The sequence below is a fragment of the Peribacillus sp. NPDC097264 genome (assembly GCF_050277925.1).
In the GTDB taxonomy this organism is placed as follows: domain Bacteria; phylum Bacillota; class Bacilli; order Bacillales; family DSM-1321; genus Peribacillus.
Map to the genome: position 1 here is coordinate 167 of NZ_JBNNSR010000006.1, position 57,671 is coordinate 57,837.

Sequence of the window (57,671 nt, forward strand, 5' to 3'; positions counted from 1 at the left end):
GTCCGGACTGGAGCCACGGGACCTACTGGCGACATTGGCGCGACTGGAGCCACGGGACCTACTGGTGACATTGGTGCGACTGGAGCCACGGGACCTACTGGTGACATTGGTGCGACTGGAGCCACGGGACCTACTGGCGACATTGGCGCGACTGGAGCCACGGGACCTACTGGCGACATTGGCGCGACTGGAGCCACGGGACCTACTGGCGACATTGGCGCGACTGGAGCCACGGGTGCGACTGGCGTAACGGGTACAGGTTTGGCAGAGTTCGGATTTGTTTACAATACAGGAGCTCAAACAGTGGCTGCTGGAACGGATGTTACTTTTGATACAAATGGAACAATTACACCGGGTATTACGCATGCAGCAGGTTCACCCGATATAACCGTTACCACACCAGGAACCTACGAAGTTACTTTCTCGGTATCGACTTTAGAGCCTAACCAATTTGGTTTATTAGTAAATGACACATTGGTTCCGGGTTCCGTGTACGGATCTGGTTCAGGTGCCCTGGAAAACACCGGCCAGGTATTGGTCACCTTAGCTGAGGGCGATGTTCTTAACTTGCGTAACTTATCTCCGAACCAAGTCACTCTTCAGACACAAGCAGGAGGCACACAAACAAACACGAACGCTTCTATTCTTCTTAGAAAGTTGGATTAAGCACGAATACTCTATATAAACTCCCCATTGTTTATGATGGGGAGTTTTTCCTTGAAACCCACCTCTCCACTTGCGCTAAACAGTATTTTTTTACCATTTTTTAATATCCCATATAAGCAAAGTTCTTTAGACACTCGTAAATTAGCATGTTTTTTCTATAATTTACCACCCTTACGTGAAAAGGAGAAGGTATTAATCCTTATTTTCCCATAATTGATGTTCCTACAAACTATTCATTTTGGCTGATTCGAGTTTATCGCCCTATAATCCGACATTTTTCTCATTCATCCGTTTGCTATCATTATGGGAACATCTGTGTTCTACATACTGGCCAACTAAAAAGAATGGAGGTGCAAGGTACCTGTTAGATTGGCCAAAGGTGCTGTTCTTTGAAAATAGAATAAGGGGGAATTGACTTGCGAAAGAAACGAAGGACGAAGTGGTTAGCAATAGCATTCGTCATCATGCTTATTGGATCACTGATCATTCCAACAAACTCCATCGCTGCATCTACAAACAAACTCCACACCTCTGCTAAAGATGAATTAGCGGGAAAGAATCAAAAGAAAGTGGCCTCCAAGGTCCTAAAGCAGTTTGAAAAAGATGAAAAGGTAACCTTTCTCGTTAAACTCAAAAAACAAGTAGACACCAAGGACGTCTCCTCAAAAGCTGCCAAAACAGCCAAATCACAAAAGCTATCTGCAAACAATGCTAAGTTACTTAAACGGTCGAGTGTGGTTTCGGAGCTTCGTGCCACTGCTCTTGAAACACAAGTCGATATCAAGAACTACTTAGAAAAACAAGAAAAAGCCGGCAAGGCAAAGGATATTCAATCTTTTTATATCGTTAATGCGATTGCCGTGACAGCCACGAAGGAAGTTATGGAGCAACTCGCCATCCTTCCGGAAGTAGATAAAATCATGCCGAATGAAACAAGACAGCTTATTAAACCGGCAAGCAAGACCATCGCTGCTAAAGCTGTTACAATCCCAAATGCAAGTAAAACCAAAGCAGACACATCTTCCATTGAGTGGAACATCGAAAAAATCGGGGCTCCGGCCGTATGGGATATGGGCATTGATGGAGCAGGAACCGTTATTGCTTCTATCGATACAGGTGTCCAATGGAACCACCCGGCATTAAAAACCAAGTACCGCGGCTATAACCCTGCCAACCCAGATGTCGCAAACAATGAATACAACTGGTTCGATGCGGTGAGCGGACAAGCTTCCCCATATGATGATTTAGATCATGGAACGCACACAATCGGTACAATGGTAGGCTCTGAGCCAAATGGATCCAATCAAATCGGTGTGGCTCCAGGCGCTAAATTCATCGCAGTTAAGGCGTTTTCTGCAGCTGGAGGTTCTGATATTGATTTATTGGAAGCCGGTGAATGGATCATCGCCCCAAAAGATGCGGCAGGCAATCCTCATCCGGAGAAAGCACCGGATGTTGTCAATAACTCTTGGGGAGGCGGAGCTGGTCTTGACGAGTGGTACCGTCCAATGGTACAAGCTTGGAAAGCAGCTGAAATCTTCCCTGAATTTTCTGCAGGTAATACGACAGCATCGAATCCCGGCGGAGCTGGTTCAGTAGCTAACCCAGCGAACTATCCGGAGTCTTTTGCCACTGGCGCAACAGACATTAACAACGTAGTCGGAAATTTCTCTTTACGGGGTCCATCTCCATACGGGGAAATCAAACCGGATATTTCAGCACCTGGCGTTAACATCCGTTCTGCTGTTTCCGGTGGTGGCTATGAAGGCGGATGGAATGGAACATCGATGGCTGGCCCTCATGTCACGGCAGTCGCTGCTCTATTAAGACAGGTAAATGCCAGCTTAACCGTTGACCAACTTGAGGAAATTCTACTGACAACGGCGACACCTTTGACAGACAGCAATTACCCGACAACGCCTAATCATGCATATGGTTATGGCCTAGTAAACGCATTTGACGCGGTCTCTTCCGTTGTAAGCGGACTGGGTAAAATCGAAGGTCAAGTAACCAAGTCTGGTGATGACACAGAAGCAGCCGTCATTTCTCATGAAGCACCAGAAAATTCGTATAAAGAAATGAACCTAAAGCTTCAAGCTGAAGTATCAGATAATGTAAGTGTCACTGCCGTTAAACTCAGCTACAAAAAAGCGGACGGAAGCTGGGCTGAAGTCAAGGCAGAAAGAAAGAATGGCGATTATAAGTCTGGAACGTACGAAGCCACGATCCCAGGTGCTGATTTGACTGGAAATACAGTCACTTATAAATGGATCGCAACAGATTTTGGTGGCTCCGTCACGACTTCCAATGCTTATTCCATTGAACTATTACCTGGAATCAGCGTGGGCTATACAGAGGATTTTGAAGAAAATCCAACTGGATGGAATTCTTATGGCACAAACAATAACTGGGAATGGGGCATTCCGACAAGCGGACCTGGATCAGCAGCATCCGGTCAGAAGGTCTATGCTACAAACCTGGCTGGAAACTATGCAAATAGCGCCAACATGAGCCTGGCCATGCCTCCGGTCGATGTACCAGAAGGCACAAGCTATTTACAATTCAAGCACTGGTACGAACTGGAAAGGAACTATGATTTCGGTCATGTCTTCATTTCCACAGACGAAACGAACTGGGTACAAGCTGCCCGTTTCAATGATAAGTCCAATAATTGGGTCGACGGAGAAGTCAACCTAAGCGAATATGCTGGAGAACGAATCTATATCGCCTTTAATGTCACAACAGATAGCTCCGTCCAAAAACCGGGCTGGTATATCGATGATGTTAAATTGGCCAATACTTCGATTCTACCAACGACAAAAGCAAAAGCAGGATTAGGCGTCAATAAGTCTGACTCTTCGGTATCAGCTAAACCGCAAGTTAATCCTGACAAAATCAAGCCAGTTATCGAAAAAGAAGAAAAAGAAGCTGAAAAAGAACAACCGGCACCCGTGCTTCTTCCATTACAGGCACAGGTAAGTGTTTTAGAAACCGGTCGTTCTGTGTATACAAACCCACAAGATGGATCATACCAACTTACACATGCAACAGGTACGTATACGATGCAAGCAGAAACATATGGGTATCGTTCACAAACAGCGCGAGTGAACGTCGAACAGGATGCAACTTCAACAGCTAACTTTACCCTTCAGGAAATTCCTAAAGGAACGATCAATGGTACCATCACCAATAAAGTAACTGGTGAACCAGTCGCTGGTGCTACCGTTTACCTTCTTGAGGATGCGGCTATCCAACCAGTAACGACAAATGCAGACGGTGAGTACTCACTAACTGCTTATGAAGGAACTTACACGTTAAAAGTCATGGCTCCTTCTTATTACGGCAATGAAGCATCCGTGACGATTTCTGAAGAAACTACCACGAAAAACATCGAACTTAAACCGTTCATCGGGTACCCGGATGAAATCAAATATGATGATGGAACAGCTGAAAACGCCCGTGCCTATAATGCGGCAGGCAACAGCTGGGCTGTGAAAATGTCCTTGGCTTCAGGGAATAAAACGGCCAATGTAACCGGCGCTCTTTTACGCTTCTGGGATACAACATGGCCTACCCCAGGTGGGACTGAGTTCCAAGTTTCCGTATATGATGCTTCTGGAACAGACGGATCACCTGGCAAGAAAATCGCTGGACCTTTCACCGAAACGGCCTTACGTAACGGTCAATGGACACATGTTGATCTTAGCGAACATGGCATCATGGTTGAAGGCGACTTCTTTATGGTTTATACCCAAACAAAAGCCAATCCGAATGCACCAGGTCTAGCTACAGATGAAGATGGACCGAATGCAGGCCGAAGCTGGCAGGGTGTAAGCGGTGCTTGGTCACCAGCCCCAGCTGAAGAAGGAAATTACATGATTCGGGCAACGGTCGATTACGAAGTAAAAGAACCTGTCATCACCTCTCCTAAAGATGGTTCTTATTCGAATCAAAAAGAAGTGACCGTTGAAGGTACATCCGCACCGACAACGAAAGTGGATATTTTCAACAAAGGAGAAAAAGTGGCAACAACAGATTCTACTGATGAAGGAACATTCTCCGTCCCTGTCACATTAAACAACGGGGAAAACACGTTGACTGCAAAAGCTCGGACTAGCCAAGGCACGACTGAGGCATCCGCTCCTGTAACGGTGATATTGGATACGAAAAAGCCAACACTCGCCATTACTTCACCAACTGATGGCAGCAAAGTAAACCGCGAAACGGTAACCGTGAAGGGTACCATCTCGGATGAAAACCTGGATTCAGTTAAAGTGAACGGGAAGAAGGCCGAAGTGAAAGATAACACATTCTCTTATCGCCTTCTACTTGACGAAGGAATCAATAAAATCAAGGTAGTCGCACTTGATAAGGCAGGCAATTCAGTCACGAAAACCATTTCCATCGATGTGAAATTCACAGCTCCAGAAATCTCTGGTTTAGTGCCAAATCAGGATAAGGTCTTAAAAAATGGGGAATCCGTCAAAATCGAATTTGACAGTGAACCAGGCCTAACCGCAGATTTCTCCATCTTGATGCCTTTGACAAATGCAGGTGGCGTTGCCAATGCAACGGAATTACCAATGAAAGAAACATCAGCAGGACATTATGTCGGCTACTACACAGCCACGACGAATGTAAAAGCACCAGGTGCCGTCGTTGAGGTAAAAGCCCAAGATAGCTACGGTAATGTTACAACACAAAGAGCAACAGGTAAGCTTTGGATTAACGCTCAAAAGTAAAAAGAAAAAGCCATGCCTTCCAGCCTATCGGCTGGGAGCATGGCTTTTTTTTTATGATTAAGTAACTTTTACCTATTAATCTACTACCCTTTTAAGACGTCAGGACGAGACTTCTTGGTAAACAAATCTGTGTATAAACATTTGCCTAGGTAGAGCAGTACAGCTGCGTCATCAACCTGTCCGAAACCTACTATAAAATCCGGAATGAGATCCGTCGGTACAATCACATATAAGATGGAAGCTACTAGAGCTACCTTTGTTTTCTTCGTTAATCTATTAAACACGGGCTGGTCAATCTCCTTTAAGACGAGTTTCATTCAGTATAGCGCACAATTCATGGAAAATCGATTCTTAAACAGAGCTGTAATCGTTAGAATTCAACCATAGATCGGATTAATTCGACATTCAAGCTAATAATTCAACATTCACGCCAATAATTCAACATTCAACACCAGTAATCCGACATTCAGTCTAAATAAAAAGACCCTCACCATGTAAGGGCCTTCCGATGGCTAAAAACCTAACCAGTTTTCGATTAGCACGACGATATACAAAACAAACCAGATACCCTGTAGCAGAAGCGCCGCACTGAACAACCGGCTTTTCGTGTATTCATCCCGGATGAAAAGCCTCCAGGTCAACATCAGAACCACCGATACACCTGGAATCAAAATCGCGGTCATCATGAAATAGTTGGATGCGACATTCCATACAAGCTGAAAAGCAATAATGATAAATGCAAGTAGAAAATGAACCTTTTCCTTCCGTGCCCGGATGACCCAAAGTAAGGTAAGCACCACTGTCGCAAGCAAGATGATTTCGGTCGCCACGATGAAGAAGATATCATATAACGTTACTCCGTCCAAAGCAATCCTCCTTCTCATTACAAGATCGCTTATATGTATATGCCACTTGGACGGAAGAATTGAAAAAGTTTATTACGTTTCCTCCAACAAAGGAAATCCTACCTACAATAAGTGGTCTCTCCGTAAGTCTATAGCACCTTTACTGGAGGAAGAATTCACTTTCTAATTGTTTTTCTGCTTCTCGCTTGATCATGGAAAGAAACTGCTCCCACGTTAGGTTCCCTCTTAGTCTATTTTCCCCACAATGAAATTCGTCTATCATTTCACTAATGTCATACCATACATTCAGCTCATTAAAGTGTTCGCGAACCACTTCATACACTTCGTAAGCTATATGCGTGACATGTCTATCTTCCCCGACGATTTGTCGTAATAAATGATGCAAGTAGGCCTTCGCACACTCTTCATGTGTAGGCACCGGCATTTTCCATTCTTTTATCACCCTTTGAAAATAATCCTCTACCTCGAATTGGTTAAGCGGTTCTCTAAAGGATGCTAGGGTTTTTAATGAGTCCACCGAAGACCCATCTATTAATTTTTGATAGGCCCAATTAACATAATCAATAGCCTTTGCTTTTCCTTCATATCTTTTATAAAACAGGATTTTCGTTTCCACTCGTGTCGTGTCCCCCATTTGAAATCGCCCTATTATCATTCATACCTTATTAATAGAAGGAACGCAATTCAATAAAAAAGACCCTTTCGCTTTGAGCGAAAAGATCATGGCTTACTACTTAATATTTATACGACTGTCCACCGTCGATTGGAATGACGGCGGCATTGATGAAGGTTGCCTGTTCGGAAAGAAGGAAAGCGACCAAGTACCCGACCTCTTCCGGTTTCCCAAAGCGTTTCATCGGGTTGACGCTGACGAATTCCTTACCGGCTGCCTCCCAATTCTCGCCACCCATCTGTTTCAAGGAAGCTTCGACCATCGGCGTCATGATCGCACCCGGAGCGATCGCCTTGATGCTGATGCCGTACTGGCCATACTCGATTCCGGAGTTTCTGGTCAATCCGACGACACCATGCTTACTTGCCGCATAGCCTGATTGGTTCCCCACGCCGCGGATTCCACCGACAGATGCCGTATTGACAATTGTGCCGAACTTCTGCTTTTTCATGATTTCCAGTACATACTTCATCCCGAAGAAAACCCCGTTCAGGTTCACCCCCACCACTCTGCGGAACTCATCGATTCCATAATCCTCCGTCAGGTTCTGTTTCCCTTCGATCCCGGCGTTATTGAAGAAACTGTCGATGCGGCCGAATCGATCCACCGTTTCATCCACATACTTCTTCACATCACCTTCCTTTGAAACGTCCGCCGTAATCAAGTGCACTTCCGCCTTGGGGACCGCTTCACGAATCAATTTTTCCGTTGTTTCCAAGGAATCACTTTTCACATCGACCAAGGAAAGTTTCGCCCCTTCTTTGGCCACTTGCAGGGCAGAAGCCTGTCCCAGTCCGGATCCGGCTCCTGTAATCAGCACGACTTTATCGTCAAAACGATTGTTCATCTTCATTCCTCCATTAAAAAAAGTAATCAGACTCGCTGATATTCTTCCCTACCTGGTTTCAGTCATTCGTTTTTCAGATAATATTCACTGTAAAAATTGTCAGAATGAATTGACGGAACACGAAAAATCTTCTTTAAAAGACAACTCCTGACTCAGTGATTAATCTAGTATGTATAAAAAAAAGAGGATGCATGCCTTTATTTCAACACCCTATCCTCTAATTCTTTGTTTCATTCTGTTGTCATTACGTGGTACTTCTTTAAAATGTCCATTGTGATGGTTTTAGCGTCCGTGCTTGTTCCGGCAATATTCGTAGCAAAACTATACGCATGATTGTCTGTTTTGATAAAACCGACATACCAGCCTATCCCTGACCCTTGCCCTGTTTTCCCGTAAAGGGTAAAGTCATCGCCTTCCTTCTGGATCATCATGCGCTTCACGGTTTTCATGACATCCTTATCAAAGGGAAGGTTCTCTTTATATAGTTTCTCCATAAAGTCTACTTGTTCTATTGGTGAAATTTCGAGTGAACTGCTTAACCAGAACTGGTCGATGCCTCCACTACTATCTTGGTTGCCATAAGATATGGTACGAACCCATTCCTCCATTTGCTTCTCTCCAATGTCACGAGCCATCGCTTGATAATACCAAACGACAGAATTCCTCATCGCAGACCCGAGCGTATGATCTTGGTTCCAAGCCTCGATTTCCCGCTCCACACCATCCCAATACTTAATGTCATATTCATCTTCTACAGCGCCAACTTGCAAGCCAATCAAGGAATTTGGCACTTTGAAAGTCGATTGCGGTGCAAACCGTTGATTCGCGCGTTCCTCGTTATAGACGAATGTCTTTTCTTTTTTCAAATCGCGTAATATGAATGTTCCGTCATGGTTCGTAAAGAATTCATCGACTTCCAGCTTCTTAAGATTCATGTTGTCCTTGGCAGCGTTCGCTTCACTTGGCTGTTGAACACTTGTAATGAAAAGAACCACTGCACACAGGCACGCTAAGAAAAAAAGCAAATTCCTTCTATTATTCATATTCCCTTCCTCCCTCTGACTATATTTCCTGCCAATCTATCACTTTAAACATAACAAAAATATGGAAAATCCAAAATGATGCTATTATACCGTTAACCGAATTTATTCGGACTTGAGCCGGAAATCTCGTTTCCTTTCATTCACGAACTTCGGCTTCTGAAACATACTATTCGTATCTTGAAGACTTCTCTTTTTAAAGGCAGAGAACCCCATGATCTCTTCCGTTTTCCATATCCAGCGCGTTTCTTTCTCTCCCTCATGCAGGTAGTAGACATTGTTATCTAGTATGTTCCCTTTGTTTTGCTTGAAAGGGTTGCTGATAAGGAGATTGGAATCACCCGCGACCATGATGTTGTTTTCGATTCTATTATGGTTTGTATGATATTGAAGCAATATCTGTCCGCCCTCTTGAAATTCCGTATCATTTTTATACAAGACGTTGTCGGTAATTGTACTGTTTATGGTGCTTCCTCTTTTCCTGTCATACCCTCCTATTGCAATGCCCGCACTTCTATTTTCATAAATCGAATTGTTTTGGATGGTGATGGAACGTGTAACTTTGCCCTCATGCTCGCTAGCCGCTTCGACTCCTATATCGTTTTTATACACCCTATTCTTCTCGATCACGATATCTTTACCCCCGTCGACATAGATTCCGCCAGCCGCATATTGGTTTCCGTAGGCTGGATTTCCGTAACTGGATATTTCATAGACTGTGTTGTTACGGATGAAACCGTTCCTTGCCTGATCAAATTTTTCAACAGGAGACACACCTTCAAACCCAATAACATCGATTCCGATATTGTCATTTCTCCTGACGATGTTATTTGTAACCTGGAAGTTTGATATATTACCATTCAGCACCAACGTTTCACTGGCACCGAGTTTCATCTCTTCTAGTATATTGCCTGAAAGGATGATATCTTCAATCGCTTGCGGTGCTTCGGTGCCATACACAGCAATCCCATGGGCATTCCCGTTTTCATGAAGTGTTTCAATATGATGAACTTGATTACGCAAAATACGGATACCCTTTCCGCTTCCGCTAACGGATATTCCGATTGGCACTAAATCCTCTTGTTCGGTTTTATAATGTTGGATGTCTAATCCATCGATGGTGACATAGCTTTGATTATGTATCGATACTAAGCCCTGGTCATCCCATGAAACCTTTAGGCCCCTCCCATCGATGATCGCCTTTTCGTTTGGGTGGGCCTTGATGGTGATAGGGGCATTTTCTTTCCCGGATTTCCGTATGACGACTTGTTCATTGTAGACTCCTTTTCGAACATGGACAGTTGTACCCGGTTTTGCTAAATCGACGGCTTTCTGTATGGTTCTTAAAGGTTCTTTCTTACTTCCGACGTTTTTGTCATCCCCAGCGGAAGACACATACAATTTGTTATTTTCCTGAGTGGCTTGCCCGGATAGTCCATAAAGGACAAGCCCAATAGAAAAAGCTAACAAAAGAAACAGTACGGCTCTTCTTTTCTTGTTCAAGTTCGTGCCCCCTCATCTTCTGATTGTCTTACATAATAAATCCTAAGAATCTTCAACAAAAAAAGGTTAACCAATAAAAACTGGTTAACCTTATCATACGGAACGGCAAGATCATTGCAACCCCGTTAACAGTTCTGTTTGAGTTCCGCCAAAGCTTCTTGATCGGCAATAATCATTACATTTTCGTGTTGTTTTAGGATGGAAGCTGGGACTTGCTCATTGGTTGGTTCAGATAGTAGTTTGTATAAAATATGGGCCTTTTGCTTTCCGGACACGAGGAGTACGATTTGTTTACTCTTCATGATCGTCGAGATTCCCATCGTTACCGCGTGTTTTGGTACGTCGAAGGGATTATCAAAATAGCGGGCATTCTTTTCTCTTGTGGAGGCTGTAAGCTCCACTACATTCGTGGTGGAGGCAAAAGGTGTGCCTGGCTCATTGAATCCAATATGGCCATTCACCCCAATCCCCAATAGCTGAAGGTCTATCCCACCAAGGTTTTCAATGAGCTCTTCATACCTTTGACATTCTGCTTGTAAGTCTGGTGCCATGGTATCCGGCAAATGAGTTTGTTTGATCGGGATATCGATATGGTTAAAGAGATGGTCCTTCATATATGTATGGTAACTAGTGGGATGATCCTTTTCCACTCCTACATATTCGTCCAGGTTCACGGTATGAACATGGCGATAGGAGGTCTGATGTTCCTGATAGTCCTTCACTAAGTGTTGATACGTCCCGACCGGCGTTCCTCCAGTCGCAAGGCCCAATACAAGAGAAGGTGTCCGTTTTACTTTGTCCAGAATAAGGTATGCTGCTTTCTGGCTCATTTCATCATAGTTTTGAGCTTCAACGATTTCCATATTATTCAACCTCCATTATGCTATATGCCATTTCTCCTCTACAGATGGTCATGACCACTTCATTTTCCTCGTTCAAAATGACTAAGTCCGCATCTTTCCCTACTCGGATGCTTCCTTTTCTATCATCAAGTTGAAGCTGTTTGGCCGGGTTCAGGGCCGCCATTTCAATGGCATCTTCAAGCGGACAATTCGTATAGGATAAGAGGTTCTTAACCGCTTGCCCCATTTTCAGGATGCTCCCTGCCAGTGTCCCGTCCGTAAGAACCGCCTTCCCATCTTTCACCGTCACGTCTTGGCCCCCTAAATCGTAGGTTCCGTTTTTCAGGCACTTCGCCCGCATGGAATCGGTGATTAAAAGGAGCCCTTCTTTTGACTTTTGTTTATAGGCAAGCTTGACGATTTCCGGACGGACATGAATGCCATCCAGGATCATTTCCGCTTTCAATTCGTCACGTAAAAGTGCCGCTCCGGCCACTCCCGGTTCACGGTGATGCAGGCCTTTCATTTGATTAAACAGATGCGTGACTTGGGTGGCGCCATCCGTAATCGCTTGATCCACTTCGTCATAGGTCGCATCTGAATGGCCAATGGAGGCCACAACTCCATGTTCCTTTAAATAACGGATTAATTCGCTTCCACCTGGCTGTTCCGGTGCAAGCGTAACGACTTTGACATGATCATTCGATAACTCATTCCACTTTTTAAAGATGTGTAGATCCGGATCGATCATATATTGCGCTGGCTGTGCCCCGGCCATCTTTGGATTGACGAAGGGCCCTTCTAAATGAATGCCAACGATTTCAGCCATTCCCGCTGGCTGATGGTCATCGATGTACTGACCGGCATTCATTAACGCGTTCTCGATGGCTTGGGGTTCCTGTGTCATGGTGGTCGCTAAAAAACTCGTCGTCCCTTCCCCCGGAAGGGCTTCAGCCATGCGCTTTAACGCTTCCTGCGTTGCGTCCATGGTATCGGCGCCATTTACGCCATGAATATGAATGTCGATCATTCCCGGTATCACCTTATAATCCGGCAGGGCATGAAAATCAATGACCTCACCCTTAAACTCTAAGTCATTAATATCATCCATAGAACCAAAGGCAACGATTTTTCCATCCTTCGCCATTAAAAACCCACATTCAATCCTTTTTCTTTCACTGTAAATCGTTATATTCTTAAAGATCATGCATTTCATTTGATTGATCTTCACAAAATCCCCTTCTCTTATCCATGTATTTATGTTCACTATCCAAGGGTAAAAACCCTTTTTTTATTTTTGTCATGCTTTGGGTAAAAGTAGTAAATAGCCAATCATCAACATGACTGGCTATCCTTATATTAGACTTTCTTACACGGCTTTAGACTTGGATTGCGGTTCTGGGTGTAGGTTAGGCTTCACATATTCTTCGTTTTTCGTATAAATGGTCAACCCTGTGGTGTTTTTGTTGAACTTCGGGAATAACAAACTCACAAGATATCCGAATACAAAAGAAGTAAAGAACGATACGATACTAACGATGAACGGTGTCATGTCTGTTTGTTGCACGAAATAGGAGGTAATCGCGCTTAAGAATAGACCGATCAATACTCCAGGTGTATTGGCACGTTTCGTGAATATCCCAAGAGCAAAGATCCCGGCAATCGGAACACCGAATAATCCTGTGATAGCCAAGAACAAGTTCCATGTTTCAGCTTGATTGCTTGAAATGAGATATAAAGCGGCTACCATACCCAGTACACCAGACGCGATAATGACAATTCTCGCCAATAATACATCACTTTTTTCATTTGTACCTAAAAATCTTTGTTTAAAATCGACGGTTACACAAGCGGAAATACTATTTAAACTAGAGGAGATTGTAGATTGGCAAGCGGCAAATATGGCGGCGATCAGTAAGCCCGCTACCCCCGCTGGTAAACTTGAAACGATGAAATACGGCACGATGGCTGAAGTATTAAATCCTTCTGGAAGGGCTTCAACATTCGTATAGTAACTATAAAGGACGGTACCAAATCCAAAAAAGACAGGGATCGTGATAAGAGCCAAGATTCCATTGGTCCACAAAGACTTATTGGTCTCTTTGATTGAACTAGTCGTTTGATAACGTTGTACGACGTCTTGACTGGCTGTATATTGATGTAGATTATTAAAGATGGAGCCTAAGAAGATAATCGGGATGGCTGCCGTGACGGCACTGAACTTGAAACTGTCTGCCGTTACCACTTTCTTGTTGTTGACCGCATCATCGATAACTGTCGAGAGTCCGCCATCGATAGAGAAGATTCCCAGGACGACAAGTAATACGGCACCGCCTAGAAGGATAATCCCTTGAATCACATCGCTCCAAATGACCCCTTCAATCCCCCCGAGGAACGTATAAACAATACATAAACCTCCAACCGCAAGAGCTATGATAAAGGGATTTATATCGGAAACGAGTGTAATGGCAAGCGTTGGCAAGTAGACGACAATCGCTATACGGCCAATGTGGAAAAGTGTAAAGAGTAAACTTCCTATCACGCGAAGAGATACACCAAAGCGTTCCTCTAAATATTCATAGGCCGTCGTGACATTCAGCTTTCTAAAGAAAGGAATATAAAAATAGATCAACACAGGTATGATGGCCAGTATTGATAGATTACCTGCTGCATAAGTCCAATCAGATAAAAATGCCTGTTCTGGTGTCGACATATACGTAATCGCACTTAACGTTGTAGCATAGATACTGAAACCCGCGGCCCAAGCAGGAATCTTACCGCCTGCGGTAAAGAACGCATCAGTATTCTTACCAGATTTCTTTGTAAAATAAAGCCCCACTGCTAGCATCGCTAGTAGATAGACCACCATGACAGCCCAGTTAGCCACGCCAAAACTAATCTTCTCCATATAATACACCCCTCATCATAAAATCATTTTATAGAGCTTCCTTAAAAGGTAACAAAAGCGCCTGCCCCCCTCTTCTTTTAAAAAAAGAGTGGCACGGCCCTTGCGGTACATCGTGATTACAGAAAAATCAGATAGTTAAGTGTCCAACACATTCTATCTATGAGCTATCTTATAAGTTAAAATCTTTTACGAGTTGTTCCACTTCTTCCCTTTTGCTTGAATCAAATGGAGCCATCGGTTTTTTGACCGTACCTGCTTGGATGCCTTTTACATTCAGTACTTCTTTCAACGTTTGATATAATCCCAAATCTAGCACTCTTTCAATAAGGTCATTGGTGACGTGCTGAATCTCATACGCCTCCGCTACCTTGCCACTTTGCGCCAACTCCAAAATCTGTCTAGATCGCTTTCCATTGATATTATATGTACTCCCGATTGCCCCATCCACTCCTGAAATGGCTCCATAGATAAGCATTTCATCGAATCCGGAATAGATCAGTTTATCTGGGAATCTTTTACGAAGTCGCTCCAATAAGTAGAAGTCTCCATCCGTATATTTCACGCCGATGACTTTGTCATTTTGAAAGAGTTCCTCAAATTGATCCATGTTCATCGATACACCCGTTAAGAATGGAATGGCGTAAATGATCATATTATTGCCTGTATTATCAATGATGGTTTCATAGTAATGCTTGATCTCTTCAAAATTGAACTTATAGTAAAACGGCGTGACGGCTGATAGACTGTCATAGCCAAGCTCTGTTGCAAATTGACCCAGTTCAACGGCTTCGTCCAGATTGATCGATCCTACCTGGGCAATTAGCTTGACCTCCCCTTTACTCTCTTCACTGACAATTTCGAAAATTCGCTTTTTTTGATCGGTAGATAGCATGAAGTTTTCACCTGAGCTACCATTCACATATAGTCCGTCCACTTTCTGAACATCAATATTTTGTCTAACGATCTCACGCAAGCCTTGTTCGATAATCTTCCCATTTTCATCAAATGGTATCAGTAGTGCTGAAAATAACCCCTTCATATCTTAACCCCCTAATTAGTTTGAAAAATTCAGATAACAAAGATATAATATTGTCAGACCAATTTTTATTTACAAATTTATCATAAAAGCCTTTCATAAAAATGTCAACAAATTTCAGCAATCCCTTTCCTTAATTTCTATAATATGGTAGACATACATAAAGGGGTGGCGTCATGACAATTCATAAGACCTCATTGGTCACAATCGCGATTGAAAGAATTAAGAGCCATATCTTAGAAAATAATCTGAAACCGAATGAAAAGTTTTTAACAGAAAAAGAACTGGTCGAACAGTTGCAAGTAAGCAGGACGGTTATACGCGAAGCGTTAATCTCGCTCCAAACCGTAGGGATCTTGAACGTGAAGCCCGGTGGCGGTGTCTATATAGCTGAGCCTACACTCGATTCAATCAATACGATACTTAAACATTATTACGACACGCACGGTGTAAAAATGAAAGAATTGATGGAAATTCGGGAAGTCATCGAATTAGGGGCATTGCGATTGATCATCGAGAAACAAGTGGATGTCGATATTGATCACCTCATCAGCATAAATGAATTGTATTATCAGACGATCATCCAAAAACAAGACACGAAACAATTCGACCGTTTATTTCATCAAGCCTTAATTAAATCAACGGAAAATGAGACCTATTTCAAGTTCAGTGAAGTCATCAGTGAGTACTTTTCCCTGGTTAGAATGGATTTTATCGAGAAAGAGGACACACTGATTGATTCATACAAACAGCATGCAGACATCATCGATGCGATCAAAAATAAAGATTTGCCAGTGGCTCAAAAAGTCCTAAAGGAACATTTCCAACCCATTTTTCGTTTTATTACTACTTTGGAGGAAGCAAATGGAACCTATTAAAATGGAAGAAAAAAAGCCACTTAAGAAAACGGTCATTCAAGAAATTAAAAACTATATCATTTCGCAAAACTTAAAAGCGGGCGATCAACTCCCAACGGAGCGCAAGTTCACGGAAATGTTTGGCGTAAGCAGGTCCGTAGTGAGGGAAGCGTTGAGCTACCTTGAAAATACGGAAGTCATACGCATCAGACAGGGCCAGGGCGCTTTTCTCAATGAATCCAATATAGAAAACCTTTTGGATAACTTCTTCTTTTTATGGCAAATAAACAGCGGGAATATCCGGGATATATTGGGTTTGAGAATTCTATTTGAATCAAGTGCCATTGATGAAATTGTAAAAAATCAGAGTATGGATGATTTGGACATGTTGAAGGAAGTGGTCGAAGAAAGCGAAAAGGCAACGACCCAAGAGGAATTCAAAGAAGCGGATACCGTCTTTCATAAGCAGCTTCTGCAAGCCACAAATAATGATTTATTTATACAAATGACGAATATGATCACCAGTTATTTTTTCCAAGTGCAACATATCCACCTCTCCCTAGAAGAATTCAAAGGCCTCATCCAGGAACATAGGAATATTGTCGAAGCGCTACTGATGGGGAATGCCGATGAGGCAAAAACACTTCTCATTAAACATATTAAACAAACGAAAGTGTAGGAGGATATCCATGGCTGATTATTTATCGATTGATATCGGCGGTACGTTTATTAAATATGCCCTCTTGGACGATCAGAAACATCTGCATGGGCATCAACAAGTGAAAACAAAAGAAAATATCGACCAGGCTATACTGAAACAGGTGGAGTCCATCATTTCCGCTGTTTCCAATGAGACGGCCATTAACGGCGTAGGCATCAGCACTGCCGGGATCGTCGACCGGGAAAAAGGGGAAATCATCTTTGCGGGGCCCACTATCCGGGACTATAAAGGTACCGCATTCAAAGCCCATTTATCCCGTACATTCCCTTTCCCCATTTCTGTAGAAAATGATGTGAATGCCGCTTTGATCGGCGAGCTTTGGCAAGGCGCTGCCCAAGGGGAAAACGATGTGTTTTGCATTACCTTAGGGACAGGCATCGGCGGGGCCTATTATCATGACGGAATCATGGATGGAACCCATCATCAGGCAAACTCCGTCGGCTATCTATTATACGATCCAGAAACAAAAACGAATTATGAAATGAGAGCATCCACAACCGCTTTAAATAGAACGATTGAAAAAGAGTTTGGTAAAGGTGTCTCCACGAAGGAAGTCTTTGAGAAAGCAAGACTAGGTGAAGAGCCATACATAGCCTTGATTGAGGCATGGAGTAAGGAAGTGGCTAGGGGATTGGCGCAAATCATCCTGTTAGTCGATCCGAAGTGTATCCTGATAGGAGGCGGCATTTCCCGCCAAGGCGACTTTTTACTGAACCATATCCAAAAGCAGCTCACCACTTATCTTCCTACTAATTTTTTGAAGACAGAAATAAAAATTGCTCAATTATATAATGATGCCTCCCTATTCGGGGCGGTCCATCCATTTTTCAAAGGGGGAAATATAGAATGTTAAACGAAGTTAAAGGTGGATTAATCGTATCTTGTCAAGCCCTACCAAATGAGCCTCTACATAGCTCATTCATCATGTCGAAAATGGCGTTGGCCGCTAAACAAGGCGGTGCAAAAGGAATCCGGGCAAACTCCGAAGTGGATATCATCGCGATAAAAAAAGAAGTGGACCTGCCCGTTATCGGCATCGTCAAACGCGACTATGACGATAGCTCCGTGTTCATTACCGCCACTTGCAAGGAAATCGATGAGTTACTGGCTAGTGGCTGCGAGATGATTGCCATGGATGCCACCCATCGGACAAGACCGGAGAATCTTCTTTTAAGCGACCTGGTCAACTATGTAAGAGAAAAGAATCCTAGCATTCAACTCATGGCGGATATCGCTACTTTAGAGGATGGCATACAATCGGAAAAACTCGGATTCGATTGTATTTCCACTACATTACATGGCTACACGGAAGAAACAAGTGGAGAGAAACTCTATCATGATGACTTTGAATTCTTGAAACAGGTTCTCCAGCATGTGAACATCCCCGTTATTGCGGAAGGAAATGTCATGACACCCGACATGTATAAAAGGTGCATGGAATTGGGCGCCCATGCAAGTGTCGTCGGAGGGGCCATCACACGTCCAAAAGACATCACACAGCTTTTTGTTAATCAAGTTCAAGGATGATAGGCTTAACCTGTTTGAAGTGGTCATCGCACATTCAACCCATTCGTGCATAAAGGGTTGGGTGTGCGATGATAACTATTTAGCATCTTCTATTACGAAAGACATATCATTTATCTTGGCTAGTGTTCAATCGAACTTGATAGGAACGCATCTCACGTAAATGACCGATAGATGCAAAGACGCCTTTCTTTATCAACATACGTAAACGGTAATCAATCCATGTATCGTTGATGTCATGCTCACTCCATCCTAAAACATGTCCAATCAAGCGAACAGCGTTGTAAAAATTATCGATACCGTATTCGGATTGCATGTCACTAGCATACCGGATAATCTCTTGATCATCCCTGGACTCGTCATCCTCGATAATCCTTCCCCTAAACCATGTACGAACTATTGAATGCCCCTCCATTAATTGAAGCGCTTCTGCCTGTAAAAGAACGAGCTCATCTTCAGTAAGTGGATCTAGTAAATTCAGCTTTAGCATTCGCTTCATCTGCGAAGGGCTAACCTCACCAGAATGGCGAATATCATATTGTGTATGTTCATCTTCATGGAAATAAAGCATGGGAAAGTATGTATTGCACACGGAAATCGAACATTTTTTGCCTGACAATAGATGGCTTACTAAGCGTAACCCAAATTGTTCCGCCGCATTTTCACACGTCCAAACAATCACTTGCTCGCCTTCTTTAATCTGTTGAACACATGCAAGTGCATCATGAAACAAGACCACATACTCTTCACTCATCTTCTTATCAAACCGATAGGCTTCCTGTAGCCATTTCATCCTATCTAGAAAACCTTTCTCCGTTAATAAACGATGGATGGGGCCTTCACCAAAGAAATTCGGAAACGTGATGATCTCAACATTTTCTCTTTTTAATGCATGGCTCAATGCACTGAATGCTGCTTGATTAAATAAGATATGCTTCACTGGAAAACCCCTCCGTTATCCTAAACTTCCGTTCGAAACACCCACGCATAAAGAAGTCTTTATATCCCTTGTTTTCTTACAAACATAGACCATTCCATAACTATCATTCGTCACAGGTGTTTCATTCCAATCCTCGAAGATACGGTCGATCTCCAGTCCGTTAACCGCTAGTATTCGTTCCATTTCTTTAGGGAAGACGTATCGTAACCGTATGTTCGTTCTATGTTCATCTACTATTTCCCCACTTTGATCTACATACTTTCTGATCGTTGTGTAATGTTGGACCTGACTGAGTGAGTCATAGGTGCTTTTCGTATAAACATCGATCCTTTTTTGCGTATCCTTATCTTCAATGGTTCTCCAGTATTCTTCCGTGTCAGGTTGGAGTAATTCTTCTGTGCTTGGAAACCTCATATCAAAGATGAATAGCCCATCAAGCTCTAAGTGTTTGTTTACAGACGATAAGAATCCGTCCTGATCTTCGTTTGTAAGAAAATGCTGAAAGGAATTCCCGACTGAAAAGATCAACCGACTTCTTACATTCAAGGTAAGCCTTCTAGCATCCTGTTCGATCCATTCAATATGTACATTCAAATCCGACGACTTCCTTTTCGCTTCGTCCAGCATTCCTTTATGGACATCCACACCGATAAGTTCATATCCTTTCCTCGCTAAAGGAATGGTAGCCCTCCCTGTCCCACAAGCTAAATCAATGATGGGCCCTTCGGTTTTTGCAGCCCATTTCAATAGATAAGGAAGGTCTTGCCTATATGAATCATTTTCCTTATCATATAAAATCGGATCATCGTACTCTTCTGAATTGCCATTTATATTCTCCATACATGCCCTCCTTTTACGAAATAGTAGAAATAGATCTACCTCTATACCTATCATTTGATGTTCTTATGCAAGAATATGATTCTTTCTATTTCTTCAAACCCATTTTTCTTATAAAATTCTTCCGCAGATATCCCTCTATCTGTGAGAAGTGTAATGTTCCTTATATTACTGCTATGAAGCTCTTCTATTAAATGATTTAACATCGCTCTTCCAATGCCCTTATTTTGAGATTGTGTTTTCACACACATTTCATTAATAAAAAACTCATCCCCGCTCCACCATACTCTATTCACACCCAAAATAAAGCCGAGAATTTCTTCGTTTTCTACCGCTAAAACGCCTAAAAATCCGGGTGTCTCATAAAAACTCAGTAAATATTTTTCAGCCTTTGTAAATATCCACTCATCATTCCAAGGCGCATCATTGAATACTTCCATAAATGTTTCCGTACACTTAATTAAGTCCTTTTTTTCTAATCGTTTAAATTCCAAGGTACATTCTCCTTATCGCTGAATGGATGATTAAAACCACCTTAGTCGTTTATATATGGATTATTCTACCACATAATATTCCTTATCCGGCTAACAGACCCCGAATCGGTGTTGGAGATGATCGTATAAACCAAAAAGAGATAGTTTCGGGAACTATCTCTTTTTTTATAGGATCATGGCCCAAATTCAATCTGACCTGTGAACAGCATGATTATAATAATAACCCAATAAATAAAAAAAGATGATGACAGGATTAACCCGATAATCGGGAGCGTATTTTTTTCCCGTTTCTTTACGATCCCTACAATAGAAATGATCATACCTAAACCAGTAAGGAAAAATGTTAGATAATCACCAATCAAACTACCAATATTCGCTATTCTTGTGGGCGTGATAAAAACTATAAAAAAACAAATCATTCCTAAAACAATTGAAGTTATACTAATGACCCCATGCTTCTTTTGATAAGTCACTTCTTTGAGTTCCAAGTAAACTGCTCCTTTCTTAGATACTTCTTTATGAAGAGCGCAACAATTCAATCCACCCGATCGATATTTAGTGACTTTACTCCATCAAAATATAAACCTCCTACCATAACGCCTGGTATTCACTCTTACTCTCTTTTTTCCTTTTCAAGCAGCTCGATGACTTTATCAAGTTTTTGTTCTATGGCTTTAGAATTGCGAGATTTTCTAACGAGGTTCCGGATAAAAAAGTAAACGGCAAAAATCATGCCAAACAGTACGATAAACATAATGAGTTGAAATAGTATATCACCGACATTAACATTCAAAATAAATCCACCTTTTCCTTTTTTATCAATCATACCATATACCAGATTGTAGTTGTCTTAGGATTGATGGGGGCATTTCATCGATGTATGTATAATATTTTCGCCATGACCTCCATTGCTTCCGAGGACGTTCCTTTTCGTTCCTTCTATATAATAAAGGGCGCACGGAAAATCCGTACGCCCTGTTTATTATTCACTTTGGTTGAGCTATCGGAAATGTTTTTTTCAAAAAGTGATACAGGCCATCTTCTCGATAGGAATACTCGGTCACTTCATCCGCCTGTTCCTTTACCGATTCGAGCGCATTTTTCATGGCGACACAGTGGCCGGAGAGTTTGAATAGAGGAAGGTCATTTTCTCCGTCTCCTACGGCCAGAATATCGTCCGGAGAGAGACCAAAGTGATCAAGCAAGACTTGAACCGCTGTTGCTTTGGATACACCGTCCACGGTCACTTCCACATTGTGATGTGTGGAGGAAGCCGTTGTAAAGGCCGTTATCTTCTTGAACTGTTCGAGTTCTGTGATCCAGTCTTTGATTGCCTTCATCTCTTTACTGAAAAAATAAATCTTGGCTACACTTAATTCCTCGAGCTGATCGACCCAGTTGATTTTGCTCTCGACGGCGACTTTTCTGGACAACCATTCGTTTTCATCAACCGTCTCCGGTTTTGCCCCCGTCATTTGTTCGACCGTATAGTCTTTATCTTTTTGTAAGGCCATTCTAACGCCATCATTTGGATGGACTTCGTAAAATATCTTTCTCTCTGCTGCTTTATGAATCATGTCATCTACAAGTTCGGAAGGTAGTGCATGTTCAAAAATCTTCTCCGTTCCAATAAAGGCGGACATACCATTGGCCGTTACCATCCCATCGACGATCAAATCCTCTGGCAGAACATCTCTTAATTCTTTTACCGTTCTTCCTGTTGCAATGAACACCTTCATTCCACTATTCCTAAGTTCGATTAAGTAGTTTTTCAGCGTATCGTTCACCGTATTCACTTCATTCAATGTCGTGCCATCCATATCGAGCACGATTGCTTTGTATCCCATGTTTCCACCCCGTCCATGCGAATTTCGTAACAAAAATGCCAACAGCCCATGATCTGTGAGATTGTAGGCTGTTGGCGAATCTATCTATTTTTCTAGTAGATTAAGAAAATCCTAACAGTTTCAAAATACTTAGTATTAATAGACCTACCACACCGAAATCTGAGTCACCGAATGTCGTGCCTTCAAATCCTATGTCACCTAATAATACCAGTAAAATGGCTGGTAAGAAACTAATGATGAGTCCATTTGCAAAAGATCCCAGCATAGCCCCGCGACGACCACCCGTCGCATTTCCAAAGACACCAGCAGCTGCTCCGGTGAAGAAATGTGGCACAAGTCCCGGAACAATAACCTTCAAGCCTAATATCGGCAACAGGAACATCGATAAGATTCCCGCGATGAAACTAAATAAAAAGCCGATAATTACTGCGTTTGGAGCAAAAGGAAAAATCGTAGGGCAATCTAGTGCAGGCTTCGTATTGGGCGCAATTTTATCTGCAATCCCTTTGAAGGCTGGCACGATCTCAGCAATCAACATCCGCACCCCAGCTAGAATGATATATACACCAGCTGCAAATGTAATGGCTTGAATAAACGAAAATACAAGGAAGTTGGAACCACCAGAAAGCGTCGATTCAATATAATCTTGTCCAGCAAACAGGGCGACAATCAAAAAGAAAATCGTCATTGTCAGCGATACAGCAACGGATGTATCTCGTAAAAACCCTAAAGATTTAGGGACCTTAATTTGTTCCGTTGTCTTTTCCTTGTTTCCGAACCATTTCCCAATCGTAGCGGAAACGAAATATCCGATTGTCCCAAAGTGACCGATCGCAAAATCATCACTTCCGGTAATCTTTCTTACATAAGGCTGCAGAATGGCAGGAAACACGACCATACATAGCCCTAATAAAATGGAGCCGGTAAGGATAAGCGGGAATCCGTTCATGCCGCCAACCGACAAAGCGACAGCTAGTAGACAGGCCATGAACAGCGTATGGTGACCCGTTAAAAAGATATATTTTAATGGAGTAAAGCGAGCTAATAAAATATTCACAATCATACCGAACACCATAATCAGGGCCGTCGATGTCCCAAAATCACTTTGTGCAGCCGCTACAATGGCTTCGTTATTCGGAATGACACCCTCTACATGAAACGCCTGGTCGAACATTTGACTAAATATGTTAAGGGCACCTGTAAGGACGGCTGCTCCTGCTCCAATGATAATGAACCCCATAACCGTTTTCAGCGTACCTGACACGACATCGGCACTGGACTTTCTCTGTAACAGTAAGCCAATCAGAGCGAATAACCCCACGAGTATGGAAGGTGTGCCTAAAATATCGTTCATAATGATATCCAACATAGTCTATTCCCCTTTTACCGAGCTTTAGTTAGACAAGTGATTCCAATTTGGATGTAATTTCAGGAATGCTCATCATATTTTCCAATGTAACAATCGTACGGGTTCCATCATCCAGTTGGCCGACAATATCTGCTGCCCCTAGGAATATATCCGCTTGGACCGATTTAGCGGATGTGAGATCCGTATGGTCTACCTCAGCCGTTTTCCCCATTTGTGTTAAAGCCTTTTTCACATTCATCTCCATAATGAAACTACTGCCCAATCCATTTCCGCAAACTACCATGATTTTCTTCATTCTGTTTCCTCCTTAGAATATGTATGTACGTAATCCATAAGTATGGATGGATCCGTTGTCTCTAAAATCGCTTCAATATTAGCTCGTTCATTCAGTAATTGAGTCAGCTGAATTAATGCCCGTAAATGTGAATCGTTATCTACCGCAGCCAAAACAATGATCAACCTAACGGGTTTATCGGGTGCAAATTCCACCGGTTCATCCAATTTCAATAGACTCATAGATAATGAGCGAACACCTTGCTCAGGACGTGCATGAGGGATGGCCACGTCAGGCGTGATCACCACATAGGGACCATTCGTTTCGATTCCTTCAATCATTGCATCCACATATCTCTCTTCGACTGTTCCTAAATCAACAAGAGGCTGGGCTGCAACTCGAATCGCTTCTCTCCACTCTGTAACACGCGGCAGGATTTGAATCGTTTGTAGGTTGAGTAGTTCATCTAACACTGGTTTCTCCGCCTCCTTTAAGGAATATTTATTGACCTTGGGTGCATCTATGTACATCAGGGATTCAAGGGCCTTTTCAAGTTGATCAGGTTCATGGATGGTTGCATATTTTGAAATGACTTTTAACAGAGCGGAACCATCAACATTTTGTGTCGTATACCCATACAATTCCTGCATGACTTGCAGGCGCAGCTTATGTTTGTCCTGCCTTTCCAAAATGGGCGGTACGACAAATAACGGAACTTTGGTTCTCATATGTACCGTTGAAAAAACGAGATCGTACGCTAATGGATACTCGGACGCATTCCGAACAGATAATACATCCAAAAACAATATATCCGGAAATAATTCCTTCAATGTGTAGATGAGAATATTGCTGATGCCAATCCCATTCGGACAAACAACGATGGCTCTTTTGCGGTCATCCAAAGTAGTCCCTTGTCTACGCAACCAGCCTCCAAAATAAATCGTAAAGTATGCCACTTCCTCTTCAGGTACCGGACGCCCAATCTCTTTCTCTAGTATCCCTAAAGATTTATTGGTCAGGTGATGCAGTTCAGGATAGACCTTTTGGACCTTTTCCGTCATCGGATTCATGGATGAAAGCCCGTATCTTAGACGATGATAAGCCGGTTTAAAATGAACGTACAATTGCTGGCATAGCTGGTCTTTATCATGTAAATGAACAAAGGCCAATTTTTCGAACTCTTTTACAATCTCCTGCAAAAGCGTTTCGATCACTTCATCCTCCTTGAGCGGGGATATATCCTTTGTCCGGTTCATGCTTAGCAGATGGAGGGTTACATATAAATTTTCCGTTTCGCTCCAAACCGATTGGAACGCATCGGTTTTCGTCATTTGCTCAACCGCTTTAAATTCATCTGTTGTCACAAAAGGTAACCAACTCTGATTGACTTGCAATTCTTCCCCTTTTCCAATGAGCTGATCTGTACATAGAAATAAATAGGTCAATTCATGCAGCCGCTCATCCGTAAAGGTGATCCCCAATTCACGTTCAATCTGCTCCAGCTGATACCGGATGGATTGAATGTTTGGTTGTTGATCTCCCCAAATACACTCAATAATCAGATTATTATCCGGGCGATTAAGGACATCATGTACCAGTTGTTCAATCATGTATCGCTTGACTCTGCTTTCTCCCTTAATCACATAACCATCTTGCTTGGAGTAGTGAATCTTAAGGTTCACTTCTTGCGCTTTCTCCTTGAGCTGCTTCAGGTCCTTTAATACGGTATTACGTGATAGCCCCGTGATTGATTGAAAATGATAGACAGATAACGCTTCAGGACTAAGCAAAATCATGAGATAGAACAATTTCTCTCTATCTGTCTCAGAAAATACATAATTGCGTTTGGTTAGTTTTACGTTCAATTCTTCCTCTTGAACTTTGTCAGGAAGGGAATATCCTAATTCTTTTTGATAGAGAATGGCTGGATACCCGTGATAGTGAAGCCAATCATTCACTTTGCCAAAAGCATATTGAATTTGTCTTCTCGTCAGACCAGTTTGCTCTTCAATATCTTTCATTTTTGAAATGGGTGAATGCTGTAATATTTTTATTAGGTTTGCGCTTCTTTCATCTAAAAACATTGGCTCTCCCTCTCCCTAATTCCACGATACCTTACTTTTCATTTGATATATATGGTTTCTCAGTCCGATTATTGTCCACACACCTGCACAAAAATATATTGTACAAATGATGTGCACCTTGGTTTTTGAATCAGTGTACCATATCTCATTCCTTTTTTAGGAACAAAAATAAAACCTCGATCCTGAGGGAGGCTCGTTTCCTATTTTCGCTATATCACTTGTTCGTTAATGAAGGTATGCTTCATTACCTGTACTCTCTTTATTTCCTCAAGTTGACATATCGAGAAATCTAGATATATAATTACGTCCATGAATCCTATTGATGTATTCAAGGCGTTATCTAACGAAACAAGGCTTCACATCCTTAAGTGGTTAAAGGAACCAGAGAAGCACTTTCCAAAACAAGGCGCTCACCTACCAAAGGAGGTAAGTTATAAAGGTGGAGTATGTGTTGGGGATATTCAAGAAAAAGCCAAAGTTTCTCAATCTACGGTTTCTAGCTACTTAAACATGATGCAAAAAGCTGGGCTACTTGAATCGATTCGTCATGGACAATGGACTTACTATAGGCGCAATGAAAAATTCATTCAACAATTAGCTAAGTATTTTAGAACAGAGATCTAATTTATCTTGATTTCTGTTTTCCACTATTTATATCTATTTTTCTAGATATATAAATATATGAAAAAGGAGAAACTCTCTATGCGCTTTATATCTTATATACTAGCTCTGTTGGCTGGAGCAGCACTTAGCTTTGAAGGAGCTATCTATGCTGAATTGGGAAAAACAATTGGACAAATAGAAACAAGTTTTTATAACTTCTTCATGGGCTCCATTATCATGGGGCTATTGTGGCTGTTTTTTGGAAAAGGAAGGATTTCCTATACAATTGAAGCACCTAAATGGTCATTACTTGGTGGTGTCCTGGGTGTTGTTTATTTAACCTCCATTGTTATAAGTGTCCCATACGTCGGTGTTGGCATTACAATGGTTGCTGTCATCATCGGACAATTAGTGATGAGTATGGTCATTGAACATTTTGGGTGGCTAGGCAGTACAAAAACTAGAATTAATAAAGAAAAGATTCTGGCAGTTATTTCAATGATTATTGCACTTATATTAATCAACTAGGAGGTACACAATTATGGGGTTATTCATGATTTTATTTACATTTTTAGGCGGCATCACATTAAGCGCTCAATCATCTATAAATGGCACATTTAGTCGAAAAGCCGGAACCATTGAAACAACATTTTTGACCTTTCTCACTGGAACCATGTTTCTTACGATTTTCATCATGTTTTTTGGCAGGGGAAATGTGCTTGGCCTTCTAGAAGCACCGAAATGGCAGTTGAGTGCAGCATTTTTAGGCACCATGTATTTACTTCTGACTGTCATGGCCGTTCCTAGAATTGGGGTTATCGCAACCAATATTGCCGGAATAACCGGTCAACTTGTAATTGGCGTAATCATTGATCATTTTGGATGGTTCAATAGCTTAGTCATACAATTAGATATGAAACGTGTCTTCGCATTACTATTTATGATCATTTCCCTTTATTTTATCTATAAAGGGAATAAACGCTCGAGAGAAGAGGCAAAAACAGCCTATTGATAGTCATACAGCAATGCAATGATAGCAGCCAAATTGTTTATAGGCATGGTGTTAGGTGCTGCAATAGGTCTCATAAAAAAGTTTTTAACTTGTACTATAAAGAAGATCACTTGTTTTTTATTAAGAAAACAAATGATCTTCTTCATTTTTATTCTTGTTTAAAGTAATATCTAGATGGTTAAATGAATTTATCTATTCCATATATGATAACTAAAGCAAATACTAAGTAAGTAAGAGTAATTACATATTGTTTGGAAGGTTTTAGGTACTTCCACTCCAGAAATGATTGAAAACCAATTAATACGTTCAAGAAAAGAATCCAATACCACTGAAGGATATTTTCGTACTCTAGTACCATGGGAAGTGCACATATAAAAATGAATAGGATGATACCTCTTCCCCATCGTTCAAGATTCTTACCCGGAGTTTCCGATATGCTTTCTTTCTTTTCTACACCAAGCCATTTCGTTAGATATTTATTTATAAAGTAGGCACCAATAAAAACAAGGAAGAAAACTGCTAAAAATGAAACGAAGAATCTCATAAACACAACCCAATCCACTTAATCTATATATAATAGCTTCAAAATATGCAATCATTTTATTGATCTATGTACCGCCATTATCACCATTGCCCCCACACTACAAGCAGGCTATAAAAGTTTTGCCATATAGTACTCATTATAAGATTTCCCTTCTATGACAAGTGAGTTTCTTTTTGTTCCTTCTATATCAAATCCAAACTTCTTGTATAGAGCAATACCAGCCTCATTTTGAATGACTGTTGTTAATTCCAATCGCGAAATATCGTGATGTGAAGCCCACTTAATCACATTTTGGAACAAACTTTTACCTACTCCTTTTCCTCTATACTCCTTTAAGATGCCGATAACAAGATAAGCGGAGTGATTTGTTCTCTTCACGCTACCGCCCATGGCCATCAAATAACCAATCAATTTCCCTTGGTCTTCTCCCACAAAAATGGTTGAATTTTGTTGTTGCTTAATCACTTCTAATTGCTTTCGTAGTTGTTCAGGTGTCGCTTTTCTTTCTCCTGGTTCCATTAGCATAAATTCAGATGTATGTTCAACATCTTTTACTAGATTGATAAAGTCCCCGGCATCATCGACCCTTATTTCCCTTATTACCATACTAATCTCCTTTCATTTCCTCATACCTGTTAGTTGTAGAAAAAACACATCATTTTCTAGCTCAATTAAGACAACCCTCATTTTACCATTTTTCACGAATTATATATCCTTCGAAGGCAAAGATGTTCATTCAATCGTACATAACAAAAAAACCATAAAAATTTATGGTTTCTGTATCTTTGCATCAACATATTTGGCTTGTAAGATACAAAAATAGCTGTCGATCTGTTGTCGACAGCCTGTTCATCTTAAAAAAGGAATCCAAAAACTTCTTTAATCATTACAATTAAAACGTACGTTAAACCAATGAGAGTCAAAATGGACCACACGATACTACCCAAAAGTTTTATAAGTCTAAAAATTGATTGTTTAAGTTCTACTTTCAACTCATTTTCCATTGTCATTCATTCAAAATGCTGCCTAATAATCCAAAAGATAGGGTAGAGTTAGAATAACCAACGCACTATTAAAATCAAACCTAATATGGCACCGGTAAAGTACATTACTTTTTCCTCAACTTCGTTTATTGATTTTAAGAGTATTACAACCTTTTCAAAAAAACTTTGCATATCTCTTACCCAACTATTACAGGCTTTTATCTTTTGATGCATTTTATCCCCTTTTTTCTTATTTTATATAAAAGAATTATACTACGATAGTAAGGATTTTTATAGAGAAAATACCAAAATACTACTCATATAGCAATTGAAAATTTAAAAAATCACTATAACGAACCTTATAAAACTTTTCCAAAAAAATATATAGTCGTAAAATTTATACTTTCATCAAAAAAAATCGGCAACATCCATCAGTGGATGTTGCCGATTACCATATCTATTTATTTCTTATCAACAACAAGATAAGGCTGTAATTGGAATGGTTTTGGTGCGATGTTGCGGTCATTCCATTGGCCAAACCAACGCTCTAATGGATAGAAGTAATAGCCATCTTGCGCGTGATCAGATGTATCATACGGGTCAGCGAAGATCAGTGTATCATCGCCAATGCCTGGTGTGCCGTTATTGTCATATCCGATAATCGATTGCCAATGGCCATCCCAGTCGCCCCATTCAACCATGATTGGACGATCGTTCTTCAAATGATTCGTCAGCCATTTCACGAAATAGCTATCTTTCGCATCTTCTACAAAAGCTTCTGTCGTTTCACTGTTTTCCGAAGCATACAGGCTGTTCCACGTGAAGGTTGCTGGCAGGTTGCCTACGTTATTTTCAGTGACTTCTTTACTAGCTTGAATTAAGTCTGCGTCATTGTATTCCTCGCGATAGCTTGATTCGACAACTTCAAAACCTTCTAAGTTCTTGAAGAAGTCATAGAGTTGAGAAACATTCGAACCATATTCCGGGAAATTATTCGCGGTTCCTGGTAACGCATCTTTAACATCTAAGTCCGTCATCGACTTCATTTGCTTCGCAATATCCATCTCAGTTAAATCCGTGTACCCAAAATGATTCGCGACCATTAAAGCCGTAGCAGGTCCACAAGACCATTCCGTGGTTTGTTGCATCGTTTGATAGTTTTCAATCAGAACTAACCGATCATCTGATTTCATATGAAAGAAATCAGGTGCTTTATAGTAACGAGAATCCGCATGGTCTCCCGCAGATGCATAGGCATCCGCTCCACCCGTTTTATCGTAATCTTTTCCTTTGATGGTAGCTGCAGCATCCGTTTCAGCTGACACTTTTGTATCTACTTCCTTCGTAACTTCTGTTTCCTTTGAGTCCGTGTCTTCTGAGCACGCCGATAATAATAGCATGGAGGATGCTAAAGCTGCCGTTAGAATTCTTTTCATGTGTCCCCACCCTTTTCCTGTTTTTTTCACAAGATTTGATTATAGTGGATGGAATTGTCATCGTCAAGGAGTTTACTAGTTAACTAAATTCTCGCACAATCAAGAGCCTTGCTACACGTTATGGTAGCAAGGCTCTTTTTTCATTTAATTAGCTTACTTTTCTAGTTTGACCCTTTGGAGACGCAATGCGTTCAAGACAACCGATACTGAACTGAATGCCATAGCAGCGCCTGCTACCCACGGTGCTAGAAGCCCCAATGCTGCAATCGGAATCCCAATCACGTTGTAGGCGAATGCCCAGAACAGATTCTGTTTAATATTGCGCATCGTTTTGCGACTCATGAGTATGGCATCCGCTATACTGTTCAAGTCCCCCCGAATCAATGTAATGTCGGCGGCTTCCATGGCCACATCCGTACCGGTTCCTATTGCCATGCCAATATCCGCTATGGCAAGGGCGGGTGCGTCATTGATGCCATCCCCGACCATGGCCACCTTCTTCCCTTGTTGTTGCAGCTTCTTCACTTCTTCCGCTTTCCCTTCAGGAAGCACTTCGGCAATGACGGCGTCAACGCCTACCTCTTTACCAATCGCCTGTGCGGTGCGCTCGTTATCGCCTGTCATCATCATGACTGTGATTCCCATACCTTGTAAGCGTGATATAGCTTCTTTGGATGTTTCCTTAATGGTATCGGCCACGGCCACTAGGCCTGCATACTGTCCGTTAATGGCCGCTAACATGGCTGTTTTCCCATCAGCTTCCAGTTTCTCCATCGTTGGAAGGATCGGTTGAATATCGATACCGTATTGTTTCATTAGTTTTCGCGTGCCAACGATGACACCTTGGCCTGAAACCGTTGCCTGTACCCCATGACCCGGAATCGCTTCAAAGAATTGGACATCGCCGAGTTCGATGCCTTTATCCTGAATGCCTTGCACGATTGCTTCTGCCAAGGGATGTTCAGATTGCTTTTCCGCAGCCCCAATCCAGGATAGGAACTTCTCCTCATCCTGACCAGTTGCCACATGAACATCCGTTAATACAGGTTTACCATGTGTGACGGTCCCTGTTTTATCCACAACCACTGTATCGATGCCTTGTGTCTGTTCTAAATGCTCGCCACCTTTGAACAAAATGCCGAATTCAGCTGCACGACCTGAACCTGCCATGATGGAAGTTGGCGTGGCTAATCCTAGAGCACATGGACAGGCAATCACAAGAACGGCAATCAACACTTCAAGTCCAGCCGTGAAATTCCCCGGATCCACCAGGATCAACCAGGCTAAGAACGTAAGAATGGCAATGCCGATGACAATCGGTACGAACACGCCTGAAATCTTATCTGCCAATCGTTGGATCGGCGCTTTTGTACCTTGCGCATCTTCTACTACCTTAATGATTTGGGCTAATGCCGTATCCCGGCCAACTTTTGTCGTTTTCATTTTAATGAAGCCATTTTTGTTGAGGGTGGAGCCATAAAGCAGGTCACCACTAGCCTTATCCACCGGCAGGCTTTCACCTGTTAGCATCGATTCGTCGACAGCCGTCGTTCCTTCGATTACCTCTCCATCGACTGGGATCTTCTCACCCGGTTTCACCAGGATAATATCACCCATCATCACTTCTTCTAGCGGGATTTCTTGTTCCACACCTTCTCGAATGACCATGGCTGTTTTCGCTTGAAGCCCCATTAATTTCTTGATGGCCTCGGATGACCGGCCTTTTGCTTTTGCCTCGAATAATTTACCTAAAAGGATAAGGGTAATTAACACGGCACTTGTTTCAAAATATAGATGCGGACCATGATGCGCGCCCATTGTAACGATGGCTTGGTATACACTGTAAAAATAAGCCGCTGACGTACCCATCACCACGAGTACATCCATATTGGCACTACCGTTACGAAGTGATTTATAAGCACCTACATAAAACTGTTTACCGATGATAAATTGGACAGGCGTTGCAAAGACCATTTGAACCCAGGGATTCATTAAAACATCCGGTACATATAGAAAGGATGTAAAAGAAAAGTGCCCAAACATTGTCCATAGTAAAGGCAAGGAAAGAATGGCAGAAATGATGAATTTCAGTTTCTGCTCTTTAATGGCCTTTTCACGATAATCCACTTGTTCTTTTCCGTCTTGCTTTTGATGGGCACCATACCCAAGCTTTTCTACCTTTGCAATGATGTCCGCAGCCGTCACTTCAGATGGATTGAATTCTACCGTCGTTTTTTCAAGCGCTAAATTGACGTTGGCAAATGATACACCATCCATTTTATTTAGTCCCTTTTCAATCCGTGTCGCACACGCTGCACACGTCATTCCCGTGATGGCGAATTCCGTTTTTTGCTTCACGACTCCAAACCCAAGCGCTTCAATCTTCTTTTCAAAGTCTTCTTCACTCAGTTTGGAAGGATCGTATGTTATCGTGGACTTTTCAAGGGCTAAATTGACGGAGGCTTGTTCGACCCCATCCATTTTATTCAACCCTTTTTCAATCCGGTTCGCACACGCTGCACACGTCATCCCTGAAATTTGAAGATTGGATTCTTTCGCTGCTTTATCCTTAGATGCGGTTGCCATCTCATTCACCTCCACTATACCCAATAGGGGTATATTCTTTCGAAAGATGAAGAGTACCAGTGAGGCACTCTTCATCTTTTCATTATGGTACCCAAAATCATTCTACTTCGTAGCCTTGATCATCAATGGTTTCTTTGATGGTATCCAGGGTTACTTTTTCCTTATCATACGATACAGTAACTTGACCAGCTTCTAGCTGAACTTTTACTTGATCGACACCTTCCAATTTTCCTACACTACCTTCCACTGCTTTTACACAATGTCCGCAAGACATCCCGCTTACTTGTAACGTTACATTTTCCATAGTATCTACTCCTTATTTTTTCATTAGTCTTTGGATCGTCACGAGGACTTCATCGAGTACTTCCAAGTCCCCTTCTTGAATACGATCTACCACACATTCTTTCATATGCGTTTCAAGAAGCAGCTTGGCCACACCATTTAAGGCGGATTGCGCAGCAGCTATCTGAGTAATCACGTCGTCACAGTATGTGTCTTTTTCGATTAACCCTTTTATGCCGCGAATTTGGCCTTCTACACGATTCAGTCTTGTAACAAGATTTTTCTTTGTTGACTCGGAATGATGGCTTTTCCGCTCAGTTGTACTCGAACAACAAGTATCTGTTTCTTTATTCAGGTCGAATTCCATTTGTCGCCCCCTCACTCATATACCCCTATACCCTATATCAAAACCATATCATACCCCTCCGCCCTATGTAAAGTTGGATGACATTTTACGAAAAAAAGCCAACGGAACTAAGTTGGCTTTTCATCAATCAAGCATCATTATTCTTCAAAGCTAGGTCCATCGATAGGGAGCGTTACTTGCTTTTTACAGGTCAAAAGATAAACGAACGAAAGACATAAGGAAACCGAGGCGACCATAAATACAACGACGATGCTGTATCGCTGGCCCAGCATGCCCATCAAGAGAGTGGATATCGCGAAAGTTAGCATGATGAAAGAACTTTGGACGGCATACACCTTAGCCAAAAGCCTTTCCCTGACTACACATTGGATGATCGTATGAATGGAAATCATCCGCAGTTCTTCGAATAGACCATAAGTGCCAATGAACAAAAGGGCAAGGAAGGGATTCACATTCACTCCAAATAAAAGGGTCAGCAGAAAGACCATGAACCCTCCACCCAACAGCACCTTCTGGATATTCTTATGAATGAAGGCGGACCGTCTATATGCAAGTATGCCCGCCAGAAATAATCCTAGTAATAAAGAGGCGTTGATATAGCCCCACCACTCCGTTCCTACTCCCAGGCGTTTATCTATAAACGGATAAAGGATCGAGGATACCCAGACCGGGCTAGCGATCGAACCAAAAAACAGAGTGAAGTGTAGGGCACGCAGCCTCTTATCTCCTGCGATCAACCTCCACCCTTCAAACAGGGAATCCCTTTTGCTTTCCTTCCCTTCACGTTCAGATCGTTGTTGTTCGTTTACTCTAACGAATGCCAGCAAGCAAGTGGATAGCCCATACAAACAGCACGTTAACAGGAACAGTCCGCGAGCCTGCAAAAGTGCCGCCAAAATGCCACCTGCAGCCCATCCTCCCATCTGAATGAATGTCTGGATAGAAGACATGAGGCTATTTGCTTTTAATAAGGACTCTTCCGGAACAAGCTGAGGAATCAAGGCACTACTCGCTGGATTAGCGAACCCATCCAAAAACATGATGAAGAAAATAAGGATATACACCACTTCCATTGAGTCTTTCGAGAAAAGCGATGATACATATAGGGTTAGCACAAGTAAGAGACATGTTTTAACGAACTGGGAATGAAATAAAATCTTTTTCAACGGGTATCGATCGATGAGCAGTGGTGCTACTAAACCTCCTACAAACCCACCAAGCATATTTATGACAGGAACCAACGAAACATAAAATAACGAATGGGTGACAGCGTAAACACTTGTTATCAGCGCAACAATATAAAAAACATCCCCAGCATTCGCTAACGATTGTCCTGCCACCAACACAGTAAATGATTTATTCTTCAATGCAAACAACCCCTCTTTATTCATTTTTCTAAGAGAATAAAGAGGTATTTACATGCGTTTCACTCCTTTGCAACCGGTTAGATTTACTTCATTTCACTTTGGATTGGAATCGATATTGAATACTAAGAAATCTAATAAGAAAGAGAGGGGTGTTTGCATTTTTATGATGGAAATATATGTATGAATATAACATGAAAATGTCTTGTTTAGAAGATGAAAATCCTAGGTTCTACAAGAAAAAAGAGATGCGAAAGCAACTCCCTTTTTGGAGTAAAGCACCCTTAGTTGAAGAAGTTTGAAGCCCAAAGAAAGAATTACTTGATCATCTTAATAAAGTATTTTGGTGATTCAGAATAGCCTTGGCGGGAATAAAATCGATGTGCATCGATTCTTCTTGAATGACAATGAACCTCCAGTCTGTCACAGTTTCGCTTCTTAGCTAACTCAGTACAAAACTCTTCAATCTCTTGTCCAATTCCCTTACCCCTATTTGTTGAATCTACTGCAAAATAACTGATTCTAGCAAAATCCCCTATTAACGCTATTTGGGGTATATAATGCATGGAAATAAAAGCAATGACTCTTTCATTATCCTCATACACCAGTAATTCCTCATCAGGATGTGTGATGAGTCTTTCTATTTTATCTTTAATGAAGGTCTCGGTATCTAAATAATCCAACTGGCCTAGTAAATCCGATATTGCCTTCCAATCTTGTATATTTGCTATTCTAATCCCCACTTACCTTCACTCCCTAGGAAAAATTTATATAGTATATTCATCATCGTTATTGATACAGATAGGTAAGGGTTTGAAGTTATCGCTCCCTTTTCCCCCTGTTCACACCGTACGCGAAGCTTTCACTTCATACGGCGTTCCAACTAATCCAATTCATTCAATTCTATGTATTGTTAGATTTGACTTTGCTTTCTTCCGAAATCAAATTGCTTGATTATGACATTGTAACCGAAGTTCATTAAGTTTTTCCATTTGCTTTTTAGATAGCTTTAAGACCTTTATTATTGCTTTTATCTTGTCATCATCTTTCAAGTGTACAAGTCTATGGACTTTTTCATGAAGAACCACAAGGTTTAAATATGAATCATCTTTTGAAAGGTGATACGGATTTTTATGATGGCAGTGCCAATCATTTTTACCAAGTTCCATTCCAGAGATGGCACACTTACCGTATTGAGCGATGAATTTACTTATTCGATTGTCATTGTATTCAATTGATCGATTTGGAATAAAACTTTTCATGATAGATGATAAGAAGGTTTTATTTATAGCTTTTAGACTTTTGTGTATCTTGTTTCTACCTTCGGCAGTATAGTTACACGTATCCTGAGAAAAGCATAAATTTGTTTTATGTCTTTGGGCATGAATCGGTACAAATACCATGTTTTGTACCTTGTACAATTTGCACTTATAAACTTTATACCTCTTTTGTAAAGTTTTGGTCATATCATGAAAATTTGCGTCTGTTCTTAGGCATTTTAAGCGATTATACATCACTTTGCGCAAATAAGAGTTTAACTCATTAAGATTTATTGTAATTCTAGTGGCTGCTGAATAGTAATTTTGTATCCCCATAACTACGGTATTGAAATTCCAAACGGTTTCATTACTAGGACTTTTTTGAATGGCTTTGATAGCTTCTTTAATTTTGTTAGAGGCATTTACTTTTGCCTTCTTAGACATATTGGATTTCGCTACATAACCGAACCTTGTCTTTCCTTTTCTTACTGCTTTGGTAGAAAAGCCAAGAAACTCGGAAGAGTTATTCTTTAGGTTAATTACCTTTGATTTCTCTTCACTCGTATCAAGGTGTAGTCTGGTTTTCAAGAAATCTTTGATGGCATAGTTCATTCTAATTGCTTGTGAGCGCGTACGGCATAAGACCTTGAAGTCGTCCGCATAACGGACGATAAAGCATTCCTTTAATCTGGACTTTTTAAGTGCTTGATATTTAATTCCGTTGGTCTTATATTTAAAATCGCTTTCAAACGTTTCCCACTGATTACTTACCCACCAATCAAGTTCATTTAAAACAATATTTGATAATAACGGAGATAAAATGCCACCTTGCGGTGTCCCCATGGTTGGTATACCTTCACCATGTATTTCAGCTCTTAAAAGTTTGGAAATAATGGCTATCAATGATTTATCTTTAATTCCAAAAGACCAAATTTGTTTTAAAAGTTTACTATGGTTAACGTTGTCAAAGAAGCCCTTAATATCGACATCAATACAGTGATGTAGACCAGATTGATTTATCAGAAACTCAAACCTTGCTTTCGCATGGTGAGTATTTCTATTGGGTCGGAATCCATAACTGTGTCTATGAAATTTCGCTTCACAAATAGGCTCTAATACTTGTAAGATACACTGCTGAAAGATTCTATCCCAGATAGTTGGAATTCCTAGTGGTCTTAGTTTTCCATTTGACTTTTCAATAAAGACACGTTTTACTGCTTGTGGTTCATACCAATTAAACATATCTTGAACCTTAACTATTACATCTTCCACTGATAAATGAGCTATATCTTTAATTGTTAATTTATCTGTTCCTGCCGTTTTACTACCCGTATTTCTTTTTATATTTCGGTAGGCAAGACGTATGTTTTCTTTAGAACTCATCAATTCTATTAATCCATAAAACTTATCACCATCGACACTTCGAGCATAAAGAGAATCGAAAAACTCTTGTAGATTATAATACTCGTTGTGTCTCAGTTTCTTCCGTTTCAATAAGTCGGTACTCCTTTCGGAGTTAAACCTCTTTTAGTCTCACGAGAACCTTATTAATCGATAAAGATCTGCCTTACATGGTTGAATGATTCTTCATTAGTCTAGTGGCTATCCCTCCATGTGGATTAGACATTTCATTGGTACTGTGCCACCACTTTCACTGATACAAAACAAAGTTATACAATAACTATTGTCATTATTGCTTTCCCTTCACCGTTTCATCGGGAGTAAGCCCTCCACGTTATCAGCTTACAACGTTGAATTATATCTATTATAGAATGAACTTAGGTGCTTCCTCTAAGCCTGTTAACTCTCATACGCCTGTGACGTATCATGGATTTTCATATTAGTTAGTCTTACTCATCCACAGTTAACCTCACAATTTGGTGATATACACATTTCTATGTATTGCAGGTCTAGACCCGTACATTCAGAAGTTTGTCAGCTTAACCTTTTTGTTATAGGTTTATTCGCATACTCACCATATTCATTCAACTCAAGCATCATGATTTACACCACCCCATCGGGTAGGCTTTCGTCAGCTAAATTACACTGTTACGGTAAATTCTTACGCCTTTTCACCGAGCTTTTAACACTGTCATTCTTACTAAATCAAATGCTAATCGACTAAGAGAGAACCCTTCCGAGCGTTACCTCTTCATTTGATTCTTCGATATAATCCTTCAGTTCCGAAAGGAACTGTCTAGCCTTTACCTGAGTAATGTGACCATCCTCAATTTAAGCTAAAAACATTTCGCACAACTACCCTGCCCCATTAGCTCATAAGAAAAAAGAGCTGCGAAAGCAACTCCCTTTATGGTTTCAATCCTCCCACGCATAATCTGAATTAAATTCTTCCGGCTCTATATCTGCTTTTTTATAGGTATCAGGTTTTTCATTCGGCAACGTGACCGTTATTTCGGTATGACCTTTATTCAATTCTAGTGTCAGAAAAGATGTCTTGTTTGATTTCTTGTTAAATAGTATGCCGGTTAGTTTTGATCCGGTAGATTCCGCTAACTGGAAATGCTTTATCGTCTTATCTTTCCCCGTTTTAGTGAATTTTTCTACTATGTATTTGGATCTATTCTTCCCATCGTAACCATCACTTTTGATCAGTATATAAGATTCATCGTTCATCCAGCCACCATATATATGATACTTGGGTGCTTCGTACGAGGGTACATCCTCTTTTTGTGTTGAATCTTGTACCTCTGTTTTCTGCTCTACATCTACCTTTTCATTTTTCATGGCTTGTTCGATATCGCATGCAGCAAGACTCCCTATAACCAGAAGGCCTACGGAGATTTTTTTGAAAGAAAGCAAAGGCCTGACCTCCTAAAAGATGAACGTAAAATTTCGATTCTTCATAATAAATCCGCCCATTAGAGTTTTACATCAACTTATTTCCTTATGGTTTCTTTCATCATTTTGAAGATGAATCTTTTTAAGTGTTGTGTTTATATTATTCAAAGCAATAAGAATAATCCCCAACATCACAAAGGTTACTATTTCCCCTGTAAACCAAGATACTATGCCTAAAATTACAGCATAAAGAATGTATAACCAGTTACTCATATTCAATATCCTCCTACCTCTATATAAATGAACCTAACTAATTTTACCATATATATTTGGATGAATTTCTTTATTAGTTAATAAAAGGAATTAGTAGCCTTCTTGGCCAATCTTCTTAGCCATCTACTGAACTACCACGAATCGAAACATAGTAAAAAGCAATGAGGGAGTTCCCTCATTGCTCCGTTTCTTTACCCTAATGTTTGTTTTGTCATCATGACTTCTTGGCTTATTAATTTCTTTTGCTTGTTGATTCGATACCAGCCCATCACAACAGCTATGATCGATATAGAGCAAGAAATAGCAAGAACATAACTTCCATTGAGTTTTAAGAGAAATACACCAGCAATGAAAACCCCTATGGGTTGTGCCAATGTCGCTCCAGCTGTCAGAAAACCCATGGCACTGCCCATGATGTTTTGGGGAATAGCCTGCTGCAATTCAGTTTGGAAGATTATTGTGACGGGAGCCGCTAAAAGTCCGAATACTCCAAACAACACAATACTCATGATAGTGGAATCCACTACAAAACCGGCAATCGTGCCCACGACTCCAGATAAAACATACAATACGATCGACATTTCAAAATTCATTTGTTTGATTTTATACGTAATGGTTGCTCCCAGGAGAGTCCCGATCCCAATGGCTGTAAAGCAGAGTCCCAAAGCCGCTGAACCATTCACCTTAATTTCCGAGTATAAAGTGGGGAGTAAGACATCCATGATCATAACGAATGCCATATTCGTAAACACCGCTGCCGTGATAGCCGAAAAGATCCACTTCTGTCTTTTTAAAATCGAGAATGTTACCTTAATTGGTGTTTGTATACGATTGGTATCTTGATTATTGGCATCTTTCAGTACCGCCCTGTACCTAAGAATCACATAGCAAACAACAGATAGAAGAATCAGGATGATCGACGTTAGCATTGCAACCGTAAATCCCCCTATTACCAAAAGACCACCAGCAATTGCCGTACCTAATAAGTTTGCGATTTGGGTGATGGCCGTTATGACACTATTGACCGATTTTAATTCTTCTGGCGGAGTTAACAATGGGATTAACGTTCTTTCAAGCGGTGTTAATATGGCGGAGGCCACACCCATGAAAAGAAGAACCAGGCAATAAATCCAGTAACCGAAGCCACTTGGTACTACTTCCATTAGTCCAATCGCGAATAATGCACATAACGTGAATAAATGCCAAACGCTAGCCCATAACCCTAAGGAGATTTTATTGAACCTATCAATGAGTATGCCGCTTAACACTGCCAATAATATCCCGGGTATATAACGAAATGCCATTAATGAACTAAACACCAAGGGCGAATGGGTGATGTTAATAAAGAACCAAGCTAACGTGAGGAAGACAATACTGGATTGTAAAGATTGTATGCCAAGAGCCACAATAATGAGGTGTATGTTTCGCTTCACTCTTTTTCTCCTTATGATTTGTCATAGGATCATCTGGATTTTCAAGTTAATGATTGGTAACAGTATGTTCTTCTTTGACCAACATATCTTCTATAAGTTTCCAACCGAACCATTGTGTAGGGTCATTATAAACTAACTCTTCTATCCATTTAAATAAAGGTTCAATTATACTGCCCTTATTGGAATAGGTTAATAAAGGTCCCATTACTAGTTCATATTTGTTTGAATTGCATTGAATGGCAACTGGCAGAACATTCGCATTGCATAGTCTACTCAAATGTTCAACTCCCAGGGGTACATGAACCTTTTCCCCTAATAACTCCAATTTATATAATTCCTTATCATTCGAAGAACTGATTTCCGGATAAATTAAAGGGTAATTGCCGATTTTAAATCCTCTTACTAATTTTCGAAGGATCCATATATCAGGAACAGGCAAGAAATTCACCTTATCATTCGGTAAAATTTTTTTTATGCTTTTTCCAACCTCATGCCCTTCAGATCCTCCAGTGGCTAAAATATATGAGCTATCACCAATTAATTGACTTAATATTGTAGGAACCAACATATGTACTCCGAAATGCGGAATGGCTAAAATACACGGAGCTTTTAGAGCATCTTCTAATTCATCTGGTATTGTTAAAAAGGAGGCGTCTAGACCATTTGATCTCAACAGACTTAATAAATTTGCCCAATGCATGGGCCTTTCCGCAAGGAATTTCTTAAAGTTATAAATTCTTCTTTCATCTTGTGAAACAAAAGAGGATAACAAGTTAGGAGTACTCCACTCCTCCGGCCGGGAGCAAAATTCTAAAAGATCCTCTTTATTCAGTGTTAATAATTCATCTATATTTTCCGCTAAGTCTTGAAAACCTAAATTTTTGATTTTTCCCATATTTCTTCACCTACCTTATAGCATTCTGGCATAGCACCGTAAGCATCGAATAAAGTTCTCTTTGCATAACATCTGCAAGTTTGCATCCTACAGTTACCATTAAAAATACAGCCCTGGCATGCTTTTAATTCCTCTATCTCCCAACCACCTCTATAAAAATCCCACTTTGTACTATTCCATATGGAAATTAAATCTGTCTCCTTTACATTCCCTATAATTTGAGATCGATCACCAATAGATTCCGTACAAGGATAAACGCTTCCGTCTGCACCAATTGCTAGTAAAAACATACCTTGAGGGCCTACGTTAGCAGGTAAACTGAAAAGATTATCTGTGTTCTTTTTACCTGGATAATAATACGCTTGAAATTCAATTTTTATATTTGGAAATTCTTTTGCCACTTCTAACACTTCTTCTTCAAAATACGCTAGTTGTGAAAGGGTAAATAGAAAGTTTTCTGGATTTCCACCAGCTCGACCCGAAACAGAAGCGGGGTGAAAACTAATTCCATTAGCACCATTGGCCGCACATGTTTCAATCACTTTTCTTACGACTCCATTTTCAACACTTTCAGGAACTAAAACCGACTCTACAATCACATAGAAACTATCGTTTGAGAATCTTTTTAAAGTATTAATGACTTTGTGAAATTGGCCGTTTCCACGTATTTTATCGTGATAGATTTCATCCCCATCTAAAGATAGGTGGATTTGTAACCCTCTTCCCTTTCTATCTTTTAATCTAAGTAATGAATCATAAACTTTTTGAGTGACTCGGTGACCATTTGTAAAAAACTCAAAAAAACATCGTAACGTGCCAGCGTGATCAATTAACTCACATATATCCTTTCTGGTAGTGGTTTCCCCTCCAGAAAAAGCCAATTCAATGATTCCCAAATTATCTAGGTCTGTAAATAGTTTTTTCATTTCTTCTGTATTTAAATTATCACTGGTATCAAAAAAAGGGGAAGATTCTCGTAAACAATGAGTACACATCAAATTGCATCTCATTGTACTCGTAACGTTAACTTTTGTTGGAAATGTCATTGGTGTATATTTGGAAGTTTTCGGAGGTGAAATACTGAGATGTTTAAGAGGCCGTTCAGAGGAAATATATTGATCTGTTAAAAAAAGGGTCCCCCCATCTATCAATTCCTTTATAAATTCGTCAAATTCCACACGATCAGGCAACTCATTCAATGCTACTGCTTTCTCATGGTAATAATTCCAGGCATCATCTATCGTTCGAGAGGTTGTGAGATAGGTGAGTAGTTCAAAGGTAGCTGCTGAAATAAATTCTGTATGCCTAGTTCGAGCGGTGTAAAAAAAACGTGCATTAGATTCCAAATAACCATGTTCATTTCTTAAAATGACATCATCATGTAAAACTATATACATTTTCACCAACCCCTTCAAATAAATTGGGATGACGGGCCTTCGACAGGCCCATCATCCTTTGTTAGTTACAAAGTTATTTACCCGTTGGTGCAGTTGGCTTTTGACAACCGCAGTTGTTAAATGATGGTAGAGTTCCGTCGATAAGTGAGTCGTGCTTCTTCATAATCGATTACCTCCTTTTCAATTTATTGGAATTATCATACTATTCAAAATATATACTTGTAAACCACTATTTCCTTATCTAATTAATATTGGTAGAAAAGTAGTGAATCAATCTCCTTATATTTACAGATCCAAATAAACCTCTCTCTTGAACTATTCAATTTGGAGCTAGTATAGTTAAATCAGTTAGGATATTTTAGTCTCCAGCAATATGGACTTAGGCAACCTCCGACCTGGAAATTTGATGGTACTGGCTTATATTTTTAAGTTTGTGGGTCGAATAAAATGGCACACTCTTCCTAACATGAAAGGTCCTAATTCCCTAGAAAGCGCTATTTAGATATTCATATTATTCTTTGATAACCGTAGCCATTAACTATTTTGAATATTCAAATATATTTTCTTTACATATTGTGTTATTGAATAAATAATGGTATTTTATAAGTAATATTCCATATTGATCACATGTTACTGATTCGTTCAGGCAGGGTGGTACGGTTGAGAGAATTTCGATTCTTTTAATTGGTTACTTCCGTGCCTTTTTTGTGTTCATTTAAAGTGAAATGTTAGAAAATCATCAAAAAATTAGGCATAAGGAGATTCTAAAATGTTTTCAAAATTATTTAAGAAAACCCCAAAAACACCGCAGCTTATTTATGCACCTATAAGTGGAGAAATTCTTTCCATAGAAGAAGTACCAGATCCCGTTTTCAGTCAAAAAATGATGGGGGAAGGAATAGCTATTGTTCCGATTGATGGAAATGTGTCATCACCAGTGGCTGGAAAGGTTGTACAAATCGCTCCTACAAAGCATGCCATTGGTCTAGTAGCTGATGATGGAACGGAAATATTGATTCATGTTGGTCTTGAAACAGTTGCTCTAAAAGGCGAGGGATTTGATGTAAAGGTAAACGTTGGAGATTCCATAACTGTCGGGCAGTTATTACTGACCTATCATTTACAGCATATTAAGGAACATGCAAAAAGCGACATGTTGATTATGGTTATTACAAACAGTCAAACGAATACACATAAATATGAAATGTCTTTGGATAAAGTTGCAAGAATGGGTGAAACGGTCGTTATTAAGGTGACGCATACGTAAACGTTTCCTATGCCACATGTTTGAGGAGGAATGTTCAAGTGAAAATTAAAAAAATCTTGAATAATAACGCGGTAGTGGTTGAAGACGGGCAAACCGAGAAAATAGCCATCGGTTCAGGCATCGCCTTTAACAAGCGAAGAAATGATCTTGTCAAAACACAAGAAGTTGAAAAGCTTTTTGTTATAGAGGAGACGGATAAGTTCCAGCAGCTTATAATGAGAATCCCTGAAAAACATTTCGAAATATCGGAAGAAATCATTTCCTATGCAGAAGAAAAGTTAGGTGTGAAATTAAGTGACCATATCCATATTGTTTTAACAGACCATTTGTCCTTTGCGATTGAAAGAGAACAGGAAGGAATTCATTTACAGAACAAGCTCCTTCAAGAAATTAAAGTACTCTACAAAACTGAATTTGAAATTGGTATGTGGGCAATTCAGCACATTGCAAAGAGGTTTCACATTGAAATGCCCATAGATGAAGCTGGCTATATTGCCCTTCATATCCATACAGCTAAACCACAAAATGGAGATATGAAGGAAACCGTAAGACAGACAGCCATTATCAGTGATCTTATCCAAACAATCACTGAATACTTGGATATTACGATACATCATGATGATATTTCTTACCAACGATTAATAACACATCTTCGTCATTCCATCTCTAGAGTAAAGCATTTTGAACTTCATACCATGGATGAGGAAATGCTAGAGATGATAAAAAAGAAGTTTCCGATTTCCTATCAATGCTCTAAGGAAGTATTTCAAGTATTAATGAACACTTATGAAATGGAACTTCCGGAATGTGAACTTGGCTACATCACTCTCCATATAGAGAGATTAAAGCAGCGTTGGAGTATAACAGAGAAAATATAAAGAATGATAGCATCATATTATTCAATTTAAAAAATTGATAGGGGGTATTTAAAATGATGAAATATCTACAGAAAATTGGTCGCTCATTGATGTTACCAGTAGCAGTATTACCAGCTGCAGCCATTTTGATGGGAATCGGTTATTGGATCGATCCTTCCGGTTGGGGAGCTGATAATCCGATAGCTGCGTTCTTCATTAAAGCTGGATCTTCCATTATTGATAACATGTCAATCTTATTTGCAGTCGGAGTAGCTCTAGGTATGTCTAAACACAAAGACGGATCAGCCGCATTGAGCGGGTTAGTCGCCTACCTAGTTGTTACCACTTTGCTTTCGATAGATTCAGTGGCTATGCTACAAGGCATTGATGCAGATAATGTAAACCCAGCCTTTGAGAAAATAGAAAATCAATTTGTTGGGATTCTCTCGGGAATCGTAGCTTCGATCATGTACAATCGGTTTAGTCATGTACAATTGCCAGCTGCCTTATCCTTCTTTAGTGGGAAACGTTTAGTACCAATCATGACAGCGGTTTCAATGTTGCTGGTTTCCGTGATATTATTCTTTGCATGGCCAGTCATCTTTACAGGATTGGTATCTTTCGGTACAGCGATTAGTAAGTTAGATTTTGTGGGTGCAGGATTATATGGATTCTTCAATAGACTTTTAATTCCAACAGGACTGCATCATGCATTAAACTCCGTGTTTTGGTTTGATGTAGCTGGAATTAATGATATCGGAAATTTCTGGGCAGGAACGGGAACAAAGGGAACTACAGGGATGTATCAAGCAGGGTTCTTCCCAATCATGATGTTCGGTTTACCGGCCGCTGCTTTAGCCATGTATCATACTGCAAAAACGAAAAGAAAAAAACAAGCGGCATCGTTAATGTTAGCAGCAGGATTTGCTTCATTCTTTACAGGGGTTACAGAACCACTTGAATTTTCATTTATGTTTTTAGCTCCGGCTCTTTATGTAGTTCATGCAGCCTTAACAGGTATTTCATTAGCCATTGCAGCATTTTTCCATTGGACAGCAGGATTTGGTTTTAGTGCGGGACTAGTCGACTTCGTTTTAAGTTCAAGACTACCATTGGCTAATCAGCCATATATGTTACTACTTCAAGGTCTAATCTTTGCCGTCATTTATTATGTATTATTCCGTTTCTTAATTACGAAGTTCAACTTAGCGACCCCTGGTAGGGAAGCAGATACAGATGACGATATTGAAGTAGATGCAAACAATACACCAGTAGGAAATAAATTCGCTGTCATGGCGGCCAAAATTTATGATGGTCTAGGCGGGGACGCTAATGTGACGTCTATTGATAATTGTGTAACACGCTTAAGAGTTGAGGTCAAAAACATGGATGCGGTTGACCAAGATAAGATTAAATCAACAGGAGTACCAGGAATCAATATTGTCGGGCCACAAAGCATTCAAGTGATTGTTGGAACGCAAGTACAATTCGTAGCGGATGAAATGGAAAAAATCCGAAAATGAAGGAATGAAAGATAAAGAGCTGTGGATCTGTTATAGATCCACAGCTTTTTTGTTGTTTCTTTTATGGCCTGGCCATTTCATTATATTTAAATGCGTTCAATGTACCTCACCAAGATCCTTTTCCATTTCCTTCATCATCCTAATTGGTGATAACCGAGTCTACTTCCTACATGTTTCTTACCTCCTCTCCCGGCCCTTTGCCGTGCTCAGCAATCAAAAAAAGAACGCCTTGAGTGCCATTTAAATGGACAACTCATTGGCATTCTCCTTTTTCCTTCTACAAACTTTCAAAAGTGACACTTCTGGATTTATCTGATGACTCTCCCTTACTGTTTCAAAACTTTACTAAGTTCAACATCACTAACGTACCCTTGAAATGAATTTTTCTTACTGCCAATTCTTTCAAACGGAAGAATGAAAGTAGCTGTATATGGACGACCCGTCGCTTCAACCTTTTCATTATCACCTAAAACATCCACCAATTTACCATTCACATATAATGATGTTTCTTTTAACTTCGTTGCTATTTCCAACTCTACCCATTCTCCAACTGGTAGTGTGTAATCAAAGGAGTAATCATAGCCTTCTCTTGAGAAACCGACTTTGCCAGTTTCTCTTTGAACTGCTTTTAAAGAACCAGTGTCCGATTCAAATAATATTTGCTCATCATGGCTAGTAGCCGTTCTTTTAACCTTAAAACGCAATGAAGAATCTACCCCAATTTTAGTTAGTGGTGTTTTAATGTAACTTTCGTTGCCTTTTAATTGTAAGGCGGTTCTTCCATCAACTTTTTTTAATGATGATTTAACGGTTTTACCTAGATCATAACCATTTCCCGATGTGTCTCTTTTATTTTTTAAGTTATATTGTGCAAGAGTATCTGTCTTACTATCTACTTTGTAGCGTAAATCTGTATTTGGTGCTTCATCAATTTCTTTCACTTTACTTGTGAATTGATTTTGATTTAACGAACCTTTACCCCATACTTTAGAAGCAAAGTATGGAAGAGCAGATTGGATACGATCATAAACATCGTATTCACTTGTACCATTTGAATATTGATCTATGGCATCATTCCACACCGCAAATGCAGCACCAATCATTTGTTTATCACCGGCAGGAATCGTGTTACTAGCAATATTATTTGGTTCCCAATCATTATAGAGAAATGAGTTATTTAAATAATCGTAGTAATATCCTGCATTAGGTACCATATATAGATGTCCATCATTCGTATTGATTAAATCAAAACCCGATTCATACATTTCATCCATTTTTGCCCATCCTGCATTCCACAAGTTAATCTGAACACCTTCACCTTTAACTGGTGTATTTCCGTTCATTGATGAAAAGCTTCCCCAGATACGAGCTTGACGCCCCGTTTTAGACACGGAATCCATCATATCATTAGAAAATCTTCTAAAAGCTTCTTTGTCTGCTGAGAATTCATCTGCACCAACATGTACAATGGTTTGTTCATCAAACACTGGATCTTTCCCTTCCATATATTCCGCAAATATACTTTGAACAAACTCTAAACTTGCATCATATTGTTTTGCTATATCCAAGTGATCATTCTGACGGCCATTTGTACCTAAACGTAAATCTGGTCTGACATTTGTAAGGGAGAGTGAGTGTGCAGGTGTATCAATCTCGGGGACAATGTTAACCCCATATACACGAGAATCTTTAATGAATTTTTTGAATTCCGCTTTTGTATAGAATAAATCCTTACTTGTTAAATCAGCTTTATTTAATCCATTATTCCCGCCTTTTTTTATGTCAGACTCGAGTCGGAATCCAGTATAAGCAGTTAATGGATCTAATCCCTGTTTCGTATATTCTTCCAAGAAAATAAAGTTGTCATTCAAGTGTATCTGAAAGTCGTTCAACTTGTACCATGACATTTCCTTCATTATCTGTTGTAGATAATCCATAGTGAATGTCTTTCTACCGACATCCAACACAAAACCTCTTACCTTATATTTTGGATAGTCCCTTAAAGTCCCTTTGGGAATGGTAATGTTATCATTTTGCTTTAAAATTTGAAGTATTGTTCTAGTTGCCCAGAAAGCCGCAGCAGGATTTTCTGCTTGAACACTTACTTTATCAGCAATATCGATTTTGTATCCTTCATCTTTTAATCCTGTACCCGCATCTATCGTTTCAAAATAAAAATCTCCGGCCTTTGCCTTACCACCTACCACTACATTAATTTTCTTTCCTGTCTGGTCCTTGTAATCAGCAGCAAACGTTTTTGCCATTGTCATTAAACTTTTATTCTTAACAACGATTTTACTAGAATTAGAAAATTTAAAGTTCCCAGTGGATCCCTTCCATTCCCGTAATTCTGGAATAACAACCGGACGCGCATTATCAGTATCCGTTTCTTTAAATCTTCCTGGAACCGTTACAGGCATCTCGGCAAATGTATATTCACCAGTTTTTGGTTCTGTAACCTTATAGGATACTAAAACATCTGTATCTACAAGAGGTTTGTAAATTGTGCCGTCCTCCCCAATTACTTGTTCGTAATCGGTTCCATTGTATTGAACGTTAAATCCTTCGGGCACCTCAATATCCAGTTCTGGTAATTTGGTTGTATCACCCGTAATTTCCGGCACTGGTATCAAACCAACTACGTCATATACTGTATTTTTGATTTCCCCACCATATACTTCAAATTCATATAATGAAACACTTGACCAGGAAACTCCACCAGAAACCTGATCGACATCTTCAAATTCATCAACATATAAACGAATGTATCTAGACTTATACGTTTTGTCTAATACGATTTTCTGTTTATTTAATTTGGGATGAGAAGCAAAAGTTGCGATGTTCTGCCAATCTTCAGCCTCCGCACCACCTGTGGAAGAAATCTGAATCTTATAATCGGTTGCATTTCTTCTTTCCCAGTTCAATACAACCGTTTTGATATCCCTTTCCTTACCTAAGTCGATTTCAAACCATTTCTTTCCTTGCACTGGATCACTTGCCCAACGGGTTTTATCATTATTATCTACTGCATTTGGGGCAACAACACTTGCTGCATTTTCCGTACCACTTGCAGTTACCTTTTGGTTGAAGGCAACGTTACGAGTAGGTTCCTGAATTCCTTTTTGTAGGTAGATACCGAATTCGGCCATGGAAACTGTAGGATATCCATGTGTTCTCTTTATTTCTATTTTTACGTATCTTGCTCGAACAGTATCTTCAATGTTCACTGTTTGAATGTGACCAGATCCATTTTCATTTGCAAAACTGTACACATTTTGCCATGATGTTTTGTCATCAGAAACCAAGATGTTATATTCTTTTGCGTTGATTTGTGCACTTTCCCAAACTAATCTGAATTCATTAAAGCTCAATGTTTTTCCTAAATCCACAATGGCCCATTGTGTAGGATTTGCTTCCGTTCCCCATCGACTATTTTCAACACCATCAACTAAGTTAGCCGGCTTCAAATGGTTATACGTACCACTTACGTCTTTACTAACTTCCACTGATTTATTTAATGCTAGGTTCGTATCACCTACTTGTTGATCCTCAACATCCATTCCATTTGCATAAATCGTTTTAATATTTCCAGCACCAATACCACCAGCAACTATTACAATCGCAAGTAAACTTATGAACCACTTGTGTATCACGTTCAAAATGGAACTCCCCCTTTTTTTCTACCAAATTTTTAAAATAGACCCAAACAATTGCTAGTTTCTTTCGTCTGAATTTAATCGCCCACTACTAAATCACAGGCATTCGTAACAACATCTAATGGATTAAGGTTGGACCTCGTATACATCATTGTGATTCAGGCTAGTTGTTCTTCACTGCCAATACCTCTTTTACTAACATTTTATAATCTCCTCCATATCTTATTTTTCATCTAAATTACTCCCCTCCCCCTTTAAATGAACGCAAAAAAGGCACGGAGGTATTCAATCAAAAGAATAGAAATTCTTTCAACTGTACCACCCTGCCTGAGCGAATCAGTAACATGTGATCAATATGGAATATTATTTATAAAGTAACACTAGTTATAAAAAAACACAATATGTAAACGTCGTTATTTTTGAACATTCAAAATAATCAAAACCTTTAATCGTTGTATAAAATTATGGATTATCGTTATTCACTATGAACAGAGTGAAATAAAACTTCAGTAAAGTTTCTAACAAGTGAAATGGTACTACATTCACCAAGCAATCAGGATAAAAGTTGGGGTCAGATACCGACTGATTGTTGGATTTTACAGACTAATGACTCATTTACAAACTATTCAGTAAATTACATAATTAGGAATAATATGACGAAGGTGGGATTTTATGTATAGAAAATCATTAACAGTTCTATTAGCTACGGGGATGGTTCTATCATCTGGTACAGCATTGGCACAACCAAACGGAAACGGGGCACCAAATGCCCAGTCCAGCACAGCTTTTGATAACAAAGTTATTAAAAAGATCAGTGCGGACAATATGTATAACACGATTGCCTATCTATCAGAGGAACCGAGGGCTGCTGGTACAGAAGGCGAAATCCGTGCAGTCAAATACATAGAAAGTCAGTTTAAGAGTCTAGGTTTTGAAACAAAGATTCAGCCTTTTCCCATCTATGATACGGTGCAAACTGTAAAAGTGAAACTTGGTGACAGCGATTTAGGAGGAACACCGCGTGCCTTTAGCGGCAGTATCAGCGGGAATGTCACGGCTGAACTTGTTTATGTTGGAAAAGCAAAACCAGAGGAGATTGGCGATGTATCCGGGAAAATTGCCCTAATCGAACGTGGGGACATTAACTTTGTTGATAAGGTTCAGAATGTCCTAAATAAGGGAGCGGTTGGCGTCTTGATGTACAACAACTCACCTTCAGGAAATAACTTTGGACAAGTATCAGCGGGGCAAAATATACCTGCTGTAGCCATTACTCAAGCCCAAGGGTTAGAGTTGGTGGAACAACTTAAAACTAAACCGATCACGACCACTCTGGAAGTGGGAAAAGTTGAAAGAATCGAAAAGACATCCTACAATGTCATCGCTTCCTTAAAGCCAAAACCAAATAAGGATAATGGTCAAATCATCACAGTTGGAGCCCACCATGATTCTGTCCCAGGCGGCCCTGGTGCAAACGACGATGCTTCGGGTGTATCGGCTGTGCTGGAACTGGCAAGGATCCTGGCCAAAACGCCAATTGACACGGAAATTCGCTTCATGACGTTTGGAGCGGAGGAAAGAGGGCTCGTTGGATCATCTTTCTATGCGAATTCCCTTCCCAAATCGGATGTAGACCGCATGGTGGCTCACTTCCAAATGGATATGATAGGTGGACGTGATGCAGGCGCGGATAATCCAGCAGGCGGTTTGATCATGTATACCATCGATGGAAAGAAAAACCTTGTAACGGACCTGGGTTCCTCAGCAGGAGCCAGGACAATGGATGTAGCGATTCCGTTTGGACAGCTTGGCAGAAGTGACCACCAACCATTCCATGAGCTTGGCATTCCATCCGCCCTGTTCATCCATTCCCCTGTAGAACCTTGGTATCACCAGCCTACAGATACACTGGATAAGATATCGAAAGAAAAATTACAGCAAGCCACTGAAATTATCGGTGCCAGCGTGTATCAAATTGCCCGTCCGGAAACGCCGGCATTAAAAAATGCACGGGTGGCTCCTGTCACGGTGGACTATGACTTTGAAAACCGTCCTGTAGACTGAGTACTGCATTGTACAAAAATGCTAGATTAATATGGGGTACTGCTTACACACTCTTTCTCTTTTTTACAACACTAAGGGATTTAGAATTAGTGAAAGAATGAAGCGTGAGGTGCTGGGCCCATAAAAAAAGAGTGCAGCTGTAAATTTTACAGCTGCTCTCTTGATTATCAAGCCCCATTATCTAATAGAAATAAACTGAATATTGCCTGCAAAAATTATTTTGGTTTATGTTGTATCGCTTTATCATTTGCTACCTCTTCCCAGTTGGATCAATTAATTCCGTCATTGTCCCCTAGGTTCCAATATCCAGTAATCCACCTTATCACCTTTCATCGATATCAAGTTGATTATTTTACATATCGGACAATCATTCTATTAATTAAGGCTTCAACAATACCTTAATCGCTTCTGGATGATGAGCCATTTCCATGGCTTCTGCAAAGTCCTCGACTTTAAAACTATGGGTGACGATTCCTTCAGAAGTAAGTAGGTTTCGTTCAAATAAATCAATGGCAACGGGGTACGTGTATGGACCTAAGTGGGAGCCTCTAATATCGAGTTCCTTTTTGTCACCAATCACACTCCAATCCGTTGTTACCTCACTTCCAAATACACTAAATTCTATAAATCGGCCAAGTTTTCTAATCATTTCTAATCCTTGTGTGGCACCAGTTGGATGTCCTGTTGCTTCAATATAAACATCACAACCATAACCCTCTGTTAAATCCTTGACGATTTTAATCGCATTTTCCTTTAATGGGTTAATTACCATATCTGCCCCAAGCTGTTTCGCTACGGATAATCTTTTCTCATTTGTATCTAAAACGATTAATTTCTTAGGGGTCTTTAAAGCAATGAGCTGGACCATACATAATCCTAACGTTCCTGCACCAGCTAGAACGACCACATCTTCAAATTCAATTGTTGCTCGTTGAACGGTATGGACCGCACATGCCATTGGTTCGACTAAGGCAGCTTCTTCCGCCGTCACACCATCACTAATTTTATAGATTCTGGCCGTATTGCTAAACTTCATATATTCTGCCCAAGCGCCTTCAGCCACGCCTTTTTGGAATCCATAAATATTATGAATCTCACACATCCAGTACTTTCCGGTTTGGCAGAACCTACATTTTCCACATGGATTAATCTGATCAGTTGTGACCCGGTCCCCAACCTGCAAGTCATATTTCTCAGCAGCACCTTCTCCTAATTCAGCCACAATCCCATAGAATTCATGGCCTGGAATAACCGGTGTTTTCATCCAAGGGTTTTCTCCGCCCCAATACATTTGTGAACCATGGTATGCCTTTAAATCACTTCCACATATTCCACAGGCTTCCACTTTAATCACTACTTCATCTTTACCTGCTTTGGGTACAGCTACTTCCTCCACACGGTAATCTTCTGGACCATATGCTACAACAGCTTTCATCGTTTCTGATAATATTGACATTAACAACATCTCCCTATAAATTTAGTTTTTTAATCAATTAATTCCTATAAATTAACGTTGATCTCCCTTTACAATAGACTGTTAATCTTTCTGACGAAAACTACTATAATAGATGGCTCCAACGATAATGGCTCCTTTTAGAACTCTTTGAACATATGGTGATACGCCCATTAAGTTAAGTCCATTACTTAACACACCCAACAGCAAGGCCCCAAGTATGGTTCCAAATATATGCCCACGACCACCAGCAATACTTGTCCCACCTAATACGACTGCAGCGATGGCGTCTAATTCATACCCTTCTCCGGCCATTGGCTGTCCTGAAGCAAGTCTTGAGGTCATAATTAAACCACTGATGGAAGCCGTAATCCCACTGATTAAATAAACAAAGGTTTTAATTCTTTTTACTTTCACACCAGATAATCTAACTGCTTCTTCATTACCACCAATGGCATAAATATATCTGCCAATTGGTAAATGATTCAATATGATATAAGCAACAATAAATACTAGAATCATAATCACTGCAGGCATTGGAATTACGCCAAACAGATAACCTCTTCCGATAAAAGTAAATGATTTAGATACTCCAGATAATGGGTACCCTCCTGTATATAAAAGAGCTAATCCCCTTGCTACCTCCATCATAGCTAACGTTACGATAATAGCTGGAATTCTAGCACGGGAAATAAATAAACCATTAATATAACCAAGCAGGGCACCTAGAATAATCCCAATTAATACGGCTGCGATGGCTGGCATTCCATTGTTAATCATCAAACCAACCATGATCGTACCAGTAAAGGCCATTACCGAACCTACCGACAAATCGATACCACCTGTTAAGATGACAAAGGTCATTCCAACAGCTAAAATTCCATTAATTGAGACTTGTCTAATAATATTTGAGACGTTTTCAGACGATAAAAACTCTCCACTCGCAAAACTAAAAAATGTACATAATACAAAAAATCCTATTAAGGTTAACATCTCTGGGTTCTTAAACATTTCTTTTATGCTAAATGCTTTTCGTTGGTAATCTACTTTTTTGAGATTTAATTCACTCATTGATCAACACCACCCGTTGCATAGTACATTACTTTTTCAGACGTAGCTTCTGATCCATCAATTTCTGCCTTTATTCTTCCTTTGTGCATCACGAGAACTCGATCACTCATTCCTAAAATCTCAGGTAATTCAGAAGAAATCATGATAATCGAGAGTCCTTGGTCTGCTAAGTTTCTCATCAATTTGTAAATCTCTTCCTTAGCCCCAATATCAATTCCACGCGTAGGCTCATCAAATATTAATATTTTACAATCTGTATTTAACCATTTTGCTAAGACGACCTTTTGTTGATTACCACCACTTAAATTTTTCACCATTTGCCTGCTGCTTGGTGTTTTGATTAATAAGTCTTTAATCGATTGATCAATAATGGCATCTTCTTTTTTCATACTAATAAATCCGAAAGAATTCCTAAGTTCTTTTAAAATAGGTAAACTAATATTATTTTTTATCGTCATATTAAGTACGAGACCTTGAGTCTTCCTACTTTCCGGAATGAGGGCGATACCTCGTGCTAATGCATCTGTTGGATTTTTAATATCCACCTTTTGCTGATTGATATAGACTTCTCTGTCTTTTACAGGGTCAGCACCAATTAGGGCTCTTACGATTTCAGTTCTACCAGATCCAACTAGACCAGCAATCCCAATAATTTCACCCTTCTTCAAGGAAAACTGAATATCGGTAATATGTTTATTACTTAATCGTTTCACCTCTAAGAGCATTTCCTTGCGATTACTGGATGGTTTTTCAGGAAAGGCATTGACGATTTCGCGACCAACCATCATTTTCACAATATCTTGCTTTGTAATGTCCTTTACTGTCCTTGTATTGACCCATTCCCCATCCCGTAAGCAGGTCATTCGATCACACATGTGTAAGATTTCATCCAAATGATGTGAAATATATATAATGGTTACACCATCAGCTTTCAATTTCTCAATTAACTCAAATAACTTATCAATTTCTTTTCCAGTTAGGCTCGCTGTTGGTTCGTCAAAAATTAACACCTTCGTATCAATGGCTATTGCTTTAGCAATTTCAATAAATTGTTGGTTGGCAACACTTAAATAAGCTACGGGTTTGTTCAAATCAATATCTGCATTTAACCTTTGCAATATTTCTTTTGCTTCTTTTCTCATTTTTTTTCTGTCTAATAGTCCATTTACCTGCTTGATCTCACGACCTAAGAATATGTTATCAACACCACTCAAATATGGGATTAAACTGAACTCTTGATGAATAATGCTTACTCCTAATAGTTGTGCTTGCTTAGGATCCTTGAATGTTACTTCTCTGCCGTCTAAACGAATTTTACCGGTAGTAGGGGTATAAACTCCTGAAAGGATTTTCATTAATGTGGACTTTCCCGCCCCATTTTCCCCAACCAAGGCATGAACCTCACCACGTTCAATATCAATACTGACGCCCTTAAGTGCCTTAACCCCTGGAAACTCTTTCGTTATATTCTCAATTTCTAATACCTTATCCACTGCAATCACCTTCCTCTATTGATTGACTTAGCAGGGCGCTTTTCACATAAGTTTTAAGCGCCCGCTTGGATGAATTACCAGCTAAAGTCTTTTGCGTTTTCTTTTGTTTGTAATTCCACATCAATCGGAACTTCTGTAGGTACTACTTCAGCTCCCCATAGTTTTGCTAACGCCATACCAAGTGCGATTCTTACTTGATCCCTTGGAAATTGTGCGGTAGTGGCTTTAAATACACCGCCTTTTACAATGGCTTCAATTGCTTCTGGGTGACCATCAACACTATAAATCCATACATCTTTGCCAGATGCTTCGATTGCACCTAATGAACCTAGCGCACCTTCATCATTAACACTGAATAGTGCATTTAAATCTGGATTCGCTTGTAACATATTTTCTGTCACTTTCATCGCTTCAGCTCTGTCTTGTTTCCCGTTTTGAGTGTTAACAATTTCAATTCCCGGATTCTTAGCAATGGCTGCTTTAAATCCTTTTACACGCTCAAGGATTGGTACAACTGGAATACCATCTAAGATGGCCACTTTTCCTTTACCACCTAAATCTTTCGCCATCTTTTCACCTGCTAGATAACCTGCATCATAGTTTTTAGAACCAACAAATGAGTCAAGCGGACCTTCAGCTTGTGCATCAACTGCCACTACGATCACACCCGCTTTTTTTGCGGCCTCAACAGCTGCTTCTGCACCTTTACTATCAGTAGGATTAATTAAGAGAATGTCAATTTTCTTTTGGATCATATCGTCAATATCATTAATTTGTTTGGATACATCGTGTTGAGCATCCGCAATCACTACTTTTGCACCAATAGCTTTTGCAGCATCTTCAAACGCTTCTTTCATGGAAATAAAGTAAGGGTTGTTCATTTCTTGGAAAGACATTCCTATTTTTATTGTTTTTGCTTTTTTGTCTCCGTCCGCATTGCTTTTGTCGGAGCATCCAGTAGCAAATATCATGATGGTTGCTAGT

52 protein-coding genes (1 of these 52 cut by a window edge) are annotated in these 57,671 nt (G+C 40.2%); 13 read left to right on the plus strand and 39 right to left on the minus strand.

The genetic code is table 11. The features are described from left to right. Together ACQKL0_RS10475 and ACQKL0_RS10480 are read left to right on the plus strand one after the other, a co-directional pair. Positions 1-666, plus strand: a 666-nt coding sequence (locus ACQKL0_RS10475; RefSeq protein ID WP_427687402.1) for a BclA C-terminal domain-containing protein, incomplete at its 5' end; no start/stop codon positions are given. Between the two features lie 416 nt (positions 667-1,082). Then, positions 1,083-5,408 (plus strand): S8 family serine peptidase, encoded by a 4,326-nt coding sequence (locus ACQKL0_RS10480; protein WP_427687404.1) that lies wholly within the window; start codon positions 1,083-1,085, stop codon positions 5,406-5,408. A gap of 83 nt (positions 5,409-5,491) precedes the next feature. Here ACQKL0_RS10480 and ACQKL0_RS10485 read toward each other — a convergent pair whose 3' ends face one another. The 10 genes from ACQKL0_RS10485 to ACQKL0_RS10530 all read right to left on the minus strand — a co-directional run bounded on the left by ACQKL0_RS10485 (position 5,492) and on the right by ACQKL0_RS10530 (position 15,126). Further along, positions 5,492-5,692, minus strand: coding sequence for a YkvA family protein (locus ACQKL0_RS10485; protein WP_427687405.1), 201 nt, complete (start codon positions 5,690-5,692; stop codon positions 5,492-5,494). Between the two features lie 228 nt (positions 5,693-5,920). Then, a complete protein-coding gene (locus ACQKL0_RS10490) occupies positions 5,921-6,274 on the minus strand; it encodes a hypothetical protein (RefSeq protein WP_403122407.1) in 354 nt (117 codons plus the stop codon). 139 nt (positions 6,275-6,413) lie between these two features. Next, positions 6,414-6,908, minus strand: coding sequence for a hypothetical protein (locus tag ACQKL0_RS10495; RefSeq protein ID WP_427687408.1), 495 nt, complete (start codon positions 6,906-6,908; stop codon positions 6,414-6,416). 100 nt (positions 6,909-7,008) lie between these two features. Further along, positions 7,009-7,794, minus strand: coding sequence for an SDR family oxidoreductase (locus tag ACQKL0_RS10500; protein WP_402957641.1), 786 nt, complete (start codon positions 7,792-7,794; stop codon positions 7,009-7,011). Between the two features lie 230 nt (positions 7,795-8,024). After that, the gene (gene blaOXA, locus ACQKL0_RS10505) at positions 8,025-8,837 is read right to left on the minus strand and encodes a class D beta-lactamase (protein WP_427687410.1); all 813 of its coding nucleotides are present in this window, start codon (positions 8,835-8,837) and stop codon (positions 8,025-8,027) included. A 102-nt stretch (positions 8,838-8,939) separates the two neighbouring features. Beyond that, positions 8,940-10,337 (minus strand): right-handed parallel beta-helix repeat-containing protein, encoded by a 1,398-nt coding sequence (locus ACQKL0_RS10510; protein WP_427687412.1) that lies wholly within the window; start codon positions 10,335-10,337, stop codon positions 8,940-8,942. Between the two features lie 125 nt (positions 10,338-10,462). Beyond that, the gene (gene nagB / locus ACQKL0_RS10515; protein WP_427687414.1) at positions 10,463-11,200 is read right to left on the minus strand and encodes a glucosamine-6-phosphate deaminase; all 738 of its coding nucleotides are present in this window, start codon (positions 11,198-11,200) and stop codon (positions 10,463-10,465) included. Between the two features lies 1 nt (position 11,201). Further along, on the minus strand, positions 11,202-12,395 hold the full coding sequence (gene nagA / locus ACQKL0_RS10520; RefSeq protein WP_427687844.1) for an N-acetylglucosamine-6-phosphate deacetylase: 1,194 nt from the start codon (positions 12,393-12,395) through the stop codon (positions 11,202-11,204). A gap of 153 nt (positions 12,396-12,548) precedes the next feature. Next, positions 12,549-14,087, minus strand: coding sequence for a sodium:solute symporter (locus ACQKL0_RS10525; RefSeq protein ID WP_427687416.1), 1,539 nt, complete (start codon positions 14,085-14,087; stop codon positions 12,549-12,551). A gap of 169 nt (positions 14,088-14,256) precedes the next feature. Continuing rightward, positions 14,257-15,126, minus strand: a complete 870-nt coding sequence (locus ACQKL0_RS10530; protein ID WP_402873563.1) for an N-acetylneuraminate lyase — start codon at positions 15,124-15,126, stop codon at positions 14,257-14,259. 173 nt (positions 15,127-15,299) lie between these two features. Here ACQKL0_RS10530 and ACQKL0_RS10535 point away from each other — a divergent pair, with 173 nt between their 5' ends. Genes ACQKL0_RS10535 through ACQKL0_RS10550 form a run of 4 tightly spaced genes read left to right on the plus strand, consistent with a single transcriptional unit; the run spans position 15,300 to position 18,228 of the window. Then, complete coding sequence (locus ACQKL0_RS10535) at positions 15,300-16,001, plus strand: FadR/GntR family transcriptional regulator (protein ID WP_427687418.1); 702 nt, start codon at positions 15,300-15,302, stop codon at positions 15,999-16,001. Further along, complete coding sequence (locus ACQKL0_RS10540) at positions 15,988-16,659, plus strand: FadR/GntR family transcriptional regulator (RefSeq protein WP_427687420.1); 672 nt, start codon at positions 15,988-15,990, stop codon at positions 16,657-16,659. Before ACQKL0_RS10535 ends, ACQKL0_RS10540 begins: the two co-directional genes overlap by 14 nt. 10 nt (positions 16,660-16,669) lie before the next feature. Further along, positions 16,670-17,554, plus strand: coding sequence for an ROK family protein (locus ACQKL0_RS10545; RefSeq protein WP_427687422.1), 885 nt, complete (start codon positions 16,670-16,672; stop codon positions 17,552-17,554). After that, positions 17,548-18,228, plus strand: a complete 681-nt coding sequence (locus ACQKL0_RS10550; RefSeq protein WP_427687424.1) for an N-acetylmannosamine-6-phosphate 2-epimerase — start codon at positions 17,548-17,550, stop codon at positions 18,226-18,228. Before ACQKL0_RS10545 ends, ACQKL0_RS10550 begins: the two co-directional genes overlap by 7 nt. 106 nt (positions 18,229-18,334) lie before the next feature. Here the strand turns inward: ACQKL0_RS10550 and ACQKL0_RS10555 are convergent, their stop codons facing one another. From ACQKL0_RS10555 to ACQKL0_RS10595, 9 genes are all read right to left on the minus strand, one after another. Further along, positions 18,335-19,165: a DUF1835 domain-containing protein gene (locus ACQKL0_RS10555; RefSeq protein WP_427687426.1), complete on the minus strand. Its 831-nt coding sequence runs from the start codon at positions 19,163-19,165 to the stop codon at positions 18,335-18,337. Positions 19,166-19,180: 15 nt separating this feature from the next. After that, positions 19,181-20,005, minus strand: a complete 825-nt coding sequence (locus ACQKL0_RS10560) for a class I SAM-dependent DNA methyltransferase (RefSeq protein WP_427687428.1) — start codon at positions 20,003-20,005, stop codon at positions 19,181-19,183. Between the two features lie 50 nt (positions 20,006-20,055). Then, positions 20,056-20,496, minus strand: a complete 441-nt coding sequence (locus tag ACQKL0_RS10565) for a GNAT family N-acetyltransferase (protein ID WP_427687430.1) — start codon at positions 20,494-20,496, stop codon at positions 20,056-20,058. A gap of 173 nt (positions 20,497-20,669) precedes the next feature. Then, entirely contained in the window at positions 20,670-20,915 is a 246-nt protein-coding gene (locus ACQKL0_RS10570) for a hypothetical protein (protein ID WP_427687846.1), read from the minus strand. Between the two features lie 194 nt (positions 20,916-21,109). Further along, positions 21,110-21,289, minus strand: coding sequence for a DUF4083 domain-containing protein (locus tag ACQKL0_RS10575; protein ID WP_427687432.1), 180 nt, complete (start codon positions 21,287-21,289; stop codon positions 21,110-21,112). A gap of 193 nt (positions 21,290-21,482) precedes the next feature. Further along, complete coding sequence (locus tag ACQKL0_RS10580) at positions 21,483-22,343, minus strand: HAD family hydrolase (protein WP_427687434.1); 861 nt, start codon at positions 22,341-22,343, stop codon at positions 21,483-21,485. A gap of 100 nt (positions 22,344-22,443) precedes the next feature. After that, entirely contained in the window at positions 22,444-23,712 is a 1,269-nt protein-coding gene (locus ACQKL0_RS10585) for a PTS ascorbate transporter subunit IIC (RefSeq protein ID WP_427687436.1), read from the minus strand. Between the two features lie 28 nt (positions 23,713-23,740). Then, on the minus strand, positions 23,741-24,007 hold the full coding sequence (locus ACQKL0_RS10590) for a PTS sugar transporter subunit IIB (protein WP_402957611.1): 267 nt from the start codon (positions 24,005-24,007) through the stop codon (positions 23,741-23,743). After that, on the minus strand, positions 24,004-26,070 hold the full coding sequence (locus tag ACQKL0_RS10595; protein WP_427687438.1) for a BglG family transcription antiterminator: 2,067 nt from the start codon (positions 26,068-26,070) through the stop codon (positions 24,004-24,006). Before ACQKL0_RS10595 ends, ACQKL0_RS10590 begins: the two co-directional genes overlap by 4 nt. A 309-nt stretch (positions 26,071-26,379) precedes the next feature. On the opposite strand from ACQKL0_RS10595, the gene ACQKL0_RS10600 reads away from it, so the two are divergent. The 3 genes from ACQKL0_RS10600 (at position 26,380) to ACQKL0_RS10610 (ending at position 27,685) form a co-directional block, all read left to right on the plus strand. After that, positions 26,380-26,694 carry an ArsR/SmtB family transcription factor gene (locus tag ACQKL0_RS10600; protein ID WP_427687440.1) on the plus strand — a complete coding sequence of 105 codons (315 nt, stop codon included), beginning with the start codon at positions 26,380-26,382 and terminating at the stop codon, positions 26,692-26,694. A 78-nt stretch (positions 26,695-26,772) separates the two neighbouring features. Then, the gene (locus tag ACQKL0_RS10605) at positions 26,773-27,201 is read left to right on the plus strand and encodes a DMT family transporter (RefSeq protein WP_427687442.1); all 429 of its coding nucleotides are present in this window, start codon (positions 26,773-26,775) and stop codon (positions 27,199-27,201) included. Between the two features lie 13 nt (positions 27,202-27,214). Then, positions 27,215-27,685: a DMT family transporter gene (locus ACQKL0_RS10610; RefSeq protein WP_427687444.1), complete on the plus strand. Its 471-nt coding sequence runs from the start codon at positions 27,215-27,217 to the stop codon at positions 27,683-27,685. Positions 27,686-27,863: 178 nt separating this feature from the next. Here the strand turns inward: ACQKL0_RS10610 and ACQKL0_RS10615 are convergent, their stop codons facing one another. The 15 genes from ACQKL0_RS10615 to ACQKL0_RS10685 all read right to left on the minus strand — a co-directional run bounded on the left by ACQKL0_RS10615 (position 27,864) and on the right by ACQKL0_RS10685 (position 43,303). Further along, the gene (locus tag ACQKL0_RS10615; protein WP_427687847.1) at positions 27,864-28,229 is read right to left on the minus strand and encodes a DUF4181 domain-containing protein; all 366 of its coding nucleotides are present in this window, start codon (positions 28,227-28,229) and stop codon (positions 27,864-27,866) included. Between the two features lie 108 nt (positions 28,230-28,337). Further along, the gene (locus ACQKL0_RS10620) at positions 28,338-28,835 is read right to left on the minus strand and encodes an N-acetyltransferase family protein (protein WP_427687446.1); all 498 of its coding nucleotides are present in this window, start codon (positions 28,833-28,835) and stop codon (positions 28,338-28,340) included. A 446-nt stretch (positions 28,836-29,281) separates the two neighbouring features. Continuing rightward, complete coding sequence (locus ACQKL0_RS10625) at positions 29,282-29,446, minus strand: hypothetical protein (RefSeq protein WP_427687447.1); 165 nt, start codon at positions 29,444-29,446, stop codon at positions 29,282-29,284. 227 nt (positions 29,447-29,673) lie between these two features. Further along, positions 29,674-30,648, minus strand: coding sequence for a C39 family peptidase (locus ACQKL0_RS10630; RefSeq protein ID WP_427687449.1), 975 nt, complete (start codon positions 30,646-30,648; stop codon positions 29,674-29,676). Positions 30,649-30,801: 153 nt separating this feature from the next. Continuing rightward, a complete protein-coding gene (locus ACQKL0_RS10635; RefSeq protein WP_427687451.1) occupies positions 30,802-33,234 on the minus strand; it encodes a heavy metal translocating P-type ATPase in 2,433 nt (810 codons plus the stop codon). 97 nt (positions 33,235-33,331) lie between these two features. Then, positions 33,332-33,538, minus strand: a complete 207-nt coding sequence (copZ, locus tag ACQKL0_RS10640) for a copper chaperone CopZ (RefSeq protein WP_402873508.1) — start codon at positions 33,536-33,538, stop codon at positions 33,332-33,334. A 12-nt stretch (positions 33,539-33,550) separates the two neighbouring features. Then, positions 33,551-33,883, minus strand: a complete 333-nt coding sequence (locus ACQKL0_RS10645; RefSeq protein ID WP_427687453.1) for a metal-sensitive transcriptional regulator — start codon at positions 33,881-33,883, stop codon at positions 33,551-33,553. A gap of 137 nt (positions 33,884-34,020) precedes the next feature. Beyond that, entirely contained in the window at positions 34,021-35,250 is a 1,230-nt protein-coding gene (locus tag ACQKL0_RS10650) for an MFS transporter (protein ID WP_427687455.1), read from the minus strand. A 314-nt stretch (positions 35,251-35,564) separates the two neighbouring features. Further along, positions 35,565-35,990 (minus strand): GNAT family N-acetyltransferase, encoded by a 426-nt coding sequence (locus tag ACQKL0_RS10655; RefSeq protein ID WP_427687457.1) that lies wholly within the window; start codon positions 35,988-35,990, stop codon positions 35,565-35,567. 198 nt (positions 35,991-36,188) lie between these two features. Further along, a complete protein-coding gene (gene ltrA / locus ACQKL0_RS10660) occupies positions 36,189-38,000 on the minus strand; it encodes a group II intron reverse transcriptase/maturase (RefSeq protein ID WP_427687459.1) in 1,812 nt (603 codons plus the stop codon). Positions 38,001-38,822: 822 nt separating this feature from the next. Next, the gene (locus ACQKL0_RS10665) at positions 38,823-39,326 is read right to left on the minus strand and encodes a hypothetical protein (protein ID WP_427687461.1); all 504 of its coding nucleotides are present in this window, start codon (positions 39,324-39,326) and stop codon (positions 38,823-38,825) included. A gap of 72 nt (positions 39,327-39,398) precedes the next feature. Further along, on the minus strand, positions 39,399-39,578 hold the full coding sequence (locus ACQKL0_RS10670) for a hypothetical protein (protein ID WP_427687463.1): 180 nt from the start codon (positions 39,576-39,578) through the stop codon (positions 39,399-39,401). A gap of 191 nt (positions 39,579-39,769) precedes the next feature. After that, a complete protein-coding gene (locus ACQKL0_RS10675) occupies positions 39,770-41,011 on the minus strand; it encodes an MFS transporter (RefSeq protein ID WP_427687464.1) in 1,242 nt (413 codons plus the stop codon). A 46-nt stretch (positions 41,012-41,057) separates the two neighbouring features. Further along, a complete protein-coding gene (locus tag ACQKL0_RS10680; protein WP_402873486.1) occupies positions 41,058-41,906 on the minus strand; it encodes a hypothetical protein in 849 nt (282 codons plus the stop codon). Beyond that, positions 41,885-43,303 carry a radical SAM protein gene (locus tag ACQKL0_RS10685; RefSeq protein WP_402986937.1) on the minus strand — a complete coding sequence of 473 codons (1,419 nt, stop codon included), beginning with the start codon at positions 43,301-43,303 and terminating at the stop codon, positions 41,885-41,887. The genes ACQKL0_RS10680 and ACQKL0_RS10685 overlap by 22 nt, the downstream gene beginning before the upstream one ends. Positions 43,304-44,072: 769 nt before the next feature. On the opposite strand from ACQKL0_RS10685, the gene ACQKL0_RS10690 reads away from it, so the two are divergent. The 3 genes from ACQKL0_RS10690 to nagE are packed head-to-tail and all read left to right on the plus strand — an operon-like array spanning position 44,073 to position 46,950. After that, entirely contained in the window at positions 44,073-44,570 is a 498-nt protein-coding gene (locus ACQKL0_RS10690) for a PTS sugar transporter subunit IIA (protein WP_427687466.1), read from the plus strand. Positions 44,571-44,608: 38 nt separating this feature from the next. Further along, positions 44,609-45,448, plus strand: coding sequence for a PRD domain-containing protein (locus ACQKL0_RS10695; RefSeq protein ID WP_427590783.1), 840 nt, complete (start codon positions 44,609-44,611; stop codon positions 45,446-45,448). Between the two features lie 53 nt (positions 45,449-45,501). Next, on the plus strand, positions 45,502-46,950 hold the full coding sequence (gene nagE, locus ACQKL0_RS10700) for an N-acetylglucosamine-specific PTS transporter subunit IIBC (protein ID WP_427687468.1): 1,449 nt from the start codon (positions 45,502-45,504) through the stop codon (positions 46,948-46,950). A gap of 326 nt (positions 46,951-47,276) precedes the next feature. Here the strand turns inward: nagE and ACQKL0_RS10705 are convergent, their stop codons facing one another. Continuing rightward, positions 47,277-50,603 (minus strand): discoidin domain-containing protein, encoded by a 3,327-nt coding sequence (locus ACQKL0_RS10705; RefSeq protein WP_402987390.1) that lies wholly within the window; start codon positions 50,601-50,603, stop codon positions 47,277-47,279. 675 nt (positions 50,604-51,278) lie between these two features. On the opposite strand from ACQKL0_RS10705, the gene ACQKL0_RS10710 reads away from it, so the two are divergent. After that, entirely contained in the window at positions 51,279-52,670 is a 1,392-nt protein-coding gene (locus tag ACQKL0_RS10710) for a M28 family peptidase (RefSeq protein ID WP_427687470.1), read from the plus strand. Positions 52,671-53,049: 379 nt separating this feature from the next. Here the strand turns inward: ACQKL0_RS10710 and ACQKL0_RS10715 are convergent, their stop codons facing one another. From ACQKL0_RS10715 to ACQKL0_RS10730, 4 genes are all read right to left on the minus strand, one after another. After that, positions 53,050-54,126, minus strand: a complete 1,077-nt coding sequence (locus ACQKL0_RS10715; protein WP_402986947.1) for an alcohol dehydrogenase catalytic domain-containing protein — start codon at positions 54,124-54,126, stop codon at positions 53,050-53,052. Between the two features lie 81 nt (positions 54,127-54,207). Next, entirely contained in the window at positions 54,208-55,194 is a 987-nt protein-coding gene (locus ACQKL0_RS10720; RefSeq protein ID WP_427687472.1) for an ABC transporter permease, read from the minus strand. Beyond that, positions 55,191-56,687 (minus strand): sugar ABC transporter ATP-binding protein, encoded by a 1,497-nt coding sequence (locus ACQKL0_RS10725; RefSeq protein WP_427687474.1) that lies wholly within the window; start codon positions 56,685-56,687, stop codon positions 55,191-55,193. Before ACQKL0_RS10725 ends, ACQKL0_RS10720 begins: the two co-directional genes overlap by 4 nt. A 74-nt stretch (positions 56,688-56,761) precedes the next feature. Beyond that, positions 56,762-57,671, minus strand: the 3' portion of a protein-coding gene (locus ACQKL0_RS10730) for an ABC transporter substrate-binding protein (RefSeq protein ID WP_402986952.1). 35 nt of this gene lie beyond the right edge of the window; the window shows 910 of its 945 coding nt (coding positions 36-945); its start codon lies beyond the right edge, outside the window; its stop codon occupies positions 56,762-56,764.

Bases quoted from the DNA above. Each gene is read 5' to 3' on its own strand.
- ACQKL0_RS10495 (WP_427687408.1), bottom strand. From the start codon at position 6,908: ATGGGGGACACGACACGAGTGGAAACGAAAATCCTGTTTTATAAAAGA.
- ACQKL0_RS10500 (WP_402957641.1), bottom strand. From the start codon at position 7,794: ATGAACAATCGTTTTGACGATAAAGTCGTGCTGATTACAGGAGCCGGA.
- blaOXA (WP_427687410.1), bottom strand. From the start codon at position 8,837: ATGAATAATAGAAGGAATTTGCTTTTTTTCTTAGCGTGCCTGTGTGCA.
- nagB (WP_427687414.1), bottom strand. From the start codon at position 11,200: ATGGAAATCGTTGAAGCTCAAAACTATGATGAAATGAGCCAGAAAGCA.
- nagA (WP_427687844.1), bottom strand. From the start codon at position 12,395: ATGAAATGCATGATCTTTAAGAATATAACGATTTACAGTGAAAGAAAA.
- ACQKL0_RS10525 (WP_427687416.1), bottom strand. From the start codon at position 14,087: ATGGAGAAGATTAGTTTTGGCGTGGCTAACTGGGCTGTCATGGTGGTC.
- ACQKL0_RS10530 (WP_402873563.1), bottom strand. From the start codon at position 15,126: ATGAAGGGGTTATTTTCAGCACTACTGATACCATTTGATGAAAATGGG.
- ACQKL0_RS10535 (WP_427687418.1), top strand. From the start codon at position 15,300: ATGACAATTCATAAGACCTCATTGGTCACAATCGCGATTGAAAGAATT.
- ACQKL0_RS10540 (WP_427687420.1), top strand. From the start codon at position 15,988: ATGGAACCTATTAAAATGGAAGAAAAAAAGCCACTTAAGAAAACGGTC.
- ACQKL0_RS10545 (WP_427687422.1), top strand. From the start codon at position 16,670: ATGGCTGATTATTTATCGATTGATATCGGCGGTACGTTTATTAAATAT.
- ACQKL0_RS10550 (WP_427687424.1), top strand. From the start codon at position 17,548: ATGTTAAACGAAGTTAAAGGTGGATTAATCGTATCTTGTCAAGCCCTA.
- ACQKL0_RS10560 (WP_427687428.1), bottom strand. From the start codon at position 20,005: ATGGAGAATATAAATGGCAATTCAGAAGAGTACGATGATCCGATTTTA.
- ACQKL0_RS10570 (WP_427687846.1), bottom strand. From the start codon at position 20,915: ATGATTTGTTTTTTTATAGTTTTTATCACGCCCACAAGAATAGCGAAT.
- ACQKL0_RS10580 (WP_427687434.1), bottom strand. From the start codon at position 22,343: ATGGGATACAAAGCAATCGTGCTCGATATGGATGGCACGACATTGAAT.
- ACQKL0_RS10585 (WP_427687436.1), bottom strand. From the start codon at position 23,712: ATGTTGGATATCATTATGAACGATATTTTAGGCACACCTTCCATACTC.
- ACQKL0_RS10590 (WP_402957611.1), bottom strand. From the start codon at position 24,007: ATGAAGAAAATCATGGTAGTTTGCGGAAATGGATTGGGCAGTAGTTTC.
- ACQKL0_RS10595 (WP_427687438.1), bottom strand. From the start codon at position 26,070: ATGTTTTTAGATGAAAGAAGCGCAAACCTAATAAAAATATTACAGCAT.
- ACQKL0_RS10600 (WP_427687440.1), top strand. From the start codon at position 26,380: ATGAATCCTATTGATGTATTCAAGGCGTTATCTAACGAAACAAGGCTT.
- ACQKL0_RS10605 (WP_427687442.1), top strand. From the start codon at position 26,773: ATGCGCTTTATATCTTATATACTAGCTCTGTTGGCTGGAGCAGCACTT.
- ACQKL0_RS10610 (WP_427687444.1), top strand. From the start codon at position 27,215: ATGGGGTTATTCATGATTTTATTTACATTTTTAGGCGGCATCACATTA.
- ACQKL0_RS10615 (WP_427687847.1), bottom strand. From the start codon at position 28,229: ATGAGATTCTTCGTTTCATTTTTAGCAGTTTTCTTCCTTGTTTTTATT.
- ACQKL0_RS10620 (WP_427687446.1), bottom strand. From the start codon at position 28,835: ATGGTAATAAGGGAAATAAGGGTCGATGATGCCGGGGACTTTATCAAT.
- ACQKL0_RS10625 (WP_427687447.1), bottom strand. From the start codon at position 29,446: ATGCATCAAAAGATAAAAGCCTGTAATAGTTGGGTAAGAGATATGCAA.
- ACQKL0_RS10630 (WP_427687449.1), bottom strand. From the start codon at position 30,648: ATGAAAAGAATTCTAACGGCAGCTTTAGCATCCTCCATGCTATTATTA.
- ACQKL0_RS10635 (WP_427687451.1), bottom strand. From the start codon at position 33,234: ATGGCAACCGCATCTAAGGATAAAGCAGCGAAAGAATCCAATCTTCAA.
- copZ (WP_402873508.1), bottom strand. From the start codon at position 33,538: ATGGAAAATGTAACGTTACAAGTAAGCGGGATGTCTTGCGGACATTGT.
- ACQKL0_RS10645 (WP_427687453.1), bottom strand. From the start codon at position 33,883: ATGGAATTCGACCTGAATAAAGAAACAGATACTTGTTGTTCGAGTACA.
- ACQKL0_RS10670 (WP_427687463.1), bottom strand. From the start codon at position 39,578: ATGAGTAACTGGTTATACATTCTTTATGCTGTAATTTTAGGCATAGTA.
- ACQKL0_RS10680 (WP_402873486.1), bottom strand. From the start codon at position 41,906: ATGGGAAAAATCAAAAATTTAGGTTTTCAAGACTTAGCGGAAAATATA.
- ACQKL0_RS10685 (WP_402986937.1), bottom strand. From the start codon at position 43,303: ATGTATATAGTTTTACATGATGATGTCATTTTAAGAAATGAACATGGT.
- ACQKL0_RS10690 (WP_427687466.1), top strand. From the start codon at position 44,073: ATGTTTTCAAAATTATTTAAGAAAACCCCAAAAACACCGCAGCTTATT.
- nagE (WP_427687468.1), top strand. From the start codon at position 45,502: ATGATGAAATATCTACAGAAAATTGGTCGCTCATTGATGTTACCAGTA.
- ACQKL0_RS10710 (WP_427687470.1), top strand. From the start codon at position 51,279: ATGTATAGAAAATCATTAACAGTTCTATTAGCTACGGGGATGGTTCTA.
- ACQKL0_RS10715 (WP_402986947.1), bottom strand. From the start codon at position 54,126: ATGTCAATATTATCAGAAACGATGAAAGCTGTTGTAGCATATGGTCCA.
- ACQKL0_RS10720 (WP_427687472.1), bottom strand. From the start codon at position 55,194: ATGAGTGAATTAAATCTCAAAAAAGTAGATTACCAACGAAAAGCATTT.